The organism is Micromonospora sp. NPDC001898 (assembly GCF_042891255.1).
In the GTDB taxonomy this organism is placed as follows: domain Bacteria; phylum Actinomycetota; class Actinomycetes; order Mycobacteriales; family Micromonosporaceae; genus Micromonospora.
The window spans coordinates 1-57671 of sequence record NZ_JBIATC010000019.1 but is presented as its reverse complement, the minus strand read 5'-3'; the positions used below and the strand labels follow the sequence as shown (position 1 = coordinate 57671).

41 protein-coding genes (1 of these 41 running past the window's edge) are annotated in these 57671 nt (G+C 73.8%); 14 read left to right on the top strand and 27 right to left on the bottom strand.

Going from position 1 to position 57671, the window contains the following annotated elements:
- The 7 genes from ACFYZF_RS26535 to ACFYZF_RS26505 all read right to left on the bottom strand — a co-directional run.
- Positions 1–66, bottom strand: partial view of a hypothetical protein gene (locus ACFYZF_RS26535; protein ID WP_387025276.1) — the beginning only. Its footprint begins 600 nt before the window's first position; only the first 66 of its 666 coding nucleotides appear in the window; its start codon is at positions 64–66; the stop codon falls past the left edge of the window.
- 76 nt (positions 67–142) lie between these two features.
- Positions 143–1114 (bottom strand): pirin family protein, encoded by a 972-nt coding sequence (locus ACFYZF_RS26530; RefSeq protein WP_387025217.1) that lies wholly within the window; start codon positions 1112–1114, stop codon positions 143–145.
- Positions 1115–1353: 239 nt separating this feature from the next.
- Positions 1354–1953 carry a hypothetical protein gene (locus tag ACFYZF_RS26525; RefSeq protein ID WP_387025215.1) on the bottom strand — a complete coding sequence of 200 codons (600 nt, stop codon included), beginning with the start codon at positions 1951–1953 and terminating at the stop codon, positions 1354–1356.
- 369 nt (positions 1954–2322) lie between these two features.
- Positions 2323–3156 (bottom strand): DedA family protein, encoded by an 834-nt coding sequence (locus ACFYZF_RS26520; RefSeq protein WP_387025213.1) that lies wholly within the window; start codon positions 3154–3156, stop codon positions 2323–2325.
- Positions 3157–3419: 263 nt separating this feature from the next.
- Positions 3420–4268 (bottom strand): SAM-dependent methyltransferase, encoded by an 849-nt coding sequence (locus tag ACFYZF_RS26515; protein ID WP_387025211.1) that lies wholly within the window; start codon positions 4266–4268, stop codon positions 3420–3422.
- Between the two features lie 105 nt (positions 4269–4373).
- Complete coding sequence (locus ACFYZF_RS26510) at positions 4374–5255, bottom strand: helix-turn-helix domain-containing protein (RefSeq protein ID WP_387025274.1); 882 nt, start codon at positions 5253–5255, stop codon at positions 4374–4376.
- 151 nt (positions 5256–5406) lie between these two features.
- The gene (locus ACFYZF_RS26505; RefSeq protein ID WP_387025209.1) at positions 5407–5646 is read right to left on the bottom strand and encodes a DUF397 domain-containing protein; all 240 of its coding nucleotides are present in this window, start codon (positions 5644–5646) and stop codon (positions 5407–5409) included.
- A gap of 266 nt (positions 5647–5912) precedes the next feature.
- Here ACFYZF_RS26505 and ACFYZF_RS26500 point away from each other — a divergent pair, with 266 nt between their 5' ends.
- Positions 5913–6563: a GGDEF domain-containing protein gene (locus ACFYZF_RS26500; RefSeq protein ID WP_387025207.1), complete on the top strand. Its 651-nt coding sequence runs from the start codon at positions 5913–5915 to the stop codon at positions 6561–6563.
- A gap of 22 nt (positions 6564–6585) precedes the next feature.
- Here the strand turns inward: ACFYZF_RS26500 and ACFYZF_RS26495 are convergent, their stop codons facing one another.
- On the bottom strand, positions 6586–7077 hold the full coding sequence (locus ACFYZF_RS26495; protein ID WP_387025205.1) for a type II toxin-antitoxin system PemK/MazF family toxin: 492 nt from the start codon (positions 7075–7077) through the stop codon (positions 6586–6588).
- A gap of 86 nt (positions 7078–7163) precedes the next feature.
- Between ACFYZF_RS26495 and ACFYZF_RS26490 the strand changes: the two genes are divergently transcribed.
- From ACFYZF_RS26490 to ACFYZF_RS26480, 3 genes are all read left to right on the top strand, one after another.
- The gene (locus tag ACFYZF_RS26490; protein ID WP_387025203.1) at positions 7164–7802 is read left to right on the top strand and encodes a DUF4291 domain-containing protein; all 639 of its coding nucleotides are present in this window, start codon (positions 7164–7166) and stop codon (positions 7800–7802) included.
- A 131-nt stretch (positions 7803–7933) separates the two neighbouring features.
- A complete protein-coding gene (locus tag ACFYZF_RS26485) occupies positions 7934–8449 on the top strand; it encodes an NUDIX hydrolase (protein ID WP_387025201.1) in 516 nt (171 codons plus the stop codon).
- Between the two features lie 30 nt (positions 8450–8479).
- Positions 8480–9718, top strand: coding sequence for a hypothetical protein (locus ACFYZF_RS26480; protein WP_387025199.1), 1239 nt, complete (start codon positions 8480–8482; stop codon positions 9716–9718).
- 95 nt (positions 9719–9813) lie between these two features.
- On the opposite strand, the gene ACFYZF_RS26475 is transcribed toward ACFYZF_RS26480, so the two are convergent.
- Genes ACFYZF_RS26475 through ACFYZF_RS26435 form a run of 9 tightly spaced genes read right to left on the bottom strand, consistent with a single transcriptional unit; the run spans position 9814 to position 37785 of the window.
- Positions 9814–15372, bottom strand: coding sequence for an amino acid adenylation domain-containing protein (locus tag ACFYZF_RS26475; protein WP_387025197.1), 5559 nt, complete (start codon positions 15370–15372; stop codon positions 9814–9816).
- Positions 15369–18488, bottom strand: a complete 3120-nt coding sequence (locus ACFYZF_RS26470; RefSeq protein ID WP_387025195.1) for an amino acid adenylation domain-containing protein — start codon at positions 18486–18488, stop codon at positions 15369–15371. Before ACFYZF_RS26470 ends, ACFYZF_RS26475 begins: the two co-directional genes overlap by 4 nt.
- Complete coding sequence (locus ACFYZF_RS26465; protein WP_387025193.1) at positions 18485–18673, bottom strand: MbtH family protein; 189 nt, start codon at positions 18671–18673, stop codon at positions 18485–18487. The genes ACFYZF_RS26470 and ACFYZF_RS26465 overlap by 4 nt, the downstream gene beginning before the upstream one ends.
- Positions 18673–19626 carry a TauD/TfdA family dioxygenase gene (locus tag ACFYZF_RS26460; protein ID WP_387025191.1) on the bottom strand — a complete coding sequence of 318 codons (954 nt, stop codon included), beginning with the start codon at positions 19624–19626 and terminating at the stop codon, positions 18673–18675. Before ACFYZF_RS26460 ends, ACFYZF_RS26465 begins: the two co-directional genes overlap by 1 nt.
- Positions 19627–19654: 28 nt before the next feature.
- The gene (locus tag ACFYZF_RS26455) at positions 19655–25156 is read right to left on the bottom strand and encodes an SDR family NAD(P)-dependent oxidoreductase (protein WP_387025189.1); all 5502 of its coding nucleotides are present in this window, start codon (positions 25154–25156) and stop codon (positions 19655–19657) included.
- Between the two features lie 14 nt (positions 25157–25170).
- On the bottom strand, positions 25171–28692 hold the full coding sequence (locus ACFYZF_RS26450) for an amino acid adenylation domain-containing protein (protein ID WP_387025187.1): 3522 nt from the start codon (positions 28690–28692) through the stop codon (positions 25171–25173).
- Complete coding sequence (locus ACFYZF_RS26445; protein ID WP_387025185.1) at positions 28689–31007, bottom strand: lantibiotic dehydratase; 2319 nt, start codon at positions 31005–31007, stop codon at positions 28689–28691. The genes ACFYZF_RS26450 and ACFYZF_RS26445 overlap by 4 nt, the downstream gene beginning before the upstream one ends.
- The gene (locus tag ACFYZF_RS26440; protein ID WP_387025183.1) at positions 31004–34153 is read right to left on the bottom strand and encodes a thioesterase domain-containing protein; all 3150 of its coding nucleotides are present in this window, start codon (positions 34151–34153) and stop codon (positions 31004–31006) included. The genes ACFYZF_RS26445 and ACFYZF_RS26440 overlap by 4 nt, the downstream gene beginning before the upstream one ends.
- Positions 34150–37785: an AMP-binding protein gene (locus tag ACFYZF_RS26435; protein WP_387025181.1), complete on the bottom strand. Its 3636-nt coding sequence runs from the start codon at positions 37783–37785 to the stop codon at positions 34150–34152. Before ACFYZF_RS26435 ends, ACFYZF_RS26440 begins: the two co-directional genes overlap by 4 nt.
- A gap of 653 nt (positions 37786–38438) precedes the next feature.
- Here ACFYZF_RS26435 and ACFYZF_RS26430 point away from each other — a divergent pair.
- The gene (locus ACFYZF_RS26430) at positions 38439–40007 is read left to right on the top strand and encodes a polysaccharide lyase family 1 protein (RefSeq protein ID WP_387025179.1); all 1569 of its coding nucleotides are present in this window, start codon (positions 38439–38441) and stop codon (positions 40005–40007) included.
- 96 nt (positions 40008–40103) lie between these two features.
- Here ACFYZF_RS26430 and ACFYZF_RS26425 read toward each other — a convergent pair whose 3' ends face one another.
- The 3 genes from ACFYZF_RS26425 to ACFYZF_RS26415 all read right to left on the bottom strand — a co-directional run bounded on the left by ACFYZF_RS26425 (position 40104) and on the right by ACFYZF_RS26415 (position 41780).
- A complete protein-coding gene (locus tag ACFYZF_RS26425; RefSeq protein WP_387025177.1) occupies positions 40104–40757 on the bottom strand; it encodes a GNAT family N-acetyltransferase in 654 nt (217 codons plus the stop codon).
- 64 nt (positions 40758–40821) lie between these two features.
- Positions 40822–41022 (bottom strand): DUF397 domain-containing protein, encoded by a 201-nt coding sequence (locus tag ACFYZF_RS26420; protein WP_387025175.1) that lies wholly within the window; start codon positions 41020–41022, stop codon positions 40822–40824.
- Positions 41013–41780, bottom strand: a complete 768-nt coding sequence (locus tag ACFYZF_RS26415; RefSeq protein WP_350888286.1) for a DUF5753 domain-containing protein — start codon at positions 41778–41780, stop codon at positions 41013–41015. Before ACFYZF_RS26415 ends, ACFYZF_RS26420 begins: the two co-directional genes overlap by 10 nt.
- Before the next feature lie 488 nt (positions 41781–42268).
- Here ACFYZF_RS26415 and ACFYZF_RS26410 point away from each other — a divergent pair, with 488 nt between their 5' ends.
- Both ACFYZF_RS26410 and ACFYZF_RS26405 read left to right on the top strand, forming a co-directional pair.
- On the top strand, positions 42269–42562 hold the full coding sequence (locus ACFYZF_RS26410) for a hypothetical protein (RefSeq protein ID WP_387025173.1): 294 nt from the start codon (positions 42269–42271) through the stop codon (positions 42560–42562).
- On the top strand, positions 42562–42807 hold the full coding sequence (locus ACFYZF_RS26405; RefSeq protein WP_387025171.1) for a flavin reductase: 246 nt from the start codon (positions 42562–42564) through the stop codon (positions 42805–42807). The genes ACFYZF_RS26410 and ACFYZF_RS26405 overlap by 1 nt, the downstream gene beginning before the upstream one ends.
- Positions 42808–42973: 166 nt before the next feature.
- Here ACFYZF_RS26405 and ACFYZF_RS26400 read toward each other — a convergent pair whose 3' ends face one another.
- Entirely contained in the window at positions 42974–43399 is a 426-nt protein-coding gene (locus ACFYZF_RS26400) for a nucleoside deaminase (protein ID WP_387025169.1), read from the bottom strand.
- Positions 43396–43611, bottom strand: coding sequence for a hypothetical protein (locus tag ACFYZF_RS26395; RefSeq protein WP_387025168.1), 216 nt, complete (start codon positions 43609–43611; stop codon positions 43396–43398). The genes ACFYZF_RS26400 and ACFYZF_RS26395 overlap by 4 nt, the downstream gene beginning before the upstream one ends.
- Before the next feature lie 171 nt (positions 43612–43782).
- On the opposite strand from ACFYZF_RS26395, the gene ACFYZF_RS26390 reads away from it, so the two are divergent.
- The 3 genes from ACFYZF_RS26390 to ACFYZF_RS26380 all read left to right on the top strand — a co-directional run bounded on the left by ACFYZF_RS26390 (position 43783) and on the right by ACFYZF_RS26380 (position 47441).
- Positions 43783–46233, top strand: coding sequence for a hypothetical protein (locus ACFYZF_RS26390; RefSeq protein WP_387025166.1), 2451 nt, complete (start codon positions 43783–43785; stop codon positions 46231–46233).
- Between the two features lie 419 nt (positions 46234–46652).
- Positions 46653–46856 carry a hypothetical protein gene (locus tag ACFYZF_RS26385; RefSeq protein WP_387025164.1) on the top strand — a complete coding sequence of 68 codons (204 nt, stop codon included), beginning with the start codon at positions 46653–46655 and terminating at the stop codon, positions 46854–46856.
- A 51-nt stretch (positions 46857–46907) separates the two neighbouring features.
- Positions 46908–47441 carry a hypothetical protein gene (locus ACFYZF_RS26380; RefSeq protein WP_387025162.1) on the top strand — a complete coding sequence of 178 codons (534 nt, stop codon included), beginning with the start codon at positions 46908–46910 and terminating at the stop codon, positions 47439–47441.
- On the opposite strand, the gene ACFYZF_RS26375 is transcribed toward ACFYZF_RS26380, so the two are convergent.
- The 5 genes from ACFYZF_RS26375 to ACFYZF_RS26355 all read right to left on the bottom strand — a co-directional run bounded on the left by ACFYZF_RS26375 (position 47413) and on the right by ACFYZF_RS26355 (position 52423).
- Positions 47413–47754 (bottom strand): hypothetical protein, encoded by a 342-nt coding sequence (locus ACFYZF_RS26375; protein WP_387025160.1) that lies wholly within the window; start codon positions 47752–47754, stop codon positions 47413–47415. The two genes, ACFYZF_RS26380 and ACFYZF_RS26375, sit on opposite strands and share 29 nt — an antisense overlap.
- Positions 47755–47998: 244 nt before the next feature.
- Positions 47999–49039 carry a DUF4034 domain-containing protein gene (locus tag ACFYZF_RS26370; protein ID WP_387025158.1) on the bottom strand — a complete coding sequence of 347 codons (1041 nt, stop codon included), beginning with the start codon at positions 49037–49039 and terminating at the stop codon, positions 47999–48001.
- Positions 49040–49083: 44 nt separating this feature from the next.
- Positions 49084–50454: a hypothetical protein gene (locus ACFYZF_RS26365; protein ID WP_387025156.1), complete on the bottom strand. Its 1371-nt coding sequence runs from the start codon at positions 50452–50454 to the stop codon at positions 49084–49086.
- 110 nt (positions 50455–50564) lie between these two features.
- Positions 50565–51383: a TIM barrel protein gene (locus ACFYZF_RS26360; RefSeq protein ID WP_387025154.1), complete on the bottom strand. Its 819-nt coding sequence runs from the start codon at positions 51381–51383 to the stop codon at positions 50565–50567.
- A gap of 2 nt (positions 51384–51385) precedes the next feature.
- Positions 51386–52423, bottom strand: coding sequence for a zinc-binding alcohol dehydrogenase (locus ACFYZF_RS26355; RefSeq protein WP_387025152.1), 1038 nt, complete (start codon positions 52421–52423; stop codon positions 51386–51388).
- Positions 52424–52541: 118 nt separating this feature from the next.
- Here ACFYZF_RS26355 and ACFYZF_RS26350 point away from each other — a divergent pair, with 118 nt between their 5' ends.
- The 4 genes from ACFYZF_RS26350 (at position 52542) to ACFYZF_RS26335 (ending at position 57510) form a co-directional block, all read left to right on the top strand.
- On the top strand, positions 52542–53927 hold the full coding sequence (locus ACFYZF_RS26350; RefSeq protein WP_387025150.1) for an ABC transporter substrate-binding protein: 1386 nt from the start codon (positions 52542–52544) through the stop codon (positions 53925–53927).
- Positions 53924–54883, top strand: a complete 960-nt coding sequence (locus ACFYZF_RS26345; RefSeq protein WP_387025147.1) for a carbohydrate ABC transporter permease — start codon at positions 53924–53926, stop codon at positions 54881–54883. The genes ACFYZF_RS26350 and ACFYZF_RS26345 overlap by 4 nt, the downstream gene beginning before the upstream one ends.
- Entirely contained in the window at positions 54883–55749 is an 867-nt protein-coding gene (locus ACFYZF_RS26340; RefSeq protein ID WP_387025145.1) for a carbohydrate ABC transporter permease, read from the top strand. The genes ACFYZF_RS26345 and ACFYZF_RS26340 overlap by 1 nt, the downstream gene beginning before the upstream one ends.
- Positions 55750–55962: 213 nt before the next feature.
- The gene (locus tag ACFYZF_RS26335) at positions 55963–57510 is read left to right on the top strand and encodes an LPXTG cell wall anchor domain-containing protein (RefSeq protein ID WP_387025143.1); all 1548 of its coding nucleotides are present in this window, start codon (positions 55963–55965) and stop codon (positions 57508–57510) included.
- The last annotated feature ends 161 nt before the right edge of the window (positions 57511–57671 follow it).

The window sequence follows — 57671 nt, the reverse complement described above, 5'->3', positions numbered from 1 at the left end:
GCTGCCGGCGAGCCGGCGGGCCAGTCGTTTCTTGTCTTCGATGCTGGAGATCGCAATGGTCGGCATGCCCGCGACTACCCGCGTCGCCACCCGCCACGCCTCCACCCGCCGGTGCCTGTGCCCGCCCGGCCCCGCCCGGGGTTCAGGCCCGGATGTCGCCGTGCCGGGTGCGGGCCTTGAGCCGGGTGGTCGGCAGCGCGGGCGCCGGCAGCGGCGGCGCCGCGTCGTCGGCCACCGTCCCGAACCGACGGCCGGCCGCCCAGTCCTCGCGGGCCGCGGCGACCTCCTCGTGCGACCGGCCGACGAAGTTCCACCACATCACCAGCGGCTCCTCGAACGGCGCCCCGCCGAGCAGCAGCAGCCGGCTGTCCGACGCTGCGCTCAGGGTGAGACTCTCCCGACCGGCACCGAGGTAGAGCAACGCACCCGGTTCCAGCGGCACGTCACCCACCTGGGCGGAACCGGACATCGCCAGCAGGCCGTACTCGAAGTCGCGGCGCAGCGGCAGCCGGGCCGGCGCCGCGCCCCGGGCCGTGAGCTGCGCGCCGACCAGCGGGGTGTGCAGCACCGCCGGGGACCGCTCCCCGCCCAGCTCGCCGGCCAGCAGCGTGACGTCGAGGTCTCCGTCGCGCCACACCGGCAGGTCCTCGTGGTGGGCGAAGTCGGGCACCGCCGCCCGCGCCGGGTCCGGCAGGGCCACCCAGAGCTGCACCCCGTGCATCACCGGCGGATGCGCCGCCGGCGACCGCTCCGAGTGGGCGATGCCGTGGCCGGAGGTCATCACGTTGAGCTGCCCCGGCCGGATCGGCTGGACGTTGCCGAGGCTGTCCCGGTGCACGATCTCCCCGTCCAGCAGCCAGGTGACCGTCTGCAACCCGGTGTGCGGGTGCGGCGGCACCTCCATCCCGGGCCGCTCGGCGACGTCGTCCGGCCCGAAGTGGTCGACGAAGCACCAGGCCCCGACCATCCGCCGCTGGCGCTGCGGCAGCAGCCGACGCACCGTCGTGTAGCGGCCGAGCGGCACGTCGTGCCCGGGCAGCAGCACGCTGCCCGGATCGGCGGGCGCCACGCCGGGCGGTCGCGTCTGCGCCGGCAGGGATTCGGTACGGTCCACCGCCCGACTGTACGCCCGGGCTTCCCCGACGGTCACCGCGTCGGCCCCGAGCCACCTCCCGGATCGCCGTGGCACCCGAGCGGGTCGCTGCTCTGCACCGTGGGGGCCGCCGGCGTCCCCCGTCCGGCCGGGCGTCCCCGGGAAACCGCCGGCCCCGAACGCGCGGACGCCGCTGGCCGGCCCCCGGGGTGTCGGGGACCGGCCAGCGGTGGTGCCGTAGTAGGCGGTGGTGCCGGGGGTCAGCTGTTCCAGTGCTCGGCGACGAGGTCGGCGGCCTGCTGCTCCCACTGCGCGTACGCGTCGGGGTACGCCGACACCTGCACGGTCTGGGCGGCCTCGGTCAGGGGCATGTCCTGCCACCCGTCGACCTGCTTCAGACCCTTCAGGAACGCCAGGGTCGAGTATTCGGGGTCGGTGATCTGCTCGGGGGTGCCCCAGCCGGAGGTGGGGCGCTGCTGGAACAGGCCCTGCGAGTCGTGGTCGTTACGGTCGCCCAGGTGACCCAGGTTCTCCAACTTCGACTCCTGCAAAGAGGTGCCGATCGAGATCACGGCGGCCCGCTCGTCCATACCGGCCTTCTTCGTCGCCGCCACGATCGCCTTCACGTTGGCGGTCTGCTCGTCGCCGAGCGCGATACGGGACTGCTCACCCTGCACGCCGTGCGGGATCAGCTTGGCCTTGTCCACTGCCGGCTTGTCGGCCTGCACGGCCACCGCGGCCGGCATGGCCGACTCGACGGTCCCAGTAGTGGTGGCGTGATTCAGCGGACCGGCGGCCAGACCACCAGCGAACGCCAGACCAGCGATACCGAGAACGCTCTTACGCATGATCGTGTTCATGGGGGGTGACTCCAATCGGGGGTCGACACACGCGCCCGCCCAGGGAAAGGACGGGGGGTGTGAGCACCACGTCGAGGCGCCCAACAGATCAAGAACAAGGGGGGAAGTCGTCCGGCGGCTCACCGCACCCGCAGAGGGGTGCTGATGGCGGCGGGACCATGTGTAACGACCGGCGGCCGACCCGCATTCCACCGGGGTTCGGCCGGCTCAGCCGCGGGGTGCGCTACTCGATCGTCCGCCATGTGTAACGACCCCGGGCCGGCCCATGTTCCACCGGACGGGTGTCACCGGTCACCCCGAACCGGACATTCGACCCAGACACGCCACCACCGGGCGCGCAGGGCCTTTCCGCACGACGTCCACCGGGGGTCAGCGCTCGGGCTCTCCCCGCCAGGACCCGCTGCGGTAGACGGTCCCCCGGTACTCCCGCGCCCCACCGAACTCCGGCCCGACCGACGGCGACGCCTCCGCGTCCGACGCGTGGACAGCGTCGACCGGGGCGACCGGGTCGGCCTTGTCGACGGGCAGCTGTCGGGCGGCGCGGGCACGCCGCACCCGGGTGACGACGAACCAGCCGAGCGCCACCACGCACACCGCGATGACCACGTTCTGGAACGCGCCGACGTAGCCCTCGACGACGTGCCACTTCTCCCCCAGCAGATAGCCCGCCATCACGAAGATCGTGTTCCAGATCAGGCTGCCGAGGGTCGTGAACAGCAGGAAGGTCGGCACCGGCATCCGTTCCACACCGGCCGGGATCGAGATGAGGCTGCGGAACACCGGGATCATCCGGCCGAAGAACACCGCCTTGACGCCGTGCCGGAGGAACCACGCCTCCGTCCGGTCGACGTCCTCGAGCTTGACCAGCGGCAGTCGCGCGACGACGGCGCGCATCCGGTCCCGGCCCAACATGGCGCCGATCACGTACAGCGCGAGGGCACCGACCACGGAACCGAGGGTGGTCCAGCCGATCGCCCCGACCAGACTCATTCTTCCCTGGCTGGCGACGAACCCGGCCAGCGGCAGGATCACCTCGCTGGGGATCGGCGGAAAGAGATTCTCAAGCGCGACCGCCAGTCCCGCGCCGGGGCCGCCCAGCCGTTCGACCAGGCCCGTGACGAACCCCACGGGCCCGTCGGAACCGGGCTCGGGACCGGCGGCGATCGTACGGGGGAAGGGCAGGAGCGGTTGCGTGCTGATCATCCGACAAAGCTAATGACCGTCTCCGCCGACCGCCATGCCGTCACCCGCTCCGCCGACCGCCCGCAGCGCGTCGTACCCCTCTCCCCCAGGGTCGGGTCGGGGTCGGGCGCAGGCTTCGGCCGGACCTTCGCCGACCAGGCCGCCGTGGAGGGGGCCGCCGTGGAGGGACAGGGCTGGCTTTCACGACGGGTACGGTCGGCGGCACGATGATCACGTACAGGCGCGCGTGGGCCGGGCGGCGGCCCGGGCCTCGCGGGGGCCGGTCAGGGCTTGCGCGCCACGGCCGCGTACAGGCTGACGTCGGCCGCCGAGGGCCGGGGCTGCGGCTCCGCGGCGGCACGCCACTCGGCTGCGGAGACGATGCCCGGCTCGACCAGTTCCAGGCCGTCGAAGAACCGGGTGAAATCGGCCAGGCTGCGCAGGTAGAGCGTGCCGTACCCGCCCCCGTTCCTCGTCGCCACCCTGGCGTCCTCGCCGACCTGCCCCGGGAGGTGGTCGTAGGTGGCGTGCGTGGCGGCCAGGTGACTGCCCGGGGGCAGGGCGTCCAGCAGCCGCCGGACCAGCGCGTACGGCTCGTCCGGGTCGGCCAGGAAGTGCAGGATCGCCACCAGCATCAGCGCCACCGGCTGCCCGAGGTCGATGGTGCGCCGCAGGTCGGGGTGGGAAAGGATCTTCTCCGGGTCGCGCAGGTCGGCGTCGATGTAGGCGGTGGCGCCCTCGGGTGCGCTGGTCAGCAGGGCACGGGCGTGGGCGAGCACGATGGGGTCGTTGTCGACGTACACCACCCGGGTCTGCGGGGCGACGGCCTGGGCGACCTCGTGGGTGTTGTCGGCGGTGGGGATGCCGGTGCCGATGTCGAGGAACTGCCGGATGCCGGCCTCGCGGGCCAGGTAGCGCACCGCCCGCTGGAGGAAGCGGCGGTTCTCCAGGGCGGTGACGCGGATGGTCGGGAAGGCCGCGGCCATCGCGTCACCCGAGTCGCGGTCGGCCTGGAAGTTGTCCTTGCCGCCCAGCCAGTAGTTGTAGCGGCGGGCGGGATGCGCCACCGAGGTGTCGATCCGGTCCCTGCGGTGGGCGGGCTCGGTCGGGGCACCGGGGGCGTCGGTGGTCAAGGCTCCTCCATGCTCTGCGCTGGCATCGGCGCGCCGACGTCCGTCCACTGTCGTCGGTCCCGACCATGGTAGAGGCTCCCGGGCCGGTTCCGCGCCCGGGAACCGTCACCCCGGAAGGATCTCGTCACGCAGCCGGGCCAGCAGCTCCGGCGTTCGCTCCGGGGGCTCGGCCTCCACGCAGAGGCGCTCCATGGCCGCCGCGTAGTAGTCGAGGTCCTCGCGCTTGTCGAGGTAGATGGCGCTGGTGAGCTGTTCGATGTAGACGATGTCCGGCAGGTCCTGGTCGCCGAAGCGCAGGATGGTGAAGGCACCGCCCGCCGCGGCGTGCCCGCCCGCGTCGAACGGGATGATCTGCAACCGCACGTGCGGCGACCGGGTCGCCTCGATCAGGGCGGCGAACTGGCCGCGCATCACCTCGGGGCCGCCGATCGGGCGGCGCAGCGCGGCCTCGTCGACCACCGCCCACAGCTGGGGCGGCTGCGGGCGACGCAGCAGCTCCTGGCGCTGCATGCGCAGGCCCACCCGCCGGTCGATCTCGTCCGCGCCGGCGCTGCGGTGCCCGAGCAGGACGACCGCCCGGGCGTATTCCGGGGTCTGGAGCAGGCCGGGCACGAACTGGACCTCGTAGCTGCGGATCAGCGCGGCAGCCGCCTCCAGGCCCAGGTAGGACTGGAACCAGGACGGCAACACGTCGCCGTAACGGTGCCACCAGCCCGGGCTGTTGGCGTCCCGGGCAAGCTTGAGCAGGGCCTCGCGCTCCTCGGCATCGGTGACCCCGTAGAGGCTGAGCAGGTCGGCGACGTCGCGCTCCTTGAAGCCGACCCGGCCCAGCTCCATCCGGCTGATCTTCGATTCGGAGGCCCGGATCTCCCAGCCGGCGCCCTCCCTGGTCACCCCGACGGCCTCACGCAGGCGGCGCAGTTGGGCGCCGAGCAGCATGCGCAGCACGGTCGGGCCGGTGGCTGGGCCACCTTCCGTGGGAACCATCGTCACGTGCCGACCTCCGCTTGCCAGCCTCCGTCAACCGGGCCCCGACCCCGGCCGACGTGTAAGCATGCCATGGACCGACAGTGAGGTGTACCCGCCCGAAGGGTGTTTTGGTCCCATCGACGGGACGGAGCCGACTGGTTACGCTGAGTCAGGCGATCAGGTCGTCGAAGTCCCCGTCCCGGGCGCCGAGCACGAAAGCGGCGATCTCGTCCACCGTGTAGATCAGCGCCGGACCCTCGGGGTGGCGCGAGTTGCGCAGGGCGATCCCGCCGCCGCCGGGGAGTTCGGCCAACTCGACGCAGTTACCGCTGGGGTTGCTCCGTCGGCTCTTCTGCCACTTCAGCGGGGGGAGCTGCGCGGCGGGAACGCCGTTGTGGGGCTGCTGCATGGGGGCGTCTTTCTCTTCAAGAGCCTGCCTATGCCGCGGGGAGGAGCGGTGCTGGCGAGGGGGTGGGTCGAAAACGATGCTGCTGCACGTGCATCTGCTATTGCATCTGCACCGGACAACGAGCATGATAACGCACGTGCGGTGTACCCATTCGTTCACTTTGGGTTACTCGAATCGGGGCCGCACCAGGGAAAATGCGGGTGTGTAGGAACGCGCCGGCCGGCATCGGGCAGGGCCAGCGGGCGGACGCGGCGAGGGGAGGGTTCGTGCCGGATCCGTTGACCATCGCGTCCGGTATCTCGGCCGCCGGGGCCCTCGTGTCCGCGTGGCAGCTACGCCGCCGCGCCCTGCTGGCCGAGGCGGAGATCGAGCACCTCCAGGCCGAACTCGCCGCCGAACGGCACGCCGCGAGCCACGACCCGCTCACCGGGCTGCCCAACCGACGGGCCTTCTTCCGGCTGGCCACCACTCTGCTCACCGATGCCGTCGGCCAGCCGCTGATCGCGGTGGTGCTCGACCTGGACGACTTCAAGCAGGTCAACGACCGCTACGGGCACGCCGCCGGGGACCGGGTGCTGATCAGCGTGGCCGAACGGCTGGCCGCGTTCGCCGGCGACAACCTGGTGGCCCGCCTCGGCGGCGACGAGTTCGCCGGCCTACTGACCAGCCCGACGGTCGACCGACGATGGATCGAGCACGCGTCCCGCCGGCTCTGCGAGGCGCTCGCCGCGCCCATCCCGCTCGACGGTCTCAGCCTCCGGGTCACCGCCTCGGTCGGCCTGGCCCCGGTGACCGGCCCCGCCCAGCTCACCGAGGCGCTCGACCGCGCCGACGCCGCCATGTACCGGGCCAAGAGCATCGGCGCGTCCGGCCCCACCCGGCAGCTCGTGGACAGCGCGCACCTCGCCGAGTGTTGACCGGCCGCGCAGCGGCGCGGGGTCAGCGCCAGCCGTAGCCGGCACGCAGGGCCTGGCCGACCCGGTCGAAGCGGGGCCGGTCCAGCACCGCGCCCTCGCGCCGGATGCTGTCCTCCCGCATGGTGAGCACCCGATCGAGGCGTACCCAGCTCGGCCGGTTGTCGCGGTCCCAGGTGCCGGGGCCGAGGGAGAGCCAGTGTCGCTGGCCGTCCCGCTCGCCCTGGCTGGACAGCATCAGGCCGAACAGGGTGTGGCTGCTCCGGCCGACGACCAGGACCGGCCGGTCCTTGCCCTGCCGGGGGTCGTCCTCGAAGGGGACCCAGGTCCAGACGACCTCACCCGGGTCGGCCTGCCCGTCGGGTTCCGGGGCGTAGCTGAGCTCCCGCCGCTGCAACGCCACGACCTGCCGGCGCCGCGCGACCTGGGCCGGAATCGGACCGGGGGTACGCGTCGGGGCCGCACCGCGGGTCACCCGCCCCAGCCGGGACGCCACACTTCTCAACAGGCCTGCCACGGCGGGCAGCCTAACCCCTCCCCCGACCCGCCGCCGACCCACGCCGGCACCGAGCAACGGGGCAGGCGCGGTGGAGGCGTAAAGCGGTGGAGGCGGGGCGGCCCGACCCGCGACGATTCCGACGTGACCATCCCCCGCGCCAGATCCGCGCCACGTACACCGCCGACACGCTGACCGTCTACCAGGCGTACCCGCCGGAGATCGCCGGGCCGGCGGTGGCGGCGGGCCGGTTCGTGCCCCCGTTCAAGCGGGACCGGATGACCTGGATCAAGCCGTCGTTCCGCTGGATGATGTACCGCTGCGGTTGGGCCCGGAAGCCGGGCCAGGAGCGGGTGCTCGCCGTCGAGATCGACCGCGCCGGGTTCGAGTGGGCCCTGGCGCACGCCTGCCTGAGCGGCTACGAGCCCGGCCTGCACGCCGACCGGGACGGCTGGGCCCAACGGCTGCGCACCAGCCCGGTGCGGGTGCAGTGGGATCCGGAGCGCACCGTGCGGGCGCAGCCGCTGCGGCACCGTTCCCTACAGATGGGCCTGGCCGGCGAGGCCGCCCGGCGGTACGTCGACGAGTGGATCGTCGGGATCACCGACGTCACCGCGACGGCGCGGGCGATCCGGGCCCGGCTGGACGCGGGCGACGACGCCTCGGCCGAGGCGCTGCTGCCCGCCGAGCGCCCCTACCCGCTGCCGACCGGGGTGGGCGACGCGGTCGCCGCGCACCCCGGCTGACGTCCGGGCCGCCGCGCACGCCGCTGGCCTGCGGGCCCGCCGCGCACCCCGGCTGACGTCCGGGCCGCCGCCACCGTCGGGCACCATGGGTGCGACCGGCCCATCTGAGGCAGCGAACGGAAGGGGCGACCGTGACGGGTATCCCCGACGACCTGCCGGTCGTCGAGCGGCGCGCGGTGCGGCTGGTGGTGCTCGACGCCGACCGGAGGCTGCTGCTGTTCCACACCCGCGACCCGGACCATCCCCGGCTCGGTACCTGGTGGGAGCTGCCCGGCGGCGGCGTCGACCCCGGCGAGACGTACCTCGACACGGCCGTGCGGGAGCTGCGCGAGGAGACCGGCATCCGGGTGGCCCCGGAGCGGATCGGTCCGCCGCGCTGGCGGCGGCGGGCCAGCTTCATCCACCGCCGGCTGCGCCACGTGCAGGACGAGGTGGTCGTGGCGGTACGGCTGGAGGGCCCCGGCCCGGACGTCGACGAGACCGATCGGCTGGACTACGAGCGGGAGGACTACTTCGGTTTCCGCTGGTGGCCGGTCGCCGACGTCGTCGGCAGCCGGGAGCGGTTCTATCCGGGCCGGCTGCCCGGGCTGCTCGCCGCCTTCCTGGCCGGAGAGGAGATCGACGAACCGTTCGAGCTGTTCTCGTGAGGACCGGCCCGGGCGGGGCACAGTGAAGGCATGACGACGAACCTCCACGGCCCGCTGGCCCGCTACGCCGCCCGGCTGCACGGCTCGGTCGGCGACCGGCACCACGTCGCGTCCCCGCTGGGCGCCTGGCTGTTGCTCGCGCTGTGCGGGTCGGCCGTCCCCGACGCCGACGGCCTCGCCGACGCGCTGGGCACCGACCCGGCGACGGCGGCGCGGACCGCCGCCGCGCTGCTCGACGCCCCGCACCCGCTGGCACCGGCCGCCACCGCCGTCTGGCACCGACCGGACGCGGACACCGACGCGCTGGCCGCCTGGCGGGCCACCCTCCCCCGCGCCACGGAGACCGGCCCGCTGCCGGACCAGGCCGGCCTGGACGCCTGGGCGCGCAGGCACAGCGCTGGTCTGCTCGACGCGTTCCCGCTGACTCTCTCGCCTGCCGTCGTGCTCGCGCTGGCCTCGGCCGTGGCCACCCGGATCTCCTGGGCCGACCCGTTCGGCCTCGCCCCGGCCACGGCGCTGGGGCCGGACAGCCCCTGGGCCGGGCGGCTGACCCGGGTGCTGCGCACCCCGGCGTACGGGCACAGGTCGTGGATCGCCGCGACGCCGGAGGCCGGCGACGTCGCCGTGCACACGGCGGCGGCCGAACCGGGGGAAGGGAACGGGGACGGGGCCGGGCTGCTGGTCGTGTCGGTGGCCGCCGCTCCCGAGGTCGCCGCCGCCGACGTGCTCGCCGCCGCGTACCGGATCGCGGCCGACGCCGACGCCGACGAGCCCGCCGGCCGGCGGTCGCTGTTCGACCTTCCGCTGGGCGCGACGCCGCTGTGGACGCTGCGTGAGGAGACCGTCCGCACCCACGCCCGCGACCGCCGGGAGGAGCGGCACGCCGCGGCGCTGCCCTGCTGGTCGGCCCGCGCCGAGCACGACCTGACCGGGCCGGGGCTCGGGTTCTCCGCCCTCGCCCGGGTCCTCGCACCTCTGGTCGGGGGCACCGAGGTCGAGGCACGGCAGGCCGTCGTCGCCCGGTACAGCCGGTACGGGTTCGAGGCCGCAGCCGTGACCGGGGCGTTCGGGGTGGTGAGCCTGCCCCCGGAGGGGGTGGCCCGCACCGCCGAGCTGCGCTTCGGACACCCGTACGCGGTGGTGGCCGTCGCCACCGACCGGCGGGGCGGCGGGGTGGGCCCGTGGCACGGGGTGCCGGTCTTCTCCGGCTGGGTCGCCGAGCCCGACGACGTTCCCGAGACCGAGTTCGCCGACCCGCCCCTGGCGTAGGGGCCCGCACCCCCGGCCGGACGCGGGGCCGGGGGCGTCGGCGGGCGGTCGGGGCCCATGGATCCGACCCGTCGCTCACGACGCCGCCTGCGCCGTCACGCCGCGACCGGCACCTTCTCCTCCTGCCGCTCGGCGGCCCGGGCGGCCAGCCGCCGCTCACGCTCCTGGGCGCCGATCAGGTCGTCCGGCAGCGAGTCCGGCACCTCCATGTCGAAGCGCCGCAGCAGCCGGATCGCGAAGCCGCCCAGGGTGACCAGCACCAGCGCCGCGCCGAAACAGACGTACGCGAAGCCCATGCCGCGGCCCGGACCGGTGCCGATCACCGCGCCCACCGAGCCGGCGAGGGCCCCGCCGGGGGCGAGCATCGGCTCGAACAGGCCGGTGGCGGCCGGGGCGATCAGCGCGAAGCCGATCGGCAGCGTGGACCAGGAGATGGTCTGGTTCAGGCTGAACACCCGGCCGTGGTACCGCTGGGGCACCTTCACCTGGACGATGGTGGCGTAGATCGACTGGGCGGTGGTCATCGACATGCCCAGCCAGAACACCCCGACGCAGATCACCGTCACCGAGGCGTCGAGGCCGATCACGACGCACCCCACGGCGGTGCCGAGGTTGCCGATCAGCACGCCGATCATCCGTCGGCTGCGCGGGCCGCCCCACAGCGACATCAGCACGCCGCCCGCCACCGCGCCGAGCGCCTCGGCCAGGGCCACCTGCGCCACCTGCGTGGCGGTGGCGAAGGAGAGCACCATCGGGGTGGTCAGCACCAGGGCCGGGGCCAGGAAGATGTTGCCGATCGCGAAGTAGCCCAGCATGAGCCGGAAGCCCCGGTGCTGCCACGAGTAGCGCAGCCCGTTGGCGATCGCCGCCAGCAGCCGCTCCCGGGGCCGGAAGCCGAGCAGGTCCGGGAAGCGGACCACCGCCAGGGTCAGCACCGCCACCACGTAGCTGGCCACGTCGATGAGCAGGATGCCCTTGAGGCCGATGGCGGCCAGCAGGCCGGCCGCGAAGACCGGCATCAGCAGCATGGCGGAGCCGTTGGTGAGCTGGGTGACGCCCATCGCGTGGCCGAGGTACCGCTTCGGCACGAGCTGCGGCACCGCCGAGGAGAACGCGATGCGCTGGAACGACCCGGCGACCTGGCTCAGCGCCACCAGGATGTAGATCATCCACAGCCGCAGGTTGTCCGTCCAGAGCAGGGCGGCCAGCACGAGCTGGATCGTCCCGGCGCTGGAGCTGGCGATCATCATGATCTTCCGGCGGCTGACCCGGTCGACGACCGCGCCCGCGATCGGCAGCATCAGCACGCCGCAGACCAGCGCGAGGGCCCAGAGCATGCCCAGGTCGGCCACCGAGCCGGTCCGGGTGAACAGCCAGATCGGCACGGCGAACGCGGTCAGCGCCGAACCGGTGGTGGAGACGAACTGGCCGGCGGTGACCGCGACGAACCGGCCCATGCTCGGCTTCACCACGGCCTTCTCCGAGCCCGGGGCCCCGCCGATGCGCTGGTGGTCGGCGACCACCCAGCCGGCGTCCTCGCCCCGGGCCGGGGCCTCCAGCGCCGTGGTGTCGTCGGCGAGGACCGCCGGGTGTGCCGCCGTGACGATCTCGGCCAGCTCGTCGGCCCGGTACTTGAGGAAGAAGTGCCCCGCCTGGTCCAGGACGACCAGCCCGAGGGTGTCGGAGAGGAACCCCCACTCGGCGTACCGCTCGGTGTAGTAGTCGGTCACCGGGTCCTCGGAGCCGACCACCGAGACGATCGGGGCGCGCAGCTTCGTCGCGCCGGAGTCGAGCAGGCCGGTGAAGTACTCCTCCGAGGCGCGGGAGTCGGCCCGCATGTTGCTGATGATCCGGTCGGCCTGCTCCGGGTCCAGCTCGTCGGTGTCCACCCCCATCGACTTGAGCCAGCTCGCGTAGTGCTTGTTGCTGCGCAGCTGTTCGAGCCGGTTGCGGGCGGCGGCGAAGAGGCCCTTCGGACGGGCGAAGGGGAACATCGCGCCGATGTAGAGCGCCTCAAGTTCCCGGCCGGCCGCCTCGACCCTGCGGGCCACCTCGGCGACGATCGCGCTGCCGACGCCGCAGTGGCCGTACAGCACGATCGGACCCTCGATCCGCTCGACGATCTCGTCGGCGACCCGCCGGGTCAGCTCCTCGAACGGCAGGCCGTCCTCGCTGAGCCCGACGTCGTGGCCGGGGATGGCCAGCGAGTACAGGGAGTTTCCGGCGGGCAGGGCGTCGGCCAGGGGCTGGTAGACGATGGCGCTGCCGCCGCCGTACGGGACGCAGACGTACGTGCGGACCCGCCGGCCGGCCGGGATCGGCTTGGTCAGCTCGTAGAGCAGCCGGCGCGGGCCGTCGTCGGCGGCGTCGCCGGCCATGAACGCGGCCAGCTCCCGGATGGTCCGCTTCTGGAACAGGTCCATCACGCCGACCGCCCGGCCGCCGTGCTCGGCCTTGCGGATCTTCGCCACCACCTGGGTGGCGAGCATCGAGTGGCCGCCCAGGTCGAAGAAGTCGTCGTCGATGCCGAGCGTGTCGACGCCGAGCACCTCCGACCAGATCCCGGCCAGCAGCCGCTCGGTGTCGTCGCGCGGCTCGACCAGCGCCACGGACGCCTCGCGGGTCACCACGGGGGCGGGCAGCGCCCGGCGGTCGAGCTTGCCGTTGGGGCTCAGCGGCAGCGCGTCGAGGGTGACGAACGCGGTCGGCACCATGTACTCGGGCAGGGTCTCCTTCAGCGCCGCCTTCAGCGCGGCGTGCTCGGCGTCGCCGACCACGTACCCGGTGAGCCGCTTGTCGCCCGGGGTGTCCTCGCGGACGATCACCGCCGCCTCGGTCACCTGGGGCTGCTCGCGCAGGGCGCTCTCGATCTCGCCCAGCTCGATGCGCAGGCCGCGCAGCTTCACCTGGTGGTCGATCCGGCCGAGGAACTCGACGACCCCCGACCCGTCCGGCGAGGCCACCCAGCGGGCCAGGTCGCCGGTGCGGTACAGCCGGGCGCCCGGCTCGCCGGAGAACGGGTCGGGCACGAACCGCTCGGCGGTCAGCGCCGGCCGGCGGTGGTAGCCCCGGGCCAGCCCGACGCCGCCGATGTGCAGCTCGCCCGCGACGCCGACCGGGCACTCGTTGCCGGCCGGGTCCAGCACGTGCAGCCGCAGGTTGGCGATCGGGCCGCCGATCGGGACGCCGGTCAGCCCGGCCAGCTTGGCCGGGTCGCAGTGCCAGGCGCTGACGTCGATGGCCGCCTCGGTGGGGCCGTACAGGTTGTGCAGCTCGCACCAGGGCAGCCGGGCGGTGAACTCCACCGCGGAGACCAGCGGCAGCTCCTCGCCGGAGCAGATCACCCGGCGCAGGCCGGTGGCCGCCTCGACCCCGTCCTCGCCGAGGAACACGGTCAGCATCGACGGGACGAAGTGGGCGGTGGTGATCCGCTCGGACACCAGCAGGTCGCGCAGGTACGCGGCGTCCTTGTGCCCGCCGGGCCGGGCCAGCACCAGCCGGGCGCCCTCGCGCAGCGGCCAGAAGAACTCCCACACCGACACGTCGAAGCTGGCCGGGGTCTTCTGGAGCACCGCGTCGTCGGCGCCGAGCCGGTACGTCTTCTGCTTCCAGTCCAGCCGGTTGACGATGCCCCGGTGGGTGTTCGGCACCCCCTTGGGCCGGCCGGTGGAGCCGGAGGTGTAGATGACGTACGCCAGGTTGCCCGGCCCGGCGGTCGGCGCGGGGTCGGCGGTGGGCTGCTCGGCCCACACCGACTCGTCGTCCAGGGCCAGCACGGTCGCGCCGGTGTCGGGCAGCACGTCGCGCAGGTGCTCCTGCACCAGCACGACACCGGCGGCGGCGTCGGTGACCATGAAGGACAGCCGGTCGGCCGGGTACTCCGGGTCCAGCGGCAGGTAGGCGCCGCCGGCCTTGAGCACGCCGAGCAGCCCGGCGACCAGCTCCACCGAGCGTTCCGCGCACACCCCGACGAGGGTCTCCGGGCCGACGCCGGCGGCGCGCAGCCGGTGCGCCACCCGGTTCGCGGCGGCGTTCAGCTCGGCGTACGTCACCGAGCGGTCCTCGAAGGTCAGCGCCACCGCGTCCGGGGTGGCCGCGGCCCGCTGCTCGAACGGGCCGTGCAGGGTCTGCGCCTGCGGGAAGTCGGCCGTGGTGTCGTTCCAGCCGGCCAGCAGCTCCCGCTCGGCGGGGTCGGTCAGCTCCAGCGCGGAGACCGGGGTGCCCGGGGCGGCGACGACCGCCCGCAGCAGGGTGGTCCAGCGCCGCGCGATCCGCTCGACGGTCTCCCGGGTGAACAGGTCGGTGTTGAAGACCAGCTTCCCCCAGAGGCCCTCGGTGGTCTCCACGGCGTGCAGCTCGAAGTCGAACCGGGTGGCCCGCAGCTCCATCGGGGTCCACTGGAAGCGCACCTCGGCGGCCTCGGAGACCCCGGTGAACCGGCCCATCTCGTAGTTCTGGAGCACGAACATGGCCTGGAACACCGGGGACCGGCTCACGTCGCGGGGCAGCCCCAGCTCGTGGACGACCTTCGCGAACGGCACCTCGGCGTGCTCGAAGCCGTCCAGCACGCTGCGCCGGGTGCGCTCCAGCAGCTCGGTGAACGTCGGGTCGCCGGCCAGCTCGGCCCGCAGCGGCAGCATGTTGATGAACATGCCGACGACGTTCTCCAGCTCGGGGGCGGACCGGCCGGCCACGGACGCGCCGACGGCGAAGTCGTCCTGGCCGGCGTGCCGGGCCAACAGCACCTGGTACGCGGCGAGCAGCGTCATGAACAGCGTGCCGCCGCCGGCCCGGGTGAGCGCGTTGAGCCGCTCGGTGTCCGCCGGGTCGAGCTGGAACTCGACGAAGTCGCCCCGGTAGGTCTGGGTCGCCGGGCGGGGCGCGTCCAGCGGCAGCTCCAGCGGGGTGATCCCGGCCAGTCGGGACTTCCACCAGTCCAGGTGGCCCTGGGCCGCCGGGCCGTCCAGCTCGCGGGCCTCCCAGACGGCGAAGTCGCCGTACTGCACGGGCAGGGCCGGCGGCTCGCCACCGTGGTAGAGGGTGATCAGGTCGCGCAGCAGCACGTCCACCGACCAGCCGTCGCCGACGATGTGGTGCTGGCCGAGGAACAGCACGTGGTCGTCGACGTTCGTCCGGTCCGCAGTGCCGTCTTGCGGCGCGGAGGCCGGATTGTCGTCGTCGACGTTCAGCCGGATCAACAGGGCACGCAGCAGCGGCCCGGTGGCCAGGTCGAACGGCTCCATCGAGGCGGCGTCGACCAGCGCCTGCGCCGCCGCCTCGTCGGCCGCCTCCGTCACGGTCAGCGGCACCTCGACGGTGTCCTCGACGACCACGGTGGGGCGGCCGTCGGCGTCGGCCGGGAACCGGGTGCGCAGCGACTCGTGCCGCGCGGTCAGCCCGGCCAGCGCGCCGCGCAGGGCCGCCAGGTCGAGCGGGCCACGCACCCGCAGCGGCACCGCGATGTGGTACGCGGCCTCGCCCGGGGCGAGCTGGTCCATGAACCAGACCCGCTCCTGGGCGTACGACAGCGGCACCTCGGCGTTCTCGGGCCGGGGGGTGATCCGGGCGGCCGGGGTCACCTGGCGGCGGCGTAGCCGCTTGGCGATCAGCGCCTGCCGGGCCGCCTCCCGGGCCGGATCCTTCAGGTCGGTCATGTGGTACGTCCCTCTTCCGTCGCCAGCAACGCGGCGACCTCGGTGTCGGAGAGCTCGTCGAGTTCCGCGGCGATCAGGCTCTCGAGCTGGGCGGCCAGGTCGGCCACCACCGGGCTGCCGAACAGCGCCCGCATCGGCAGGTCGACGTCCACCTCGGCCCGGATCCGGGCCATCGCCCGCATGCCGCGCAGCGAGTTGCCGCCGAGGGCGAAGAAGTCGTCGGTCGCACCGACCTTCTCCACACCGAGGATGTCGGCGTACACCTCGGCCACCAGGGCCTCGGCGTCGGTGCGCGGAGCGACGTACGCGTCGTCGACCGTCCCGGTGGCCGGGGCGGGCAGCGCGGCCCGGTCCAGCTTGCCGTTCGGGGTCAGCGGCAGCGCGTCGAGCCGGACGAACGCGGCCGGCACCAGATGCGCCGGCAGCTCCCGGGCCAGGTCGGCGGCCAGCGCGGCCTCGTCGGCGTCGCCGACCAGGTAGCCGACCAGGGTCGGCTCGCCGGAGTCGGTGCGCACGGCCACCGCCGCCTCCCGGACGCCGGGCCGGGCCAGCAGGGCCGACTCGATCTCGCCCAGCTCGATGCGCATGCCGCGCACCTTCACCTGCTCGTCGCGGCGGCCCAGGTACTCCAGCGTCCCGTCGGCCCGCCACCGGGCCAGGTCGCCGGTGCGGTACATCCGCTGCCCGGCCTGCCCGTACGGGCAGGGCAGGAAGCGCTCGGCGGTGAGGCCGGGGCGGCGCAGGTAGCCGCGGGCGAGCTGGTCGCCGGCGACGTACAGCTCGCCGGCCACGCCCGGCGGCACCGGGTTCAGCGCCGCGTCCAGCAGCAGCGCCCGGGTGTTCCAGGTGGGGGTGCCGATCGGCACCGCCCCGGCGGGCAGCTCCGCCCCCGGCGCGATCCGGGCGGCGACGCAGCCGACGGTGGCCTCGGTCGGGCCGTACTCGTTGATCACCGCCACCTCGGGGTGGGCGGCCCGCCAGCCGGCGAGCTGCTCACCGGTGAGCGCCTCGCCGCCGATGACCAGGTCGGCTGTCGGCGACAGCGCCTCGTCGAGCAGCGGCAGGTGACTCGGGGTCACCTTGAGGAAGGCCGGCCGGCCGCCGGCGCGGGCGGCCGGGTCGTCGATCGCGGCGAGCCGGACCGTGCCGCCTGCGGTGAGCGGCCCGAGCAGCCCGGTGACGGTGAGGTCGAACGACACCGGCGAGTGCAGCAGGGCGGTGCCGGCCAGGCCCGGGTAGGTGTGCCGGGCCCAGGCCAGGTACGCGGTCACCGACCGGTGTTCCACCACGACGCCCTTGGGGCGGCCGGTGGAGCCGGACGTGTACAGCACGTAGGCCGGGTGGTCCGGGCGCAGCGGCGCGGCCCGGTCGGCGTCGGTCAGGTCCGCCGCGTCGAGGTCGGCGGCGGTGAGCGGGTCGAGCACCAACGCGTCGCCGGGCACTGCGGCGGCGGTGTCGGCGGTGGCCAGCACCAGCGCCGGCTCGGCGTCGGTCAGCAGGTAGCCGATCCGGGCCGCCGGGTAGCCGGTGTCCACCGGCACGTACGCCGCGCCGGACTTGAGCACCGCGAGGATGGCCACCAGCAGGTCCATCGAGCGGGGCAGCGCGAGCGCGACCCGGGTCTCCGGGCCGGCCCCTCGGGCGACCAGCAGCCGGGCCAGCCGGTTCGCGGCGGCGTTCAGCTCGGCGTACGTCAGCTCGGCGCCGTCGCAGACCAGCGCGAGGGCCTGCGGGGTGGCCGCGGCCTGGCGCTGCACCTCGTCGACCACGGTGCTCACCGGCCGGTGGTGGGCGGTGGCGTTCCAGGTGGAGAGGACGAGCCGCCGCTCGGCGTCGTCGAGCAGCGGCAGCTCGGAGACCCGCCGGCCGGGGTCGGCGACGGCGGCGGCGAGCAGCCGGACATACCGGGTGACGACCGACTCGGCGGTGGCCCGGTCGAACAGGTCGGTGCGGTAGACCAGCCGGCTCTCCCCGGCGGTGACGTCGAAGGCCAGGTCGTCCTTGGTGGTGCCCAGCGGCACCGGGTCCAGGCCGGAGTCGGGGATGAAGTTCAGCGCGGTCTGGAAGATCGGCTGCACCGACGGATCCCGCTGCGGGGCGACGGCCTCGACGATCTTCTGGAACGGCGTCTGCCCGTGCTCCATCGCGTCGATCAGGCCGCCACGGACGCGGCCGAGCAGCTCGGCGACGGTGGGGTCCCCGGTCAGGTCGCAGCGCAGCGCCACCGGGTTGACGAACATGCCGACCAGCGGGACCACCTCGTCGGTGTCCCGGCCGGCGGTGGACACGCCGACCACCACCGTGTCGTCGCCGGAGATCCGGGACAGCAACGCGGCGAACCCGGTCAGCAGCACCATGTACGGGGTGGCGGCCGAGGCCGCGGCGAGCCGGCCGACGGAGTCGAGCAGCCCGTCGGGCAGGTCGAAGCGCACCTCGTCGCCGGCGAAGCCGAGCTGGGCCGGGCGGGGCCGGTCCAGCGGCAGGCCGGTCACCGCCGGGGCCCCGGCCAGGTGGCCGGTCCAGAAGGCGAGCTGCCGGTCCAGTTCCGGGCCGGTGAGCTGGTCGCGCTGCCAGGCGGCGAAGTCGGCGTACTGGATGGGCAGCTCGGGCACGTCGGCGGGCGCGCCGGTGAGCGCGGCGGTGGTGAACGCGGCCAGCTCGCCGGTGAACACCACCGCCGAGTGGGCGTCGTAGACGGCGTGGTGCATCACGCCCAGCAACGTCCACGCCGTGTCGCCCTTGATCAGCCGGGCCCGCCACAGCGGCGCGGCGTCCAGCGGGATCGGGGTGCGGGCCAGTTCCTCCTTGATCGCCGCGTACCGGGCGAGCCGCTCGGCCTCCGGTAGACCCGACAGGTCCTCGGCGTCGATCCGGACCGGCTCGTGCGCGCGGACCACCTGCACCAGGACCCCGTCCGCCATCCGCAGGTGGGTGCGCAGCGCCTCGTGCCGGGCGACGACCTGGTTGAACACGTCGCCGGCCGCGTCGGCGTCCAGCTCGGCCGGGAAGGACCACAGGTTGGACACGTTGTAGACCGGCGAGCCGGTGTCGAGCTGGTTGGCCATCCACACCCGCTCCTGCGCGAAGGAGGCGGGGAAGGTCCACTCCCTGGTCATGAGGTTCCCTCACGGACGGAACGGGGGCGCATGTCGGTCCACACGGTGTCGATGTGCGCCAGGCACTCCTCGCGGGTGCCGGCGAAGCCGGTGTCGTTCCAGCCCGCGGGGAGCTCACGGTCGGCCGACCAGATCGAGTACTGCTCCTCGTCGTTGCGCACGACCAGGAAGCGTGATTCGGCCATCAGTTGTCTCCAGTGCTCTCGGGGGTGTGCGGCTCGGCCATCGCGACGGCGATCTTGCGAGGGCCGGTGAACGGCTCCCGGGCGTGCGCGGCGGTCATGTTGTCCACCACCAGCACGTCGTCGCGCTGGTAGTCGAAGCGGACGCTGGCGGCCCGGTACGCGGCCCGTAGGTGGTCCAGCACGTCGCCGGGGATCTCGCCGCCGTCGCCGTAGTAGGTGTTCGACGGCAGCCCGTCGGGGCCGAACATCGCCAGCAGCCCCTCCTGGTACTCCTCCGGCAGGGTGCTCACGTGGAAGAACGTGGCGTGGTTGAACCAGCGCGGCGTGTCCGAGCCGGGTCGGTGGTGCACCACGTCGCGCACGGCGCGGGTGCGCAGCCCGTCCCCACCGACCCATTCCAGGGCGATCCGGTTGGCCGCCGCGTACGCCTCGACCTCGGCCCGGTCGTCGGTGTTGAACACGTCCTGCCAGCGGGTGCCGAAGTCGGCGTGGAAGTTGCGCACCAGCATCCACCGGCGGCGGACGAACTCCTCCCGTACGGCCGGGTCGATCAGCTCGTACACCCGGCGCACGTCGGCGAGCGGGGTCGCGCCCCGGGTCTGTGGCGGGGTGACGCACCAGAAGAACAGGGTCAGCGGCCAGCGCGCCTGGTACGAGTTCTCGTTGTGCAGGAAGATCTCCTCGTCCGGCGGGTAGTCGGTCGAGGTGTAGACCCGGCCCTTGATGGAGTGCCGGGGCGAGGACCGCTCGGTGTAGACCAGCGGCTCCCCGGCCAGCGCCCGCACCACCGCGTCGAAGCCGTCGACGCCGCCGACGTCGAAGCCACGGAACAGCAGCCCGCCGTGCTCGACGAGGGCGGCCCGCAGCTCGGCCCGGCGGGCGTCGATGAGGTCGGTCAGCGCCCGGCCGTCGCTTTCGACGACCACCGGCAGCGTGGCGATCGTGTCGCTCATAGCTCTGTACTCCCTTGTTCCTCGGTGCTCACGCGCGGGGCAGCCGCGGGATGCTCGTGGTCGCCGCCGGGGTGGCCGGCTCGGCTACGGCGGACGCCTCGGCGCGCAACTCCTCGATCCGGACGGCCAGCCCGGCGACGGTGGGCGTCTCGAAGAGGCTGCGCATCGGCAGCCGCACCCCGGTCGCCTTGCGCATCGACGCGATGAGCTGCACCGCGACGAGGGAGTTGCCGCCGAGGGCGAAGAAGTCGTCGTCCACACCCACCACCGGCACCCCGAGCCCGTCGCGCCACACCTGGGCGATGGTGGCCTCCAGTTCGGTGCGCGGCGCCGCCGACCCGCCGGCCTCCACCGTGGCGGTGGACGCGGTCGGGTCGGTCTCCGACTCCAGGCTTTCGGTGGTGACCCGGGCGGCGCGACGCCGGATGTCGGCCACCGACCGGGTGGTGATCACCACCTGGGCGCCGAGGCCGGCGGTGAGGCTGCGCCGGAACGCCTCCGCGCCGTCGACCGGCCGGATGTCCTCGCCGGGGACGTCGGCGGCCGAAGCGGTGCGGGCCGGGGCGGCGTCGGCGGTGAGCCCTCCGGTGACCGCCGACTGGTCCACCCGGCGCAGCACGAAGTCGCTGATCGCGACCAGCTCCCGGCCGGACGCGTCGGTCAGGGTCAGGTCAGCGGTGATCACCTCGTCGGTTCCGCCGTCGCGGTGGCGCAGGTGGCTGTGGAACCGCTGCGGCAGCGGTCCGCGCACCACGATCCGCCCGTACGACAGCGGCAGGTAGGTGCCCGAGCCCTGACCCCGGCCGAACGCGGTGGCCACGTCCAGCAGGGCCGGGTGCAGCCCCCACGCGGCCAGGTCGGCGACGGCCTCGGCGGGCGCCTCGACGAGGGCCAGCTCCTCGCCGTCGGCGAGGTGGTGCTCGGCCAGCGAGTGCCAGCGCGGCCCGAAGGTCAGCATGCTGGTGCGGCCCCGGCCGAACGACGAGTCGTCGTCGACCCGGCGGGACCGGGCGACCACGTCGGCGAGGTCCCGCGCCTGCGGGGCGGGGTCGGTGGTCCAGCCGGCCGCGCCGCGCACGTGGGTGCGCAGCACCCCGGCGGCGAGGCTCTGCACCACGAACTCCGTCGACTCGTCCTCGGCGGCGGTCAGGGTCACCCGGTACTGGGCGACCGAGCCGTCCGGCACCGAGAACGGCTCCAGGAACACCACGTCGCGCAGCTCCACCGCAGCGTCCGGGCCGGGGGCGGGGACGGCGGCGGCCACGGCGGCGCGGACGGACTCCAGGTGGGCGGTGCCCGGCACCACCGGCACCCCGCCGATGCGGTGCTCGTCGAGCAGCCAGTGGGTGGCGGCGCAGACCAGACCGTGCAGCACCGTGCCCTCCGGGCCGGTCACCTTCGTGGTGAGCACCGGGTGGTCGACGGCGGCGGTGACGGTGTCCCGGGTCAGGGCCCGGAACCCGGCCGGGGCGGTGCTCTCCGCCGCCATGCCGACCTCGGCCCAGCCGCCCCAGTTCTGCGACACCACCGGGGCGGACCAGCCGGTGCCCGCGCGGGCGTGCGCGTCGAGGAAGTTGTTCGCCGCGCAGTAGTCGACCTGGCCGAAGCCGCCGATCACGGCGGTGATCGAGGAGCACAGCACCACGAAGTCCAGCGGCAGGTCGCCGAAGACCTGGGCGAGGGCGAGCGTGCCGGCGAGCTTCGGGGCGAGCACCCGCTCGGCCTCGGCCCGCTCCTTGATCTCGGCCATGCCGCCGCCGGGCAGGCCGGCGGCGTGCACGACGCCGTCGATCCCGCCGAACTCGGCCTCGGCGGCGGCCCGGACCCGGCGCAGGTCGGCCGGGTCGGTGACGTCGGCGGCGAGCACCAGCACCGACGCGCCGGCCTCCTCCATCCGGCGGATCGCGGCGATCGCCCGGCCCACCCGGTCGGACTGGCCGGAACCGTGCACGGCGAGGTGGTCGTCCCACTGCTCGCGCGGCGGCAGGCCGGAACGGGCCAGCAGCACCAGCTTCGCCCGGGCCCGCCGGGCGAAGTCCTCGGCGAGGGTGATGCCGATGCCGCCGAGGCCGCCGGTGATCACGTACCGGCCGCCGTCGCGCAGCGCCCCGGGCTCGCCCTCGGCGTCGACGGTGACCTGCTCGTAGCCGGTGACCCAGCGGCGGGCGCCGCGCAGCGCCACCTCGGTGTGTTCCGGGTCGGCCGGGCGGCGCAGCTCGGCGACCAGGGCGTCCGCCCCGGTGGTGCCGGGGTCGGCGTCGAGCAGCCGGACGGTCAGCCCGGGCAGCTCGACGGGGAGCACCCGGACCAGGCCGGTGAGGGTGGCGTGCTCGGGCCGGGTCAGGTCCGCGCCGGTCACGTCGCCGATGCCGGCGGTCACCAGGTCCAGGGCCAGCGAGCCGTCCTCGGCGGTGCGGCCGGCCCCGGCGAGGGCCTGCACCAGGTGCAGGGCGCTGAAGAAGCCCCGGTCCTGGGCGGCCCAACCGGCGGCGATGTCGGTGCCGGTGGGCTCGCCGTCGAGGGCGAAGGCGTGCACCAGCCGCTCGGGCAGGGCGTCGCCGAGGGCGGCGACCAGCGCGTCGTGGTCCTCGCGCACGCCGGGGCGCAGCGCCCAGCCACCGTCGGTGGCGGCGAAGGCGTCGCCGGCGCGTACCTCGACGATCTCGGCGCCGGCGGCGCGCAGGCCGGCGACGAGCGCGTCGCCGCGCGGGCCGTCGGCCAGCACCAGGCAGCGGCCGGGCACGGCGGTGGCCGGCGCGGGCGCGGCCTGACGCCACACCGGCACGGCGAACCACTCGGGCAACGCCCGCGGGCCGGTCTCGGCCGGCGCGGCGGCGGCCTGGTCCTGCGGGTCCGGGTCGACCCAGTAGCGACGCCGCTCGAACGGGTACGTCGGCAGCGACACCCGCCGGGCGTCCGGGTCGGAGCCGGCGCGCACGCCCACGCCGGCGCACCACAGCGCCCCGGCGGCGGTCAGCAGGGCGGCCAGGTCGCCGGCCGGCTCCCCCGGGCCGGGCAGGCTGCCCAGCGGGACCAGCGCCCGCTGCTCCGGCGAGCCCTTGGCGACCTGCATCCGGGCCAGGTTGGCGAGCTGCCGGCCGGGGCCGCACTCGACCAGCGCCCAGGTGCCCTCGGCGAGCAGGGTGGCCACGCAGTCGCCGAAGCGCACCGGCTGGCGCAGGTGCGCCGCCCAGTACGCCGGGTCGGTGGCCTGCGCGTCGGTGATCCAGGTGCCGGAGACGTTGGACAGGAACGGGACCTTCGGCGCGCGCAGCGGCACGGCGGCCATCAGCGCGGTGAACTCGGCGAGGATCGGGTCCATCATCGGCGAGTGGAAGGCGTGCGAGGTGCGCAGCGCCTTGCTCTTGACCTTGCGGGTGGTCTTCAGGGTCTCGGCGAACGCGGCGACCGCGTCGGTCTCCCCGGCCACCACGCAGGTCCCGGGGCCGTTGACCGTGGCGATCGAGACACCCTCGGGCAGCAGCCCGGCGACCACCGACTCGTCCAGCGGGACGGCCAGCATCGACCCGGCCGGCAGCGACTGCATGAGCCGGCCACGGGCGACGACGATCCGCAGCGCGTCGGGCAGGTCGAGCACCCCGGCGACGGTCGCGGCGACGTACTCGCCGATGGAGTGCCCGGCCATCGCCGCCGGCCGGACCCCGACGCGCTGCCAGTGCGTGGCCAGGGCGTACTCGACGACGAACAGGGCCGGCTGGGTGTAGCGGGTCTGGAGCAGCTTCTCGGCTGCCTCCGGATCCCGGTCGAGGATCAGGTCGCGGATGTCCAGGCCCAGCTCGCCCCGGAGCAGCTCGGCGCACTCGTCGACGACGGCGGCGTAGCCGGGCTCCTCGGCGTAGAGCTGCGCGCCCATCCCGGCGTACTGGCTGCCCTGGCCGGAGAGGAGGAAGGCGACCCGGGGCGCGGGCCCGTCGGCGACGCCGGCCTGCCGGCGGCGCTTGGTGCGCAGGGCGGCGACGGCGTCGGGCAGGTCGGTGGCGACCACGGCGACCCGGTGCGCGTACTGCTGGCGGCCCACCCGCAGGGTGTGCGAGACGTCGGCCAGGTGCGCGGCCCCGTCGGGGTTGCCGGCGAGGTGCTCAGCGAGCCGGTCCACGGCGGTCTCCAGCGCGGTGGCGGTCTTCGCCGACACGTGCAGCAGCTGCGCGGGCCGCACCCGCCGGTCGGTGCGGTACGCCTCCGGCGCCTCCTCGAGCACCACGTGGGCGTTGGTACCGCCGATGCCGAAGGAGCTGACCCCGGCCCGGCGGGGCCCGGAGTCGGCATCCCACTTGGTGAGGGTGTTCGTCACGTAGAACGGGGTGTCGGCGAACTCGATCGCCGGGTTCGGGGTCTCGTAGTTGATGGTCGGCGGGATCAGCCCGTGCTCCATCGCCAGCACCGTCTTGATCACGCTGACGATGCCGGAGGGCTGGCTGAGGTGGCCGATGTTGGACTTCACCGAGCCGATGCCGCACCAGCCCCGCTCGTTGGTGTCCTTTGTGTACACCGCCGACAGGGCGGCCACCTCGATCGGATCGCCCATCGCGGTGCCGGTGCCGTGCGCCTCGACGTAGCTGATGGTGCGCGGGTCGATCCCGGCCATCCCGACGGCCTGGGCGACGGCCTCCATCTGCCCGTCGACGCTGGGGGCGGTGAAGCCGACCTTGCCGGCGCCGTCGTTGTTGATGGCGTTGCCGAGCACCACGGCGCGGATGTGGTCGCCGTCGGCGATCGCGTCGGAGAGCCGCTTGAGCAGGGTCACCCCGACGCCGCTGCCCCACATGGTGCCGTTCGCCTCCGCGTCGAACGGCCGGCACCGCCCGTCGGGGGAGGTGAAGCCGTCCATGCCGAGGTACCCGGCGTGCGGCAGCTCGATGTTGACGCCGCCCGCGAGGGCCATGTCGCACTCGCCGTTGCGCAGCGCCTCGCAGGCCAGGTGGAACGCGACCAGGGAGGTGGAGCAGGCGGTGTGCACGGTCAGGCTGGGCCCGCGCAGGTCCAGCCGGTACGACACTCCGGTCGCCACGTAGTTGGGCGAGTTGCTGGTGGCGATGGAGACGGCGTTGTGCGGGTTGCCGCCGATCCGCTTGTTGTGCAGCACGTTGCGGTGGAGGTACGCGGTGCCGCCGGTGCCGGCGTACACGCCGACCGCGCCGTCGTAGCGGCCCGGGTCGTAGCCGGCGTCCTGCAGGGCGGTGTAGCAGGTCTCCAGGAACAGCCGGTGCTGCGGGTCGGTGACCTCGGCCTCCCGGGCGGTCATCCCGAACAGGGCGGCGTCGAACTGGTCGTAGCCGTCGACCAGCGGGGCCTTGTTGACCCAGCCCGGGTCGTCGAGCTCCTCGGGGGTGACGCCCCGGGCGAGCTGCTCCTCCCGGGTCAGCTCGGTGACCGACTCGACGCCGTCGACCAGGTTGCGCCAGAACTCGTACACGTCGGCGGCGCCGGGCAGCCGGGCGGCCAGCCCGACGATCGCGATCGGCTCGATGCCGTCGTCGGCGGGATTGTCAGTTTCGATCGCGTTGTCCATCAGGTCGTCCTTCGTCACGCGGTGCCGCCGGGGCGGCGGGGAGGGATACGTCGGGTCCGGCTGCGGCGGGCGGCGGCCCGCAGCGCGGCGCGGGCCAGTTCCGGTCGGTCGGCCGCGCCGTCGAGGTGGGCGGCGAGGGCTCGGACGGTGGGATGGCGGAACAGGTCGAGCATGGCGATCGACCGGCCGGTGGCGGCGGTCAGCCGGGCGTGCACGGCGGCCAGGGCGAGCGAGTGCCCGCCGATGTCGAAGAAGTTGTCGGTGACCCCGACCCGGTCGCGTTCCAGGACCTCCCGCCAGATGCCGGCGACCAGTTCCTCGGTGTCGGTGAGGGCGTCCGGGCCGGTCGGCAGCGCCACCGTCCGCGCGGGCTCGGCGGTCGCGGCGACGGTCATCGCGCCGAGCTGAGCGGTACGCACGGTCGGCCGGGGCAGCTCGGCGGCGACCTCGCCGGCCGGCGCGGCGGGGGCGGCGGCCAGCGCACCGACCAGGGTGGCCAGGTCGGCCAGCAGCGCGTCGATCCGCTCGGCGTCGAACAGGTCCGGGTTGTGCACCACCTCGACGCCGAGCCGGCCGGCCCGCTCCGCCACGTAGACGGTGAGGTCGAACGGGGAGCCGGGCTTGGGCACCGGCGCGGGCTCGCCGGTCAGCCCGGTCAGCGCCAGCCGGGGCTGGGTGAAGTTGAGCACGTTGAACAGCACCTGCAACAGCGGCGCCCGGGAGGTGTCCCGGCCGACGCCGAGCGCCTCGACGATCTTCTCCAGCGGCGCGCCGGGGTGGGCGGTGGCGTCGTGCAGCTCGGCCGCGCAGCGGTCGACCAGTTCGGCGAAGCTCGCCCCGCCGCCGGTGCGCACCCGCACCGGCACGGTGTCGATGAAGAACCCGACGACGTCGTCGAACGCGGCCAGCCGCCGGTCGGCGACGATCGCGCCGACGACGTGGTCGTCGCCGCCGGTGAGCCGGCTCAGCAGCTCGCCGAAGCCGGCCAGCAGCACCGCCGCGACGCCCGTGCCGCGACGCTCGGCCAGCGCCCGCACCGCCCGGTCCGCCTCGACGGAGAGGGTGACCGCGGCCTCCACGCCGGCGTACGTCTGCACGGCGGGGCGGGGCCGGTCGCGGGGCAGGTCCAGCACGGTCGGCGCGCCGCGCAGGTGCCCGGCCCACCAGGCCACGTCGTCGGCGCCACGTCGGCGGTCCCGCTCGGCCCGCCACACGGCGTAGTCGGCGTACCGGGCGGCCACGGCGGGCAGGGTGGGGGGCGCGCCGGCCACGGCCCGCGCGTACGCGGCGGCCAGGTCGTCGTAGAACACCGCCTCGGACCAGCCGTCGAACACCGCGTGGTGCCAGGTGATCGCGAGCACGTGGGCGGCCGGTCCGAGCCGGTACACGGCGACCTGCCAGGGCGGCCCGGTGGCCAGGTCGAACGCGTGCGCCGCGCCGGCGGCGAGCATTCCGGCCAGCTCCGCCTCCGGGTCCGCCCCGCCGGTCAGGTCGACGACCGGCACCGCCACGTCGGTGGGTTCCTCGCACACCGCGTAGGGCACCCCGGCGGTCTGCGGGATGCGCCAGCGCAGCACGTCGTGTCGCTCGGCCACGGCGCGCAGGGCCGCGCCGAGGGCGGGGACGTCCAGCTCGCCGCGCAACCGGTGGGCCACCGCGATGTTGTAGGGCGCGCTGGACGGGGCGAGCTGGTCGACGAACCACAGCCGGCGCTGCGGCGGGGACAGGGTGGGCGGGTTGCCGGTGGTCAGCCCGTCGCCGGGGTCCGGGGCGGCGGCGGTGATCCGTTCGACGAGGCCGGTCAGGGTGCGCCCGGCGAACACGTCCCGGGTGTCGACGTGCCGGCCCAGCTCGGCCCGGAGCGCGGCGACGAGCCGCATCGCGACGATGGAGTTCCCGCCGGAGGCGAGGAAGTCGGTGTCCGGGCCGGGGGCCGCGCCGAGCAGCCGGGTCCAGGCCCGGGCCACGGCCCGGGTGACCGGGTCGGCGTCGGCCGGCCCACCGTCGGCCACCGGAGCGGGGCGGGCGGCGGCGGCCAGGGCGCGCAGCGCCGGGCGGTCCAGCTTGCCGGTGATCGCGCTGACCGGCAGCGCGGGCAGGCGCACCGTCCGGGCCGGGCGCATCGCGGCGGTCAGCCGGGGCTCGGCGTACGCGCGCAGCGCCGCGTCGTCGGGGGCGTCGGCGGGGGTGAGGAACGCGACCAGCTCGGCGCCGGCCGGGCCGTCGACGGCCTCGACGGCGACCCGCTCGACGCCGGGCAGCCCGGCGAGGACGCCCTCGACCTCGCCCGGCTCGATGCGCTGCCCACGGATCTTGACCTGCCGGTCGGTGCGCCCGTGGTAGACGATCCGCCCGTCGGGGGCCTGGGTGACCAGGTCGCCGGTGCGGTACAGCCGCTCCCCGGGCTGCCCGGAGAACGGGTCGGGCACGAACCGCTCGGCGGTCAGGCCGGGCCGGTCGAGGTATCCGTCGGCCAGGCCGGGGCCGCCGATCAGCAGCTCACCGGTCTCCCCCGGCGGCACCGGGCGCAGCTCGGCGTCGACCACGTACGCCCGGTGGTTGGGCAGCGGAGCGCCGATCGGCACCGGGTCGGTCTCGGTGGCGGTCAGCTCGCCGCTGACCGCCACCACCGTGGTCTCGGTGGGGCCGTAGCTGTTGACGAAGCGCCGGCCGGGAGCCCAGCGGGCGGCCAGCTCGGCGGGTACGGCCTCGCCGCCGCAGAGCACGGTGCGCCAGCCGGGCAGCTCCGCCGGGTCCAGCATGGACAGCACGGTCGGGGTGATGAAGCCCCAGTTCACCTCGTGCTCGGCGACGAACCGGGTCAGCCGGGCCGGGTCGGACCGGTCGTCGGCGCCGAGGAACTGCACCGCGCCGCCGAGCAGCAGCGGGACGAACAGGTCGATGACGGCCGCGTCGAAGCCGAGCGAGGCGATGCCGAGGCTACGCACCGAGGCGTCCGCGCCGGACCGGGCCGCGTAGCCGGTGACGAACTCGACGACGTTGCGGTGGGTGGTGAGCACCCCCTTGGGCCGGCCGGTGGAGCCGGAGGTGAACAGCACGTACGCCGGGTCGCCGGGGCGGGCCGGGCAGGGGTCGAGCGGGGCGGGGCCGGGCAGCGCGACGGTCCGCACGCCCGGCACGTCACCGAACTCGGCCTCGGCGGTGTCGCCGACGACGACCCGCACCCCGGCGTCGGCGGCGATCTCGCGCAGCCGCCGGCGCGGGCCGCCCGGCTCCAGCGGCACGTAGCAGCCGCCGGCGAGCAGCACGCCGAGGACGGTGACCACGAGGTCGGGCCGCCGCTCGCCGCACACCCCGACCCGGCTCTGCCGGCCGACGCCGCGCTCACGCAGCGCGGCGGCCACGCCGGCGGCCCGGTCGACCAGTTCCCGGTAGGTGAGCCGCTCGTCCCACTGGCGCACCGCCACCGCATCCGGGGTCCGCGCGGCCTGGGCAGCGATCAGCTCGGCCAGCGTGGCGTCGGGCCAGGGCAGCGGCTCCCCGTGCGCGGCGCTGATGGACAGGATGTCGGTCACCCGTGTTCTCCCCGGTAGGTGGCTGGATCGGTGATCTGCAGGCGCAGCTCGCTGACGTAGCCGTGCCCGGCCGCGTCGGTGACCCAGGCGTCGGCGGGGGCGGGCAGCAGCTCGCTGACCGTGAGCGAGACGTCCGGGGCGGTCCGGGCGGCGGCGTCGACCATCGCGCACAGCGACTGGGCGTACAGCGGGCCGGTCAGGTCGACGTAGCAGGGCTTGACCTCGGTGCCGACCTTCACGAAGACCCGCTCGGGCAGGCCGAGGCGGTCCCGCCAGCGGCGCACCGCCAGGTACCGCGCGGACTCGCCGGTGACCCCGGCCAGCCCGCTCTCGGCGACGGTGGTCCGCCAGGTGCGCCGGGCCACCACCAGCCGGTCGATGGTGATCCGCGGGGTGGCCGGTGCCGGGGCGAGCAGCTTGAAGCTGTCCAGCAGCAGGGCGCCGAGCAGGTTCGCGAAGACCTCCACCAACGGCCACCGGGCCCCGTCGGGCAGCTCGGCGGTCAGCCGGCCCCCGGTCGCCGCCTCCACCCGCACGGCCGCGGCGGGCACGATCCGCTCGATGTCGGCGCCGCGGGCGGTGTCGATGCCGAGCTGCCGGTCGCCCGGGCCGTCCAGGTGCCAGGTGGTGCGGGTGGTCTGCCGGGGGAAGCTCGCCGGGTAGAGCAGCCGCAGCCGCGCCGGCCCCAGGTCGGCGTCGACGTCGGCGCGCAGCGCCGCCGGGTCGGGGTGGAACGGGGCGAAGACCGCGCTGTCGAACGGCGTGGTCGCCGGGTGCAGCTCGCCGAGGACGAGCAGGAACTCCCCCCGGTTGAGCGCGTCGACGCTGGGCGCGCTGACCTGCACATCCGGGCTGTGGATGCGGGCGGTGGGCCAGCCGGGGGCGGCAGCCGGGAAGAGGGCGTCGGCCCGGGCGGCCAGGTCGGCGCTGCTCAGCCGCAGCTCGGGCTGGTCCTCGGCCACGTCGGCGAGCCCGAACAGCTCGGCCCACCGGGCGGTGAAGCCGGCGCTGGCCGTCGCGACCGGGCCGTCCGGGGCGAGGATCAGCCCCTGGGCGAGCGACCAGATGTCGGCCAGCCGAACCGGCCCGTCGGCGGCCAGTTCGGCGTGCAGCTCGGCGAGGATCCGCTCGCATCCGGCGCCGATCTCGGCGGTGAGCCAGCGGGCGGCCCGCAGCACGATCGCCAGCGGCGCGGCCAGCTCGTCGAGGACGGCCGAGCCCATGGTGAACTCCAGATCCCGCGACGTCTCCTCGTAGACCACGGTGCGGCCGGTGTACATCTGCCCGCCGTTGCGGGTGGCCGGCCGGCCGGTGACCGTGGTGAACTCGGCGTTGAGCGCGGCCAGGGCGGCGGCGAGCCGGCCCGGGTCGCCCGCGGCGGCGGCGACCTCGTCCCGGGCGGCCCGGAGCCGGTCGAAACCGGCCGTCACCTCGGCCCGCACCGCCGGGTCGCCGACCGCCGCGATCCGCTCGGCCAGCACCCGTTCCGCCCGAGGGCTGTTGGGCAGTCCCGCGTCCCAGGTGAGCAGGCCCCGCTCGACCAGCCGGTCGAGCAGCAGGAACCCGTCGGCCGGGCGGCGCAGGCCGGCGTCGCCGTCCGCGCACAGCCGTTCCACCAGGGCCCCGGCCGGGGTCCGGCCGTCGCAGGTGGCCAGCAGCTGGGCCTCCACTGCGGACAGCTCGGTCGGCGGGTGCAGCGGCCGGCGCAGCCGACGCCCGTCGAGGGCCAGGTGGGGCGGCAGCGCCGGGGGCCACCAGCGGCGCACCGCCAGGTCGTCGGCGAGCCGGTCGGCGTACGCCATCAGCGCCCACGCCTCGAAGTGGACCTCACGCCGGGCGGCCAGGCCGGGGCCGGGGGCCAGCCGGGTGTGCGGGCTGTCCGGGTCGAACGTGCCCCAGCAGACCGGCCCGAAGAAGCCGATGGTCTCGGCCTTGCCGCAGTAGCGCTGCCAGTAGCGCAGCACCGCGATCTCCCGCTTGCGGCGGGGCTTGTTGCGGGCGGCGGGGTCGGTGCGCAGCAGCCCGTCGAGGGCGACCAGCATCTCCGGGTTCTGCCAGGTGACCGCCTCGCGCACCAGCGGGTCGGCGCAGATCTCGGCGAGCACGGCGGAGGACCGGGCCAGCGCGGCGGCCAGCTCCTTGTCGTACACCTCGGCGAGGGCCGCGCCGGCCAGCATCGCGTCGGCGGCCTCGGCGGCGTCGGGTGCGGCGAACCGGTCGAGGCCGGCGGCGGGGAAGCCGGCGGTGCGCAGCAGCACGTCCCGCCACACCGACCAGCCGGTGTCGCCCAGCGGCAGCAGATGGTGGCGGTTCACTGCCCGGCCCGCCGCTCGTCGTCGACGATGTGCAGGCGCAGCTCGCTGAAGTAGCGCCGGCCGACGCCGTCGGGCACCCAGGCGTCCCCGGGTGTCGGCAGCATCTCGCTGACGGTCAGCGACACCGCGTCCCCGCCGTCCTTGCGGGCCGCCCGGACCATGGCGCTGAACATCGCGGCGTACGCGGGGCTGGCCAGGTCGACGAAGCAGGGCTTGGTCTCGGTGCCGAGCTTGACGTACACCAGCTCGGGTAGGCCCTTCTCGCGCCGCCAGCGGCGGACGGCGAGGAACCGGTCCCGTTCGCTGGTGACGTCGGCCAGGCCACACTCCCCCACCGTGGTACGCCAGGTCTGCCGGGCCACCACCAGCCGGTCCAGGGTGATCCGGGGGGTGTACGGAGCGGCGGCGACCAGCTTGAACCCGTCGACCGCGTGGCCGCTGAGCAGCCCGGCGAACACCTCGGTCAGCGGCCAGCGGGATCCGTCGCGGGCGGTGGCCACGAGCCGGCCGGCGGAGTCGGACACGGTCAGGTCCACGGTGGGCAGCACCCGGTCCGGGTCGACGCCCGGCGCGGGCAGGAACGCGAGCTGCCGGTCCGTCGGGCCGACCAGCGCCTCGGCGGTGCGGCTGGTGCGGCGGGGCCAGTCGGCCGGGAACAACAGCCGCATCCGGTGCGTGCCGAGGTCCGCGGCCAGCGCCGCACGCAGCCGCTCGACGTCCGGGTGGGACGGGGTGAACACCTGGCAGTCGAAGGAGGGCCAGGCGGCGTGCAGCTCGCCGAGCACGACGGTGTAGTCGCCACGGGCGAGGGCATCGGCGTCGGTGGCGCAGATCTGCAGGTCGGGGCTGTGCAGCCGGGCGCTGGTCCACTCGCTCGCGCGGGCCGGGAACACCTCGGCGGCCCGGTCGGCCAGGTCGGCGACGGACAGCCGCACCTCGGTGCCGCCCGGCGGCAGGTCGGCCAGGCCGAACAGCCCGGCCCAGCGGGCGGCGAACTCGGTGGCCACCGCGTCGACGGGCCGCTCGCCGGTGCCCCAGAACAGGCCCTGCACGAGGAACCACAGGTCGGCCAGCGACACCGGGCCGTCGCCGGCCTCGGCGCGCAGCTCGTCGTACAGCTCGCGGAACGTGGCCCCGTACGCCTGCTCCAGCTCGCCGGCCAGCCAGCGGGCGGCCCGCAGCAGCACGGCGAGCGGGGCGGCCAGGTCGGCCAGCAGCGGAGCACCGAAGGCCACGTCGAGGTCGCGGGCGGTGTCCTCGTAGCAGAGGGTGCGCCCGGCGTACATCTGGCCGGCGCGGCGGCTGGCCGGCTCGCCGGTCAGCTCGGTGAACGTCTCGTCGAGCCGGTCGAGGGCGGCGCGCAGCCGGTCGGGGTCGCCGGCCGCGGCGGCCACCTCGTCGCGGGCGGCGCGCAGCCGGTCCAGCCCGGCCCGGGCGGCCCGGCGGGCGGGCTCGTCGCCGATCGCGTCGATCCGGGCCGCGAGCACGTCCTCGGCGTCGGGGGCGACCGGCAGGGCGGCGTCCCAGGTGATCAGCTCCCGCTCGACCAGCCGGTCCAGCAGCGCGTAGCCGTCCTCGGCGCGGCGCAGCCCGACGGCCGGGTCGGTGACCAGGTCGCGGGCGGGGCGGCGGCCGTCGGCGGCGGCGAGCAGGGCCGCCTCGACGGGGGTGAGGGTGACCGGCGGGCGGCCGGGTCGCAGCACGGACCGGTCCCGCAGACTCAGATGGGGCTGGAGCATCGGCGGCCACCACTGCCGCACCGCGAGGTCGGCGCCGATCCGGTCGCCGTACGCGGACAGCGCCCACGACTCGAACCACACCCAGCGCCGCCGGGTCAGCGCCGCGCCGGGGCGCACCCGGGCGGTGTCGGCCAGCTCCGGGTCGAGGGTGACCCAGCAGCTCGGCCCGAAGAAGCCGACGGTCTCGTTCTTGCCGCAGTAGCGCTGCCAGTACTTGAGCAGGGCCCGCTCGCGGTCCCGGCGGCGCACGTTGCGGGGCGCGTCCGCGCCGCCGGAGGCCAGCCCGTCGAGGGCGAGCAGGGCGTTGCGGTTCTGCCAGGTGACGGCCTCGCGCAGCAGCGGGTCGGCGGCCAGCTCGCTGAGCCGGCCGGCGGTGGCGGTGAGGGCCTCGGCGAACTCCTTGTCGAACCGCTCCTCCCCGCCGCCGGTGGCGATCAGCTCGTCTGCCGCGGCGGCGGCCTGCGGTGCGCCGAGCGCGGTGAGCCCGTCGGCGGGGAAGCCGGTGGTGCGCAGGATCGCGTCGCGCCACACCGACCAACCGGTGTCGCCCAGCGGCACCCGGTGCCCCGCCGTGTCGGCGGCGTCCGTCGGGTCCGCCGCGCCGGCGGCCGGCGACGCGCCCTTCGGACCAGCCGGGCCGTCCGGGGCCGGTGCGGTCCCGTTCGCGCCGGTGACCCGGACGGCGGTCGTGAGGTCGGCGCGGATCGTCGCGGCCAACTCGGGGAGGCGGTCGTGCAGGAAGAAGTGCCCGCCGTCGATCTCGCGCAGGGTGAACCCGGCCGCGGCGTGCCGCTCCCAGGCGACGCTCTGCGCGTGGCTCACCGCCCGGTCGGACCGCCCGCTGAACGCCACGACCGGCACCGGCAGCGGCTCGCCCGGGACGTACCGGTAGCTGTCCACCCGGCCGAAGTCCGCGCGCAGCAGCGGCAGCAGCAGCTCCACCAGCTCGGGGTGCTCCAGCACGCCGGCCGGGAGCCCGCCGCCGTCGCCGAGCCGGCGCAGCAGCTCGTCGTCGTCCACCCGGGACAGCCCGTCGAAGAGGCTGGCGTCGTCGACGTGCGGGGCCCGCGCGCCGCCCACGTACAGCCGCACCGGCAGCGGCCCGCCGGTGCGGCGCAGCTCGCGGACCACCTCGAAGCCGACCCGCCCGCCCATCGAGTGGCCGTAGATCGCGTACGGGCGGTCGGCGCGGGCGGCGATCGCGGCGGCGACCTCGGCGACGGTGAAGTTCGGGTCCTCGCTGATCCGGTTCTCCCGGCCGGGCAGTTGCACCGGCAGCACCTCGACGTCGGCGCCGAACTCCCGCTGCCAGTCGCGGAACGCGCTCGCGCCGGCACCGGCGTAGGGCAGGCAGAACAACCGCACCGGCGCCTGGGGTCGGCTTCCGGCGGAAACGAACCAGTTCACCGCATGCCTCTCTGAGGGGGGTCGATCCAGTACCGCTGGCGCTGGAACGGGTAGGTGGGCAGCCCGGTGCGCCGGACGCCGTCCTCGGGGTGCAGGGCCGCGAGGTCGACGTCCCGCCCGGCCACCCAGTCAGCGGCGAGGTCGCGCAGTTCGCCGGGCGGGCCGGCGACCCGACCGCCGGTGGCGAGCATGCCGCCCGCCGGGGGCAGGGCGCCCGCGGTGGACGGGGCGTCGGCGGCGAGCAGGGTGTCCAGGCCGGCCAGGGCGTCGGTGAGGTCGCCCGCCACGACCGCCGCCCGGCAGGCGAAGGCCCGGCGGCCGAGCGCGAGGGTGCCGGCCACATCGGCCAGCGCCGGGGCCGTGCCGGCCAGGTGCCGCCGCAGCCGGGTCAACGCCGCCCGCAGCGCCGTCGGGGTACGCGCCGACACCGGCAGCAGGTGCTCCGCCGCGTCCGGGGCGTCGGCCGGCTCCACCGGCGGCGGCTGCTCGACGACCACGTGGGCGTTGGTGCCGCCGAGCCCGAACGAGCTGACCCCGGCCACCCGGCGGGCCACCTGCGGCCAGTCCCGGGCCTTCGTCGGCACGTGGAACGGGCCGCCGGCGAGGTCGATCTCCGGGTGCGGCCGGGTGAAGTGCAGGTTCGGCGGGATGACGCCGTGCTGGACGGCGAGCACCGTCTTGATCAGCCCGGCGATGCCGGCGGCGGCGTCGAGGTGACCGATGTTGGTCTTCACCGAGCCCAGCGCGCAGGACTCGGCGGGGGCGGCTCCCCCGTACACCTCGTGCAGGGCGGCGACCTCCAGGGCGTCGCCCAGCGGGGTACCGCTGCCGTGGGCCTCGATGAACCGGACCTCGCCGGGGGCGACCTCGGCGGCGGCGAGCGCACCGGCCACGGCGGCGGCCTGCCCGGTGGGGCCGGGCACCGCGAAGCCGGCCCGGTCGGCGCCGTCGTTGGTGACCGCCCAGCCGGGCAGCACCGCGTAGACGCGGTCCCCGTCGGCCTGGGCGTCGGCGAGCCGGCGCAGCGCGACCACCCCGACGCCGGAGCCGAAGCCGGAGCCGTTGGCGGCCTCGTCGAAGGCCCGGCACCGGCCGTCCGGGGAGGCCATCCCACCGGCGGTGTGCCGGTAGCGCGGCCAGGTCACGTTGACCCCGCCGGCCAGGGCGATGTCGCACTGGTAGTCGGCGAGGCTCTGGGCGGCGACGCAGACCGCGACCAGCGAGCTGGAGCAGGCGCTCTGCACGGCCATCGCCGGCCCGGTCAGCCCGAGCCGGTACGCGACCTGGCCGGGCAGGTGGTCGGTGGACTGCCGGCCGACCAGCCGGGCCTCCCAGTCGTCGGGGTCGACGTCGCCGACGACGGCCGGGTTGTCCATGAGGTGGAACAGGAAGTACCGGTTGGCGGAGGTGGCCGAGTACACGCCGACCAGCCCGGGGAACCGCGACGGGTCGTGCCCGGCGTCCTCCAGGGCCTCCCACGCGGTCTCCAGGAACAGCCGGTGCTGCGGGTCGGTGCGGGCGGCCTCCTGCGCGCCGAAGGCGAAGAAGGCGGCGTCGAAGTCGGCCACCGCGTCGAGCCGGCCGGTGGCCCGGACGTGCCGGGGGTCGGCGAGCAGCCGTGGACCGATGCCCAGGGCGGCCAGTTCCTCGTCGGTGTGGTCGTGGATCGCGTCGACCCCGGCGCAGAGGTTCCACCAGAAGGTGGCCAGGTCCTCCGCGCCGGGGAAGCGACCGGCCATCCCCACCACCGCGATCTCGTCGCCGGTGTACTCGCGGGCGGCGACCGGCGCGACCGGGGGCGGCCCGACCGGGGCGCGGTCGGGCACGGGCGGGGCGTCGACGAGGCGGGCCTGCGCCTCGACCGTGGGGTTCTCGAACAGCCGCAGCAGGGGCGGGCGCACCCCGAACCGCTCGGCGAGGCGCTGCTGGACCACACCGAGCAGCAGCGACTGGCCACCGACGTCGAAGAAGCTGGCGGTGCGGGCGACCGCCGGGCGGCCCAGCACCGCGCACCAGATGTCGTGCACGGCCCGCTCGGTGGCGGTGGCCGGCTCCTCCCCCGCCGGGACGTCCCGGGCCGGGTCGGGCAGCGCCCGCTCGTCGATCTTCCCGGTGACGGTGAGCGGGAACTCGTCGACCACCACGACGGCGCGGGGCAGCGCGTACTCCGGCAGCCGCCGGGCGAGGGCGGCGCGCAGGGCCGCCGGGTCGGGGGGCCCGCCGGCCGGTCGGGCGTACGCGAGCAGCTCGCCGTCGCGGGCGATGGCGCGGACCGCGCCGACGCCGCTCTGGGCGGCGAGGACGGCCTCGATCTCGGTCAGCTCGACCCGGAACCCGCGCACCTTGACCTGCCGGTCGAGCCGGCCGAGGCAGACCAGCTCTCCGCCGGGCAGCCGCGCGCCGAGGTCCCCGGTCCGGTACGACCAGACCCCGCCGGGCTCCCGGGTGAACCGGTCGTCGGCCCGGTCGAGGTAGCCGGGGGCGACGTGCCGGCCGCGCACCACGATCTCGCCGCTCTCCGGGATCTCGCCGCCGGCCGGGATCTCGCCGCCGGCCGGGATCTCGCCGCCGGCCGGGATCTCGCCGCCGGCCGGGATCTCGCCGCCGGCCGGGATCTCGTTGCCGGCCGGGGCGAGGTGCACCTCGTAGCCGGGGAGCGCGGTGCCGATCGGCAGCGGGCCGGTGGCGGCGGGGTCGGCGTCGGCCAGCGGCAGCGCGTACCGGGCGGCGAACGTCATCTCGGTCGCGCCGTATCCGTTGACCAGCACGCAGCCGGGGGCGAACCGGTCCCGCCCCCGGGCGGCGTCGGCGAAGGTGGCCTGCTCGCCGCCGAGCAGCACCGCCCGGACGGCGTCCAGCCGCCGGTCGCCGAGGGCGTCGAGCAGGAACCGGTACACCGTGGGGGTGGAGTGGTAGACGGTGACCCGGTGCCGGATGAGCTGGTCGACGGCGTGGGAGAGGCCGTGCCGGCGCAGGTCGACCGGGACGACGGCCGCGCCGGTGAGCAGCGCCGGGTACAGGTCGGGGATGGCCGCGTCGAAGCTGAACGAGGCGAGCAGGCTGAGCCGGTCGTCCGGGCCGACGGCCAGGGTGTCGATCTGGTTGTCGACGACGCGGGCGAGGTTGCGGTGGGTCTGCCCGACCGCCTTCGGCAGCCCGGTCGAGCCGGAGGTGAACAGCACGTACGCCAGCGCGTCCGGGTCGACCGGGGTCGGGCGCAGCGGCGCGGGGGCCACCGCGTCGGTGGTCAGCACGGCGGTGCCGGGGCGGTCGGCGGCGAGCCGGGCGGCCAGCTCCCGGTGTTCCGGGGCGGCCAGCGCGGTGCGTACATCGGCGGCGGCGAGCATGTGCCGCAGCCGGTCGACGGGGAAGCCCGGGTCCAGCGGCACGTACGCGCAGCCGGCGGCGAGCGTGCCGAGGAGCGCCGCGACGGTGGGCGCGCCGTGCGGGGTGAGCAGGGCGACGCGGTCGCCGGGGCGGACCCCGGCGGCGGCGAGGAGCGCGGTGTGCCCTCCGGCGGCGGCGGCGAGGTCGGCGTAACTGACCGCAGGGCCCTCGCCGAGCATCGCCGGACGGGCCGGAACCTCGGCCGCGAGGCGGGCGAATCGATCGATGATGGCGTGTTTTTCCATGTCAGCGGGCGCGGGTCGCAACACCGTCGACGGGCGCGCGGCATCCGGTCACTGTGATCACGATCCCCCCCCAGGACTACACAATGGATGCAGCATATGGGCCTACAACCGGCCGGCAAGATCATCGATTGGAGTCGGACCGAAGAGCCGACGACGCCCGCCCGGGACGGCCGGAGAGATTCACCCGATCAGTCCTCTAGCGCGTAGAGGATCTTGGATTTACGGGTGCAGCCGCAGCAATTTTGCGGCCAAAATCCCCGCTGACCGGGGGTTTTCCATGCGGCACGTACTGAGTGGCAGCTCAGAAGGGCCCGCCGGCAGGGGCCAGCGCCGCCGGATGACAATCGCACATCAGCCGGAGCTGTCCATAGTGCGGCAATTCGGACGAGGCCTTGCCACACGGATAGATGAATCCCTATCCTCACGGTGGAAAGCGCTTTCCAGGCACCCGCGGATCGCCCCGGCGGGGGCGACCATCGCGGCACCTGCGGCGACTCTGCCCGGCCGTCGCTGCGCAACTGGTGCTGCCGCCGATGCCGCCGGGACGATCCCGGATCACTCCACCGCGACGGCGGGCATCTCGCCGGGTTCCGCTTCGACCGACACGTACGTAGCAGCGACATCCAGCATTCGAGGACGAAGGTGAGGCGACAATGAGACGACCAGTCGCACTGCGGCTCCAGGCGGCGCTGGCCACAGCGGCCGTCGGGGTCGCGATCGGGGTGGCTCTGCCGACACCCCAGGCGTCGGCGGCGGCCGGCAGCGCCACCGGGTACGCGACCCAGAACGGCGGAACCACCGGCGGTGCGGGCGGGCAGACGGTACGGGCCACCACGGGGACCGCGATCCACACTGCCCTGTGCACCCGGACCAGCAGCAGCACCCCGATCATCATCGAGGTCACGGGGACCATCAACCACGGCAACACCAGCAAGGTGTCGGGCGACAGCTGCAACACCGCCGCCGACGTGATCGAACTCAAGCAGATCAGCAACGTCACGATCATCGGGGTCGGCGCCGGAGCCGTCTTCGACCAGCTGGGCATCCACATCCGCGACTCCAGCAACATCATCATCCGGAACGTGACCGTCCGGAACGTCAAGAAGTCGGGTTCGCCCACGTCCAACGGTGGCGACGCCATCGGCATGGAGAGCACCGTCCGCAACGTCTGGGTCGATCACGTCAACCTGGAGGCGTCCGGCGGGGAGTCGGAGGGGTTCGACGGCCTGTTCGACATGAAGGACAACGTCCAGTACGTGACCCTGTCCTACAGCACCCTGCGCAACTCCGGCCGGGGCGGCCTCATCGGCTCCAGTGAGAGCGACCGCTCGAACGGCTTCGTCACGTTCCACCACAACCTGTACGAGAACATCGACTCCCGCACGCCCCTGCTGCGCGGCGGCATCGCCCACATCTACAACAACTCCTACGTGGGCTTGCACGAGTCCGGCATCAACTCCCGGGCCGGGGCCAGGGCCAAGGTGGAGAACAACTACTTCAAGAACTCCAAGGACGTCCTGGGCACCTTCTACACCAGCGAGGCCGGCTACTGGCAGGTCAGCGGCAACGTCTTCGACAACGTCACCTGGTCCAGCCCCGGCAGCGACAACAACCCCGCCGGCCCCGACCCGCAGTCCAACACCACCGTCAGCATCCCGTACTCCTACAGCCTCGACGGGGCCGGCTGCGTGCCGGACGTCGTCCGCCAGACGGCAGGCGCCAACACAGGCCTGAAGGAGTCGAACGGCAGCTGCTCGCCGCAGACGCCGTCGCCGACACCGACCACCCCCACCCCGGGACCGACCACTCCCACCCCGGGACCGACCAGCCCCACGCCGGGACCGACGAGCCCCGGCGGGACCAACCTCAGCATCGGTGCCGGCTCCGACGGGTCGAGCAAGGCCAGCGGCACGAGCTACGGCAACGTGCGGGACGGCGACATGAGCACCTACTGGTCGCCGGCCGGCTCGACCGGCTCCATCTCGATCAAGTGGGGCTCCGCCACCACGGTGTCCAGGATCATCATCCGTGAGGCGTCGGGCGCCGTGGGCAACATCGGGTCCTGGCGGGTCACCAACGGCGGGACCGGCGCCGTCCTGGCCTCCGGCAGCGGGGCGGGTGCCATCACCTTCCCCTCGACCTCACTGACCAAGGTCACCTTCGAGATCACCAACTCGACCGGCACGCCGAAGGTCGCCGAGTTCGAGACGTACGCCGGGTAGCAGTGCGGTCCCGCTGCCCGGTGGGTCCGGCATCCCCCGGACCCGCCGGGCGGCGACCGACCCGGCATCGACGCCGTGACCTCCGCCCGCCGCCAATCACTCGGGGGCGGGGGCCGTCGGACGCCCCGGAGTCGGGATGGCCGCGTGGTACGCCGCCCACATCGCGCGGGTCATCTCGTACTCGACCTCACCCAGGTCGGCTGCCGGCAGCGGGTCGTCCCAGGTCGGAAAGTACGTGCGCACGAACCGCATGCCGACGGCCTCCAGCACGCCCCGGGAGCCGATGTTCACGGTCATGGTCTGCGCGATCACCCGGCTCTGCCCGACGGTGTCGAAGGCGTGCCGCAGCAGGGTGCGGGACACCTCGCTGGCCAAGCCCTTGCGCCAGTACCGACGGGCGAGGCGGTAACCGAGTTCCGCGACGGTCGGGTCGTCGGGTTGGTCGGGGCCGTGCGCCGGCGGAAGCATCATGAGCCCGACGAACTCGCCCTCGTCCTCATGGGCCGGCGGCGTCGAGCCACGCGCGCCACCGTCGGTGCCGAACGCCATCCAGTAGCCCAGGCCGTCCACCTTGTCGGCCAGGGCCATCCTCCGCGAGTGGGATTCGACCACCTCGTCCCGGGACCGCGCCCGGCCGGTGAGGTAGCGAAGCACCTCCGGGTCGGAGTCGAGCTGGACCTCCGCCTCGATGTGCCGGTCGGCGAGCGGAGTCAGCAGCAGGCGGTCGGTGCGCAGGACTGGTTGGGCCATCCGGCGAGAATCACATGACGGTGCTGGCGATGCGAGCCAATTACTGCCGATCTGCGCTGGTCCGTCAGGTGACGGGGCCGAGCTTCCTCGCGAAGTCCACGAACCCGGCCCAGGCGACCGGCGCGAAGGCCAGCGTCCCGCCGTCGCGGTCCTTCGTGTCACGGACGAGGACGGCACCGGGCAGATTGTCGGCGACCTCGACGCAGTCGCCACCGTTGTTGCCGCTCTTGGTGCTCTTGCGCCACTGCGCGCCGGTCAGGTCCATGAGGCTGCCGCTTCCCTGATGAGGTCTAGGGAGTGCCTTCGGGACAAAGCCTCCCCGCGCACGCACTCCCAACGTCGTTCGAGCGTAGCAATGTCGGCGGTCCGTTCGATGATCTGCGCTTCCGCCTGGCTATCGACATGTACGACCCGACCGCCGTCAGGGAGTTCGGCGACCGTGAAGGGGCCGCCGAGCCCCGGATACATCCCGGTGGACACCGGCACTATGAACACCTGGATGGCGGGCCGGGCGGCACACTCTGCCAGGTGGGCGAGCTGGTCCGCCATCATGGCGCGGTCACCGTCGAGGGTCCGCCGCAGCACGGATTCATCGATCACCGCGACGAGTAGAGGCGGACGGTCCCGGCGTAGGACGCCCTGCCTGCTGAGTCGAGCTGCGACCAGATTGTCCACCTCGGCCGACGACAACGCTTCACCCGCGAGCGTCGCCCGAGCGTACGCCTCGATCTGCAGCAGACCCGGCACCCAGGCGAGCTGGAAGCTCCGCAGGGACACAGCCTCCCGTTCGATCTCGGCCCATGGTCGGAACCAGGCTGGTGCTCGGCGCTTTAGAGCGTCAGGCCACAGCGTGCCTACATCCTTCCCGAGCAGCTTCGCGACCTTCGCGCGATGGCGGGACTGCGGAATATGCCCTGGGTTTGCCCATCGGGCCGCAGTTTTGGGATCCACACCGACCTGAGCTGCGAGGGTTTCGGCGGTCAACCCGCCGGTGGTCATGGCCTCGATCACGGCATGGTTCATCCGGTTTCCCCTCTGGATTGTCCCGCCCGCTCCGACCCCATAATGCTACGCGGTGTGATTGTCTCGCAACCGTCAGAAAGCTGGGTGTCAGGGCGGCGCGGGTCGGCTGACAAGTTCCCGGCTCGCGTTCGTCGAGGGGGCCGCCCGGTCCTTCCCGCACCACGCCGAGCGGGCGGCCCCCTCTCCAATCTCGACGGACGAGGGAGAGCCATGTCGCACCGAGGAGGACGTCACCGGGCCTATCGCGGCCGACACTGCGCGTGCCAGGTGTGCGGGGAGACGAGGGCCGGCAAGGAGAGGCGCGAGCCGAAGACCGAGCCCGAGCCGAAGACCGAACCAAAGCCCGCGCGGTACGACCCGCCGCTTGTCGGCCCGATGATCCCGCCGCTGCGCGTACCGCGTAACGACGCGGAGATGCGGGTCAGGTGGAGCCTCGCCGGCCAGCCGCGCGGCCGGACGGAGACGTGGCACGAGAGCGGGGGCCGGCGGTGAGGTCGACTCCCGGTCCGCTGGCGCTGGAACTGCACTGCGCGGCGGGCCCCGCCTGGCTGTGCGAGGCCGACGGCGAGCCGTTCCCGTGCTCCGAATGGCGAGGTCTACCGATGGACGACCACCTTCGCGGCGCGCTACTGGCGGGCTTCACGCTGTTTCTCCGCCCGGCGATCCGCGACCTACGGGGCCGACCCGAGGGCCCGACCCCGCCGGAAATCGTGAAGCGGTTCCTGTGGTTCCTGCCGATGACCGACGAGGAGGCGCGGGCGACCGCGCTGCGGTGCCGCTGATGCCCGGCAGCCCGCACCTCCCGATCCGTCCTCTCTGGCTGTGCAGGCGCTGCGGGGCTCCATGGCCATGCGGCCCGGCGCGGCTGTCGCTGCTGGCTGAGTACCAGGGCAACCGGACGGCCCTGCTGTTCTACCTGGCGATGCTCAAAGAAGAGGCAAACGTCCACCTGACGGCGTTGAATCCGTCGAATCCGCCGGTCGACCTGACCAACCGCTTCCTGTCTTGGGTCCGCGCGCCACGGTAGCCCTCCCCGACCGCCCGCCCCGGTCCGGTTCCCTCCCCCGGGACCGGCCCGGGGCGGGCCTAATCCCGCGCGAACAGCTCGTACCTCGCTGGCGCGCAACCCTTCTTCCGACGACAGTGCCCAGGATGCCAGCGTGGCCGAGCGGGTCACCGCACTCAGCTGCGCTCTAGTAATAGTTGTCGATCGGCTGGCGCGCCTCATCGAATAGCGCCGGCCCCTCGTACCGCACCGGGGGCAGCGGCGGGGTAGCCGGTCTGACCTCCTCGAGCTGTTCGGTGGACAGGGCGTACACCACCCGGCCGAGGCCGGAGCGGTCGATCGCGGTCGCGCACATCGGGCAGGGCTGGCAACTGGTGAACATGGTGGTGCCGGCCGCCACGTCGGGGGCGAGTTCCCGGGCGGCCCAGCGGGCCAGCTTCAGTTCCGGATGGGCGGTGATGTCGGAGTCGGAGACCACGGTGTTGTGGTCCTCGGTCAGGACTGTGCCGTCCGCACCGACAAGCAACGAGCCGAATGGCCGTTCGCCGGACGCCCCGGCCTGGCTGGCGATTTCCAAGGCACGGCGGAGAAATATCTCGTCGTCGGGGATCATCGGTCCTCCTGGGATTCGTGGTGTGCGGCCACGGCCGCTGGTGCCCGCCAGGCGCGTTCGGGCTGGCGGGCCTCAGTCAGGTCGCCGTTGAACGGATCGAGCAGCGCCGTCTCCGCGCCGAGCAGACGGATCTGGTCGATGTCGGCGATGATCTGGTCGATGGGCCGAAAGCGGCGATCCGGTCCAGGACAGCCGTAACGCCTACAGAACATACGCCTCGCTGCGACCGATAAGCGGAGGTTGCCGCCGGATGTTCGTAGGTGTGTTGGCTCGATCGCTTTCAGTAGGGTGCGGGAATGGTCCGGGGCCGGGGCGGCGGGTTGTGGTGGCGGTTCCTGGCTGCGGGGGTGCCGGGGGGTGTGGCCGGGGCGACGGTCTGGGCCTTGGTCGCCGACGACAAGACGGGGTGGACGGTCGTCGCGGGCGCTACGGCGGCCGTTGCGGGTGGGTTCGGCCCGTCCCTAGGGCAGTGGGCGGCGGCCCGGCGAGAACGGCACGAGCGGCAGGGCCGGGCGGTGGCCGGTGTGTTGGTGGCGGACCTGCCGGCCTCGGTGGCGTGGTTGTTGCATCCCCAAGCGGCAGTGATTCGGTTCTTCGGCCGGGGCTGGGTTTTGCGGGGGTTGCAGACGTGGTGTGCGGACCCGGCCGCATCGCCGGTGCGCCTGGTGGTGGGGAGCGGCGGGGTGGGTAAGACCCGGCTGGCCCAACACTTCGCGACCGGCCTGGCGGGCTGGACGTGGTGGCCGGTCGCGCCACAGGGGGAGGCACGGGTGGCGCAACTGGTCGCGGATGGTGAGGCTCCCGCCCGGTTGTTGCTGGTGGTCGACTACGCCGAGACCCGCGACCCGGCGTCGCTGGCGGCTCTGCTGTGTACGGCGCAACGGGCCGAGGGTGTGCGGGTGCTGCTGCTGGCCCGCACGGCCGGGCTGTGGTGGGCCACCCTGTCGGCCGCGTACCCGGAACAGGCGCACCTGGTGGATGCCTTGACGATGCCGGCGAACGTGATCGAGCTGCCGGCACGCGTCGAGGAGCGTTCCCCCTCCGAGATCGTCGCGGATGCGGTGGCACAGTTCGCCGACCACCTTCGGTACGCGCCGCCGGCGGAGTTCACGCCACAGGCCCACGATGCGGATACGCCGGTGTTGCGGTTGCACGCCGAGGCGTTGGTCGCGGTCCTCGGTGGCCCACGCGGTGGCGGTCGCTACGACGTGCTGGCCGAGGTGATCAGCCACGAAGCGCGCTACTGGCGCGGCTGCGCCCGACGCGCCCGGCTGGTCGCTGCCGATGACGTGACCTCCCGGGACGCGGCGTTGCGTCAGGTGGTGGGCCTCGCGGCGCTACTCGGTGCCGACGACGACGGGCAGGCGGCGGGCCTCGTACGTCGGGCACCGCTGCTGGGCGAGGACACGCCGGAACCGGTGGTGGGCGCCTTCGTGCGTTGGCTGCGGAACTTGTATCCGTCGGCGGGATCGGGTGGGGCATTGGGAACGTTGCAGCCGGACCTGCTCGCGGAGGGCCTGGCGGTGGCGGTGTTACGCGACTGCGCGCCGGCCGAGCAGGTGGCGGTGTTCTCTGGGCTGCCCAGGGCGCAAGCCGTGCGGGCGTTGACGGTGCTGGGCCGGGCGTGTGTGTATCAACCGGACGCGGTCAAGGTGATCGAAATAGCGTTGAGTGCTGACGTGCCGGTGATGACCGAGGCGGTGCTACAGGTTGGGACGCAGTTCCCGGGCAGGTTCGCCGCCCGGGTAGCGACTCTGCTCATGACAGCCGCGATCGATCCCGAATGGGCGCGCGCGTGGGCGGAGCGGGTGCCTTATCCGTCCCTGGAACTGGGCCAGGTCGCGATGGCCTTGACCACCAAGGTCCTCATCGACCTCCCACCAACGACGCCCCCGCAGGAACGAGCGGCCTGGCTCGGCGGCCATGCGGTCCGACTGGCGGAGGCTGGCCGCCGTACCGAAGCCCTGACCGCCAGCAACGAAGCCGTCAACCTCTACCGCGAACTCGCCGCCACCAACCGCCACGCCCACCTCCCCGACCTCGCCATGTCCGTCAACAACCACGCACTCCGACTCGCGGAGACCGGACATCCCACCGAAGCCCTGACCGCCAGCAACGAAGCCATCGCCCTCTACCGCGAACTCGCCGCCACCAACCGCGACGCCCACCTCCCCGGCCTCGCCATGTCCGTCAACAACCACGCACTCCGACTCGCGGAGACCGGACATCCCACCGAAGCCCTGACCGCCAGCAACGAAGCCGTCAACCTCTACCGCGAACTCGCCGCCACCAACCGCGACGCCTACCTCCCCAACCTCGCCATGTCCGTCAACAACCACGCGGTCCGACTGGCGGAGACCGGCCGCCGTACCGAAGCCCTGACCGCCAGCAACGAAGCCGTCAACCTCTACCGCGAACTCGCCGCCACCAACCGCGACGCCTACCTCCCCAACCTCGCCATCTCCATCAACAACCACGCACTCCGACTCGCGCAGACCGGCCACCCCACCGAAGCCCTGACCGCCATCGAGGAAGCCATCGACCTGCGCCGGGAACTGGCCGCCACCAACCGCGACGCACACCTGCCCAACCTCGCCATATCGCTCCGGAACGTGGGTGTAGTAGGACTTGCCGTAGGCGTTGCGAGCGACCGCGTCGTCGCGATGACGACCGAGGGCGTGCAATACCTTGAGGAACTAGCTGCTACCGAACCGGAAGCGTTCGCGGCGCTTCGGGACACGGCCGTATCAATCCTGGCCGAACTGCAGCGGGAATTCAGCAAGCAGTCCGTCGCCGGAGCATCCGACGACGCGTCTCCTGGAACAAGCGCCTGAACTTTGGTACCGAGCCCGCCCGGCCGTGCTGCGCCAGCTCGCCGGCACCACGGCCGGCACGCCGTGACCACCACCCACGCCGACCCAACAGAGGCGGGCGGCCGGTCCACCCGGACGCAGCCGAGGCCGCCGCACTGATCTGGAACGCTCGCCGCCTGACCGGCGGCCAACTGCGGCAGTCCACGACCGGGCACACGCCATGCGGCATGAACGCGCCGACGAACTCAAGCCTCAACTGCGTTGCAGCTGCCTCGGACATATCTGCGGCCAGGTCACCGAGTGCCAGCACCGTCGTGCTGGAAAGCTGGACTGCGTACGGCATGTGGGGCATGCCGCGACTTCGCCCGCTGCGGAGCATCACGGGCCGCTAGAGCCAACTCGCGTCAGGGAACGCCGCCGACCAGCGGTACGATCCGGAAATGCTTGCCGGCGTCACGCGGCCGTTGATCTTCGTCGACATCGACGGCGTGCTCATCCCGTTCCGGGCCCGTTCGGATGGCACGGGTAGCCATGCGGGCAACAGCGCGGGAAACGGTTCCGACCGTTCGGGCAGCCGACTGTGCACATCTGCCGCTGATCGGGCATGGCGGGACGTGACGGAGGAGTGCCAGCACTTGGCATAGAGCAATGCCGATGAACAGATACCGGATCAGGCTATGAACGCAGGATTGCCAATGCTTGTCGCTCTGCGACAGGGTCTCTCCACGCTCGACGAGCTCCTCTCCATGCCCTTCGTAGCTGACGCTCAGGGTGGAGTGAAACCGCACCATGTCAATCTACGGACAAGCCAGGAGTTCGGGGATGATGAGACTCGTGATGAGGTCTTCGGCCCGGTACTCGCGGAGTTCGAGGCGGACCGTGCCCGACTGGCGCAAGCGATCACTATGCGCTACGGAAAACCCCGGCGGAAGAACCTCAGGCCGTACTTCGAAGACGGCGCCCCGCCCGACGAGCCGGGCAGCTCATCATTCGTTTACCTGACAGGCTGGTTCCTTGAGATCGACCTGTGGCAGGTGGGCGACCGCGGAATCGTCGTCGAGGTCGGCCATTGGGACAAGGAACTTCCCCTGCAGTTGATGCTCGTCGTGGGCGATCTGAGCCCACGGCGACGACCGCGACCGCTTCCTCACCGACGCCCATACCGCCCTGCGCTGAGCAAGCAGGCAGTCGAAGGAAAGGCTACGAGTCCAACCGAGGCGGCCGAGTGACGGGTGGAGGCGAATCGGCCGCAAGCCGGACCCGCTTTCGCCACCGGTAGTGACGCCACACGGCGACGGTGACCGCCACGGCAACGAGCAGCGCGATGGCCCCCTTCCAGGCACGCTCGAACCACCATCGGTCGTTGCCGAACGCCGCCTCACCGGCCATCATCAGCCATAGCCCCACCCACGCCCACTGCCAGCCGCGTGGACGGCGGAATTCGTCGGGCGGGTCGAAGAATGCGACGGACACAGCGGCTGCGGTGCCGACGACGACGATCAGCGGTACTCCGATGCGCCAGATGGCCTCCGACAGCGACACGGACCGATCATGGCACCGCGTCGACTTGAATCACCAGCGCCGTTCTCGCCCAACTCTTTGCGGCGGCCAAGCACTCACCACGGGCTACGATCGGACCCCTCTTCACATCGGCCGTTACGACCGATCGCCCACCGGCCGCTGCCACGCCGTCGACGTTGTTGGCTGCCGGCGTTGTGCTGCCCGCTCATAGGGCTGACGGATCGACGGGGTGAATTGAGGGTAGCCAGGACGGCGTAGCCGGCGGTCAGGCAGCGCGGCGGGCGCGGCGGCGGGCGCGGAGGAAGGCTGTATCGCCGCGTACGTCGTCCCACCAGGACCACGGAACGCCGGTCATGTACCGGCCGATCGACGCGAAGACCGGCGCGGCGTCGGCGTCGCGGCCGGTGCGCGCCAGCCCGTACGCCAAGAAGTTCACGTCGTTGAGCCAATCGGCGTGCCGGGTGGCCGGCTGGTGGAACCACCGGGACAACGCGTTGTCGAGATCGGACTGCATGACCGGATCCTGCCGCCACCGCTGGCTGATCTCATCGGCGGTGCTGTCCGGGGACTCGCGTTCCTGTTCCCACAGCGCCCACTCGGCGGCGGCCCGTACCGGCAGCACGTGCAGCGGAGAGCCCGCAGGCGCTGCGGCGGCGACCGACCGGGCGAAGCCGAACATCGCCTCGTGCGAGCCTCTCCACTTCCTGCAGTGGGAGGTCAGCCTGAGGGCGTGCCCCTCCCGATGCCAGGGGTCCCGCCGGGTCAGCTCACGCCACGTCTCCTCGATGTCCTCCCGTGGCGCGCTCTGGTCGATCATGAGTGTTAGCCGGATCGCCCACGGCGTGGGGTCCTCGGGTGCGAGCCGCATTGCCAGGTCGTTCACCTGTCGGGCCAGGTGCAGCAGGCGGTTGAACTCAGCCCACTGCTCGGGACGGACGTTGGCGGCCCAGTCCCCGCCGCGCACCTCCCAGGCTCGTGCCATCAGGGAATGAGCACGTACGAGCTGAGCATCCGGATTGGTGGGCGAGCGCGCCGCCCAGCGGTCGGTCCAGGCGGCCTCGGTGTCGACCCGGCCGGTCGTACGGTCGACTCGGGACCCCAGCCCACCCGCGGTCGATTCGGCCAGCACGCGGACGCACCGCGCCCGACGGTCGTAGTCACTCCGGGTGGCAGCCACAGCCTCCCGGGCCGGCCCGATGTCGGAGCCGTACCGCGCCTGCGTGCACGCCTCGCGCAGCGCGGCGTCGTCCTGCGCCAGGTTGGTATCGATCTGGCGGGTGAGCACCCGCCACACGGTCGAGATCATAATCAAGGATGGTAGGCATCGGCCCCGACGGACCGGCCGGCGGTTCAGTCGCCGGCCGGCTCGTCGGCGAGGACGTCGAGCAGCAGGGCGGCGGTCCAGCCGAACGCGGGTGAGCCGAGGCCGGCCCCGGTGTCGGGGTGGAAGTACTCGTGGCAGCCGGCCGTCGCGACCAGGTCCACCATGGACGAGCGCAGCCCGGCGGCGAGGTCGAGCCGGTGGTGGGTGCGCAGCCCCCGCCACAGCAGCCAGTTGAGGTTCATCCAGCTCGGCCCCCGCCAGTAGCGCAGCGACTCGAAGTCCGGGGCGGTCCGGTCGTGGCTGGGCAGCGGCCGGTCCATCCGCGCGGCCAGCCCGAACCGGGGCGAGCACGCCTCGGCGAGCACCGTGGCGACCTGCCGGGGCGGCAGGTCGGGCAGCGCCAGCGGGGCGAGGCCGAGCGCGGTCCGGGCCGGCACGAGCCGGCCGGCGCGCAGGTCCCTGGGGTGGAAGGCGCCGGTCGCCGGGTCGTAGAGCCGGTCGACGAGGGTCGCGGTGATCCGGGCCGCCCGCTCGCGGTGCGGGCCGGGGTCGCCGCCGACCGCGCGGGCGATCGCCGCCAGGGCGTGCTCGGCGAGCCCCAGCGCGGTGTTGAACAGCGGGCACTCCACCAGGAACGGGTGCCGCCCGGCCAGCCCGTCGTCGCCGTACCGGCCCGCCCGGTAGGCGTCGACCAGCGCGACGTACCGCGCGTAGTCGAGGTCGGTGGGGCGGTGCGCGGCGTCGGCGTGGGCGGTGTCGTGCCGCCGGTACGCCCGCATGACCGCCTCGTCGGCGGGCACCGCGGCCAGCGGCGGATCCCAGGCGGGGCTGTTGTCCAGCCCTGACTCCCAGGGGTGCACGAGGCAGGCCAGCCCGGCCCCGCCGACGTCGCGCCGGCCGGTCAGGTAGCGCTGTTGGGCGACCAGCCGGGGGTAGAGCCGGGCCAGTTCCGCCCGGCTGCGCTCGGACAGCGTCCGCCGGTACGCCAGCCAGGCGGCGAGGGCGTGCACGGGCGGCTGGACGATGCCGGAGGTGGCCACGGCGGGCGCGCCCGGGGCGCGGGCGGAGTCCCAGAACCCGGGCCCGGGGAAGTACGACCCGACGCGCAGCGCGGGGTTGAACACGATGTGCGGCACCCGCCCGTCGGCCCACTGGGCGGCGAACAGGGTGCGCAGCTCCCGCCAGGCGCGGTCGGGACGTGCCGTGGCCAGGCCGATCGCGATGAACGCCGAGTCCCAGCTCCACTGGTGCGGGTAGAGGGTGCGCGACGGGACGGTGTGGTCGTGCTCCCAGTTTCCGTCGAGGGTGGCGACCGCCAGCCGGCGTAGCGCCCCGAGGTCCCGGGCCGTGGCCGGCCCGACCGGGGGCGCGTCGTCGGCGGCGGTGCCGGCGCTCACGCCGACGCCCGCTTCGGCTCGGCGGTGCCGGCGCTCACGCCGACGCCCGCTTCGGCTCGGCGGTGCCGGCGCTCACGCCGACGCCCGCTTCGGCTCGGCGGTGTCGGCGCTCATGCCGTCGCCCGCTTCGGCTCGGCGTGCCGGAGCACGGTGGCGGCCTGTTGCAGCGCCCGCACCGGCTCGCCGCGCAGCCGGCACTCCAGGGCCAGCCAGCCCCGGTAGTCGACCTCGAGCAGGGTACGCACCAGCGCCCGCCAGTCCAGGTGCCCGGCGCCGGGCTGGCACCGGTTGGAGTCGCTGACCTGGACGTGCCCGAGGTAGGGCGCGGCGGCCCGCAGGGCGGCGTGCACGTCGTCCTCCTCGATGTTCATGTGGAAGGTGTCGGCGACCACCCGCACCGAGGGCAGCCCGACGGCCGCGCAGAGGGCCACCGCCTCGTCGAGCCGGTTGACCATGTGGTCCTCGTACCGGTTCAGCGGTTCGAGGAAGAGGGTGACCCCCTCGGCGCGGGCGTGCTCGCCGAGGACGCCGAGGGCGTCGAGGAGGACCCGCCGGTCGGCGGTCGGCGGGCGGGGCGGCTCGAACGGCGGCAGCCGGCGGGAGAACATCCCCCAGGCGGCGGGGGTCAGCACGCCGACGCCGCCCAGCTCGGCGATGACCGACAGTTGGGAGCGCAGGTTGGTCACGGCGTCGCGGGACCGGTCGGGGTCGAAGTCGCCGATGAAGTGGTCCATCTCGACGCAGACGGTCGGCATCGCCACCCCGGCGGCGCGGGCCCGGCGCAGCTCGGGCAGCCGGCGGGCGAAGGACAGGTCGCCCCGGCCGCGCAGTTCGAGCCCGTCGAAGCCGAGCGCGACGGCGAGGGCGTGCTTCTGGATCAGGTCTCCGCCGGGGAGCAACTGCTCCTGGCAGGCGAGCGGAATGGTCATCTCTAGAACCTCAGCACCACTTGGAGGACGTCGGAGTCACCGCGGTCGAGCAACGCCAGCGCGTCGGCCACCGCGCCCGCGTCGACGACGTGGCTCACCAGCGGCAGCGGATCGACGCTGCCCTCGGCCACCAGGTCCATGAAGGTGTGGGCGACCCGGGCCCCGGTCCACCGGCCGGCCAGGCCGGGCGCCGGGTCGGCACCGGACACCTGGGCCGCCACGAGCTGGATCCGGTTGTGGTGGAACTCCTCGCCGAGTCCCAGCCCGTCGGCGTGCCCCTGGTAGAAGCCGGCCGCCACGACGCGGCCGGCGTGGGCGGTGGCCCGGATCGCCTCGTGCAGCGCCGGGTACGCCCCGGACAGCTCCAGGCAGACGTCGGCGCCCCGGCCGCCGCTCACCCGGCGCAGCGCGACGGCGGCGGACTCCGCGTCCGCGTCGACGACCAACCGGGCACCGTAGCGGGCCGCGTGGCCCAGCCGGACGGCCAGCCGGTCCACCGCCACCACCCGGGCCCCGGAGAGGGTGGCCAGCCGGGTGGCGAGCAGCCCGATGACGCCCTGGCCGAAGACGCCGACCCAGTCGCCGAGGTGCAGGTCTGCGGCGATGACGGCGGTGAGCGCGATGGCGCCGGGCCGGGCGAACACGGCGGCGAGCGGGTCGAGCCCGGCGGGCAGCGGGTGGACCGCGTCGGCGCGGACGACCGCCTCGGCGCGGTGGCCCCAGATGCCCCACACGGTCTGGCCGGAGTGCCGGTCGGCGACGTCCGGGGCGGCCTCGACGATCTCGCCGACCTCCTCGTAGCCGAAGCCGGCCAGCGGGTACGGCACCGGCGCCCGGCGGGGGACGAACATCCGGGTGGCGTCGTCCCAGTCCTTGCTCAGCCGGGGGTTGCTGCCCCGGTAGAGGGTGAGCTCGGTGCCGGCCGAGATGCCGGAGTAGCAGGTGCGGACGCGGACCTGGCCGGGGCCGAGCGGGTCCGGGGCGCAGGGCTCGAGGCTGATCCGTCGAGGCCCGGCGAGTGAGACAACCCAGTTGACCATGAGTCACATCCCGGTAGCACTGGGCTCCATCGTAGAACAAAATATCGGCATATGTCTTGTAATTGATCAATCGAAGGTATTGAATACGTCATGTACCCCTTCGAGAGGAGTGCCACCGATGCCATCACCCTCGATGCGGATGTTCGCCTCGGCCCTGATCCTGGCAGTAGTCGGCGTCTCCCTGACGGCCTGCGGTGACGAGGCGGGCGACGAGAAGACGCTCACCGTGTGGAGCCTGGAGGACGTGGCCGACCGGGTCACCGCCACCAGGGCGCTCATCGCCGACTTCACCGCGCGGACCGGGACCAAGGTCGACCTGGTCACCGTCAACGAGGACCAGTTCCCGTCCCTGATCGCCACCAGCGCCGCCGCCGGCGAGCTGCCCGACGTGGTCGGGTCCGTCCCGCTGGCCGGCGTGCGCACCCTGGCCGGCAACGACCTGCTGCACCCGTCCGCCAACGGCGAGATCGTCGACGCGCTGGGCCGGCAGACCTTCTCCGCCCGGGCCCTGGAGCTCACCGCCGACGGCGGCCGGCAGCTCGCCGTGCCCAGCGACGGATGGGGGCAGCTCCTCGTCTACCGCAAGGACCTGTTCGCCGCCGCCGGCCTGCCCGTCCCCGACACGTACGAGAAGATCGCCGCCGCCGCGGCGAAGCTGCACACCGGCGGGGTCGCCGGCATCACCGCGGCCACCTCGGCGGGCGACGTGTTCACCCAGCAGACCTTCGAGCACCTGGCCCTGGCCAACAACTGCCAGCTCACCGACGACTCCGGGTCGGTCACGCTGGACTCCCCCGAGTGCGTCGAGGCGTTCCGGTTCTACGGCGACCTGATGCGCACCGCCTCCGTCCCCGGCGCGCAGGACGTGGACACCACCCGGGCCACCTACTTCGCCGGCAAGGCGGCGATGCTGGTCTGGTCGCCGTTCATCCTCGACGAGCTGGCCGGGCTGCGCGACGACGCCCGGCCGACCTGCCCGCAGTGTCAGGCCGACCCGACGTACCTCGCCCGCAACAGTGGCTTCGTCACCGCGATCAAGGGCCCGAACGGCACTGAGCCGGCCCAGTACGGCGAGATCAGCTCCTGGGCGGTGCTCGACGACGCGGCCGGCCCGGCGAGGTCCCTCGTGCAGTTCATGCTCGGCGACGGGTACCCGCGCTGGTTCGGCATGTCCCCCGAGGGCCGGTTCCCGGTGCGCAAGGGCACCGCCGACGACCCGGAGAGGTTCCTCACCGCCTGGAACGCCAGCCAGGCCGGCGTGGACCGCAAGCAGCCGCTGGCCCAGGTGTACGGCGACGACGTCCTGGCCGCCCTGCGCCGCAGCCCGGACAGCTTCCAACGCTGGGGCCTCACCCAGGGCCAGGGCAAGCTGGTCGGCGCGATCCTCGGCGAACTGCCGGTCCCCAGGGCCCTCGCCGGCGTGGTGTCCGGGAAGTCCGACGCCCCGGCGGCGGCCCGGCGGGCGAAGAAGGACGTCGAGGCGATCAAGGCGGGTGTCAATTGACCACCACCGCGCCCGGCCCGGGCCACTCCCCCGCCCGGGAACGGCCCGCCCGGCCCGGCCGCCGACCGCCGACCCTGCGCCGCCGGGAGTCCCGCGCCGGCCTCGCCCTGGTCGCACCCACCCTGCTCGTCGTCCTGGCGGTGGTCGGCGTCCCGATCGGCTGGACGGTCCTGCTGGCCTTCCAGCGGGTACGCCTGGCCACCCTGCGCAAGACCGGCCTGTTCGGCGAGTTCACCCTGGACAACCTCGACCGGGTGGTGCACACCCCCGGCTTCGCCGGCACGCTGGGGACCACCGTGCTCTACAGCATCGGCGGCACCACCGGCTCGATCCTGATCGGCCTGGTCGCCGCGCTGGTGGTGCGCCGGCCGTTCCGGGGGCGGACCCTCGTCCGAGCGTCGATGCTGCTGCCGTACGTGGCGCCGGTGGTCGCCGTCGCCTTCGTCTGGCAGGTGATGCTCGACCCGCAGCTCGGCATCGTCAACGACTGGGGGCAGCGGTTCCTGGGCTGGGACGCCCCGATCCCCTTCCTGTCCCAGGACTCCACGGCCCTGTGGACGGTGATCGCGTTCGAGGCGTGGCGGTACTTCCCGTTCGCGTTCCTGTTCCTGCTGGCCCGGCTCCAGGCCGTGCCGGGCGAGCTGGAGGAGGCCGCCCGGGTGGACGGGGCGACCCCCACCCAGCGCTTCCGGCACATCCTGCTGCCCCAGCTCATGCCGGTGATCGCCCTGCTGGGGGTACTGCGGTTCATCATGACGTTCAACAAGTTCGACGACGTCTACCTGCTCACCGGCGGGGCCGCCGGGACCGAGGTGGTCAGCGTCCGGGTCTACCAGTTCCTCACCGCGCGCACCGACGTCGGCGCGGCGGCGGCGCAGGCGGTCGTGCTGGCCGTGGTGCTGCTCGCCTTCGTCGCGCTGTACCTGCGCTTCTTCGCCGGCCGGGAGGAGTCGTGATGGACCGGGACCGGTTCGAGACGGTGACCCTGCGCTGGCTGCGCCGGGCGGTCATCACCGCTTTCCTCGTGATCACCCTGGTGCCGTTCTGGTACATGCTGGTGCTCTCGGTACGCCCCATCGAGCAGTTGCTGCTGCACCCCGGATCGCTGCTGGTGCCGCTGGGCGAGTTCACCGTCGCCACGTACGCCGAGGTGCTCAGGGCCGCCGACGACGGCGGCCAGGGTTTCGCGACCTTCATCCGCAACAGCGGCCTGGTCGCCCTGGCCGCCACCGCGCTCACCCTGGTCGTGGCGATCCCCGGCGCGTACGCGGTCTCCCGGCTGCGGTTCTTCGGCCGCCGGCAGGTCAGCGCGCTGTTCCTGGCGGTCTACCTGTTCCCGTCGATCGTCATCGCGATCCCGCTCTTCGTGGTCTTCACCCGGGCCGGGTTGCGCGGTTCGCTGTTCGGGCTGGTGCTGGTCTACATCTCGCAGACCCTGCCGGTCTCGGTCTACATGCTGAAGAACTACTTCGAGACGATCCCGATCAGCCTGGAGGAGTCCGCCGCGATCGACGGGGCGGGCCGGCTCGGGATCATCCGCCGGGTCAGCCTCCCCCTGGCCGCCCCGTCGATCATGGCGGTCGCGCTCTACGACTTCATGATCGCCTGGAACGAGTACCTGTTCGCCCTGCTCTTCCTCGTCGACAAGCCGGACCGGTGGACGGTGTCGCTCGGGCTGTCGCTGCTCGCCGACGGCGTCGAGGTGCCCAAGACGGTGCTGATGGCCGGCTCGGTGATCCTCACCCTGCCCATCGTGCTCCTGTTCTTCTCCGGCGAGCGGCTGCTCACCGAGGGCCTGACCAGCGGCGCGGAGAAAGGCTGACGGCAATGTGGCGCATCCGGGTTCGGCGGGGCCCCGCGGCGGGGGCATCCGTGAGAGCCTTGGCGGTAACCCTGCACCCCGACGTGGCCCGCCGCTTCCCGGCACGCCGTTCGACGCAGGCTCGCCCGATCCCCTACTCGGCGCTCGTCGTCGTCGGCGCCGCGACTGCTTCCCCCGAACTTCATCTGTCGCCCGCAACCGGAGGCATCCGTCATGCACACCCATCGCGCCCGGCGCTGCCTCGCCGGGCTGGCCGTGACCGGCATGATCGTCACGGCGTCCGTCGGGGCCCCCGCCGCCGCAGCGGCGCCGACCGCCGACGTCAAGCTGCACGCCAACAACGTGATCGTTGCCCCCGACGGCCCGCAGAAGTCGGTCGAGCTGCGCCCACTGTCCGACCGCCCCTTCGGCAACTACACCGTGCGGCTGGACCGCAGCGCGGTCGCCGCGTTCGCCGAGGTCACGGTGGCCAGCGACTGGGGGGACTGCACGACGCAGGGCGAGGTCATCACCTGCGAGATGGCCGACGAGGGCGAGCCGACGAGCCTGTTCGACGTTACCGTGAAGGCGCGTGCGGGCGCGGAGATCGGCCAGCAAGGCACGCTGGCGTTCACGCTCACCGCGCCCGATGTGGGCACCGGGACGTACCGCTCCACCGTCGTCGTCGGCGAGGGGGTCGACCTCGCCGCCGAGCGTGAGCTCTCGCTCGGCGGCAAGCTCGGTGAGCGGGTCCACGTCCCGCTCACGGTGGCGAACCGGGGCACGAAGACCGTCCACGGCATCGTGCTGTATCTCTCCGGCTCCTTCGGGTTCACCCCGTCGAAGCGGTACCAGAACTGCAAGTACAGCAGCCTGATCCTCGACGACAGCAACTTCGCCTGCACCTTCGACGATTCGCTGGCTCCCGGCGAGGCGGTCCGAGTGGACTCGACGTTCGGCGGGACGATCCCGGCCGACGCCTGGGCGCCGAACGTGCACTACAGCTGGGTCGCGTGGTTCACCCCGGCCGACTGGGAAAGGTCTGCCTCAGCCAACTCGCTTGTCCACAAGGGCACCGACCAGGCTCTGAAGCTGGTGCCGGTCGGCGGCGCCCAGGCCCGTGCGCTCGGCCAGACCGACACCGACCCGATCAACAACGAGACCGGGATCACGCTGACTGTCGCCGGTGACAACAACCGTGCCGACGTCGCCGCGGAGGGCGCCACCGTCACCGGGGCGGTCGCCGCCACCGTCCCGATGACCGTCGGCTACCTCAACAACGGCCCCGCGCGCGTCGGGCCCAGCGGCCAGAAGGCGCTCACCGTCAACACCATCGTGACCCTCCCCAAGGGGGTCACCGCCGTCGCCGTGTCGAACTTCTGCGTTGACCCCTCCGAGAAGGAGTGGAAGCCCGGCAAGCCCGGAGCCCGGATCTACTCGTGCTCCGCCCGCGGCACGATTCCCCGGGGCGAACGGGTGAAGTTCGAGTTCAAGCTGCGGATCGACCGGGCCGGCAGCCAGACCGGCACGGTGAAGCTACAGGGCTTCACCAGCGGCGGCAGCCCGGCCAAGGACCTGGACCCCGCCAACGACACCGCGAAGATCACGGTCAAGTCGACCGACGGCACCGGCGACGGTGGCGGTGCTGGCGGTGGCGGTGGATCACTGCCGATCACCGGGGCCTCCACCGGCCTGATCGCCGGCCTCGGCGGCCTGCTGATCGCCGTCGGCGCGGGCGGCTACCTCCTGGCCCGTCGTCGGCGCACTCGTTTCGTCGCCTGATCCGCCTCGGCCGGGTCGATCCCGGTGGCCGCGGGGTTTCCGATCTTCGATCGCCCGGTGGGCCGGCTTGGGCTCAACCGGTGGTTGCAACACCTTCGTTGATGGTGGTGGAGGTGGTTGCTGATGGCGGCGCGGTTGTCGGCGGGGGAACGTGAAGAGAT

What these genes read in the sequence shown, in the direction of transcription:
- ACFYZF_RS26525 (WP_387025215.1), bottom strand. Translation starts at nt 1,953, where the DNA reads ATGAACACGATCATGCGTAAGAGCGTTCTCGGTATCGCTGGTCTGGCG.
- ACFYZF_RS26520 (WP_387025213.1), bottom strand. Translation starts at nt 3,156, where the DNA reads ATGATCAGCACGCAACCGCTCCTGCCCTTCCCCCGTACGATCGCCGCC.
- ACFYZF_RS26510 (WP_387025274.1), bottom strand. Translation starts at nt 5,255, where the DNA reads ATGGTTCCCACGGAAGGTGGCCCAGCCACCGGCCCGACCGTGCTGCGC.
- ACFYZF_RS26505 (WP_387025209.1), bottom strand. Translation starts at nt 5,646, where the DNA reads ATGCAGCAGCCCCACAACGGCGTTCCCGCCGCGCAGCTCCCCCCGCTG.
- ACFYZF_RS26480 (WP_387025199.1), top strand. Translation starts at nt 8,480, where the DNA reads ATGACGACGAACCTCCACGGCCCGCTGGCCCGCTACGCCGCCCGGCTG.
- ACFYZF_RS26475 (WP_387025197.1), bottom strand. Translation starts at nt 15,372, where the DNA reads ATGACCGACCTGAAGGATCCGGCCCGGGAGGCGGCCCGGCAGGCGCTG.
- ACFYZF_RS26470 (WP_387025195.1), bottom strand. Translation starts at nt 18,488, where the DNA reads ATGACCAGGGAGTGGACCTTCCCCGCCTCCTTCGCGCAGGAGCGGGTG.
- ACFYZF_RS26465 (WP_387025193.1), bottom strand. Translation starts at nt 18,673, where the DNA reads ATGGCCGAATCACGCTTCCTGGTCGTGCGCAACGACGAGGAGCAGTAC.
- ACFYZF_RS26460 (WP_387025191.1), bottom strand. Translation starts at nt 19,626, where the DNA reads ATGAGCGACACGATCGCCACGCTGCCGGTGGTCGTCGAAAGCGACGGC.
- ACFYZF_RS26455 (WP_387025189.1), bottom strand. Translation starts at nt 25,156, where the DNA reads ATGGACAACGCGATCGAAACTGACAATCCCGCCGACGACGGCATCGAG.
- ACFYZF_RS26435 (WP_387025181.1), bottom strand. Translation starts at nt 37,785, where the DNA reads ATGGAAAAACACGCCATCATCGATCGATTCGCCCGCCTCGCGGCCGAG.
- ACFYZF_RS26430 (WP_387025179.1), top strand. Translation starts at nt 38,439, where the DNA reads ATGAGACGACCAGTCGCACTGCGGCTCCAGGCGGCGCTGGCCACAGCG.
- ACFYZF_RS26425 (WP_387025177.1), bottom strand. Translation starts at nt 40,757, where the DNA reads ATGGCCCAACCAGTCCTGCGCACCGACCGCCTGCTGCTGACTCCGCTC.
- ACFYZF_RS26420 (WP_387025175.1), bottom strand. Translation starts at nt 41,022, where the DNA reads ATGGACCTGACCGGCGCGCAGTGGCGCAAGAGCACCAAGAGCGGCAAC.
- ACFYZF_RS26415 (WP_350888286.1), bottom strand. Translation starts at nt 41,780, where the DNA reads ATGAACCATGCCGTGATCGAGGCCATGACCACCGGCGGGTTGACCGCC.
- ACFYZF_RS26405 (WP_387025171.1), top strand. Translation starts at nt 42,562, where the DNA reads ATGCCCGGCAGCCCGCACCTCCCGATCCGTCCTCTCTGGCTGTGCAGG.
- ACFYZF_RS26400 (WP_387025169.1), bottom strand. Translation starts at nt 43,399, where the DNA reads ATGATCCCCGACGACGAGATATTTCTCCGCCGTGCCTTGGAAATCGCC.
- ACFYZF_RS26395 (WP_387025168.1), bottom strand. Translation starts at nt 43,611, where the DNA reads ATGTTCTGTAGGCGTTACGGCTGTCCTGGACCGGATCGCCGCTTTCGG.
- ACFYZF_RS26385 (WP_387025164.1), top strand. Translation starts at nt 46,653, where the DNA reads ATGCTTGCCGGCGTCACGCGGCCGTTGATCTTCGTCGACATCGACGGC.
- ACFYZF_RS26380 (WP_387025162.1), top strand. Translation starts at nt 46,908, where the DNA reads ATGCTTGTCGCTCTGCGACAGGGTCTCTCCACGCTCGACGAGCTCCTC.
- ACFYZF_RS26370 (WP_387025158.1), bottom strand. Translation starts at nt 49,039, where the DNA reads ATGATCTCGACCGTGTGGCGGGTGCTCACCCGCCAGATCGATACCAAC.
- ACFYZF_RS26360 (WP_387025154.1), bottom strand. Translation starts at nt 51,383, where the DNA reads ATGACCATTCCGCTCGCCTGCCAGGAGCAGTTGCTCCCCGGCGGAGAC.
- ACFYZF_RS26355 (WP_387025152.1), bottom strand. Translation starts at nt 52,423, where the DNA reads ATGGTCAACTGGGTTGTCTCACTCGCCGGGCCTCGACGGATCAGCCTC.
- ACFYZF_RS26350 (WP_387025150.1), top strand. Translation starts at nt 52,542, where the DNA reads ATGCCATCACCCTCGATGCGGATGTTCGCCTCGGCCCTGATCCTGGCA.
- ACFYZF_RS26340 (WP_387025145.1), top strand. Translation starts at nt 54,883, where the DNA reads ATGGACCGGGACCGGTTCGAGACGGTGACCCTGCGCTGGCTGCGCCGG.
- ACFYZF_RS26335 (WP_387025143.1), top strand. Translation starts at nt 55,963, where the DNA reads ATGCACACCCATCGCGCCCGGCGCTGCCTCGCCGGGCTGGCCGTGACC.